Raw genomic sequence first — 56,364 nt, forward strand, 5'->3', positions numbered from 1 at the left:
ACAGTTTGGCGGTGGCCAGGCGTTGGAGTCTGCGGCTCTGTTGCCGACGACAGTGACCAACCTGGTCATGCGTTCACTGGTGAAGTACAACGTGACCAATTATGTGAAGCCGTTGTTCAATACTGTGATCACTAACGTACCCGGCCCCCAGCTGCCGTTGTATCATGCTGGCGCTAAGCTGGTCAGCTTCTACGGTAGCGGTATCTGTTATGACACCATGGGCTTGTTCCATATCCTCTTCAGCTACAACGGTAATATCACCATCAGTGTGACGTGCTGTCGTAACATGATGCCGGATCCGGCCTTCTATGCGGACTGTCTGCGCTATTCCTTCAAGGAAATGCAGAAGGCCCTGCTGGGAGAAGCCAAAAAGACAAACGTGGTCACGTCGATCAAAAAAGTATCCGACAAAAAAGTTGCAGATACCGACACGAAGATTGTCAAGCCTGCGGCTATTGAAGCAAAGGTAACGGAAGCAAAGGCAACGACTGCGCGTTCAGAAAAAGCCGCTACCACCAAGCCGGTTGCAGAAAAGAAAACCACTGCCCGTAAAACAGTGCGTAAAAAATCTGCAACAACGCCTTCGTCAGCGGAAAAACAACCTGAATCCGTAACGGAGAAAGAAACTGCTAAGGTCAAAGAATCATAAAAAATAAAAGAGGGCTGTCATAGCCCTCTTTCTTTATCTGTTGAAAGCAGCCGGTTGTTACGTTTGATTCGGCTGTTTTTGTACCATTGAATACCATATTTCGGTATTCAATGGATTCGTTTTGATTTTATTTTTCGGATGTGCGGCGAATATACTGATATTCACTTTCCATCTGCTGTTCAGTATTTTGACCAACAAATTCGGCTAATGCTTTTCCAATCAATGGCACGCTGCTGTTGATTTCAATATCGACGATATTAACGCAACCATTTTCTTCCGGTTGCAGTGTCATGTCGCCGTTGATTTTGACGGGGACGCCATCGATATCGATTCGCAGTTGGCAGGAATAGCTGCCATCACTGTTCTTGTTCCAGTTTTCACGCTGGCGGACACGGTTCCACTCGCCGGCGAACTTTTTCAGCATCGCAGGGATTTCGTCACCAACGGGGACTTCGCGACGACTGTCAATGGTCAGAGTGTCGGGACCAGTAGTGAGATCCTTGATACGAAATTTTCTGGATCCTAATGCTTCGTATTTGTCGTTTACCGTTGTTTCGGAAGCAAAGAACGCGTAAATTTCGTCGACGGATGCAGTGTATTGGTGTCTTGCAGTTACTTTCATTTTGACGTCTGTTCTTTTAGTCAGGATTAACAGGTTATTTTTTCAGCCTTATTATATCGACGAGATTCATTGAATGTCATTTCAATAGCACTTTTTTTCTTACTGAATACAAAGATTACATATGTTTACGTGTGTGATAGCAGTCTATATAATTCGAAGCGCAGTACAGGCAGTAATTTAAAATGATACAGGGGAGTAATGAATATGTACGAGAAGATCTGGCTTGCGGGCCTTGGAGCATATGCCCGTTATGAAAAGCTGGGCCAGGAAGGCAAAAAATTGTTTGAAGAACTGGTAGAAGATGGCGAAGACGTCCGTGATCGCGCCAGTGACAAGGTTGATGAGCTGAAAGGCAAGGCTCAAGAAAAAATCAATGAAACCATTGCCAAGCTGAAAGAGATTGTCCGTCTGGAAAAAAATGACGACGTTCAGGATCTTTCTCATCAGATTGAAGAGCTGAGCAAGGCGGTTAAGGCGTTGGCCGCGGCTGAAAAGAAGACCAAGGTTCCTGCTCGCACCACTGCAGCAGCCAAGAAAGCGTCCTGATTTTTTTAAGCCGGCCGAATAGCCGGCTTTTTTTCTTCCGCTCTACGCACCTTCCTCAACAGGCTCCTCAGCCATAACGGCATGTTGTAAATTTTCAAACGACTGTTGCAGACATTCCATATAAAGCGCAGGATCCGGCATCATGTTCCGGCAGGCAGTGACAGAGATGGCAATATTGCCGTTGTAACTGAAGGCTGTGTGAGCAAGGCCAACCGTGTCATAGATCATATCCAGACCATAACTGGCCACCATTCGTGCACCGACGTGGTATAGCGGTATGTGAGGACCCGCCACGCTACTGATAAGGGTATTGAACAGTGGGTGCGCATGCCGAGTCGTCTGATAGGTGACTGCTGCCTTCAATGACATATCCGCCAGTGTGTTGGGGAAAAGTTTGGCGGCATCATCGGCGATTTGCCAGTCCAGCCAGGTTGACTGGTTACGAGCCCTATCCATATGAGCGGCAATACGCTCCAGGCGTTCAAGGGGATCAGTGATCTCGGTGAACAGTCGGGGGAACACATAGGAGAAATGGTGTACCCGCTTTTCATTGGTCTTGGCGGGACGATCCGGCACCGGGAAGACGGCACGCAGCGACTCATCCGGTAACTCTCCCTTGGCGCGAAGGTAGGTTCGCAAACCTCCGGCGATGATTGCGATGATCACATCATTAAAGCGGGTTTGTGGGCGAGCATCTCGGATGGCCTTAATGGCATCCAAAGGAAAGCTGATACCGTCAAATGAGCGGTGAAACGAAACCCGCTCATTGAAACGGGTGCGTGGGGCATAGCGGATGCAGGACTTCCGGGTCAGGCAATTTTTTAACAGCCCTTTGGTGACCGGAAGTGCATACCGTTGTGCGACATGGGCGTAACTGCCCAGTATCTTGACCCGATTGACGGCCGCACGGCTGAGCAGTTCAACGCCTGTAGGAACCCGTTCGACAGTGAGCGGTCGATCCGGTAGTTGCGTCATGGTGCCACTGTCGAGATCGTGCAGGGCTGCCAGAAGTTGGCCGCCGATTTCACGGTCCAGGATGGCGCGATGCACTTTGGTCAGGATAGCGAAGCAGCCTTTGGGGAGCCCTTCAATGTTGTCCAGCCCTTCGATGATCGTGGCTTCCCAGAGCGGGCGGTTCAGATCCAGCGGTCGTGCATGCAGGCGTGCAACCTGGATGCACAGTTGGCGCCAGTCGCCAGGTTTTGGCAGGGAAATGTGGCGCAGGTGGTACTCAATATCGAAGTCCGGGTCTTCAATCCAGTAGGGATAGTCCAGATTAAAAGGAACCTTGACCGTCCGTAACCGCAAGGGGGTCAGTTTATGCAAGCGCGTCTTGAAGGTTCGTATGATTTCCTTGAAACGGACTTGACCGGTTTTGGCGGTTTTCTGGTCATAAATGCAGAGCAAACCCACGTGCATGGGGGTATTGCTGCTCTCCATATGGAGAAAAAGATTATCTTGTGGTGAGACCTGGTACATGGTGGTCAGTCGTTCCCGGTAAGAAGCACCTTGTTATTTCTGAAGCGTACCGGATCATCCAAAGGTTGCGCTGACCTGGATTAAGGTTTGGACGCTTCAGCGGGATCTGGAAAGCAACGTCCTGCTGTCGGGGGTGCTGGCTGTCGCTGAACGTGAAGGGATGATAAGTAACTGCTGTCGCCATTGCCAGTATTTATACATAATGCAGACGTTTCAGGTCAGCAGGCGCAGGGTGCCTTCATCCATGCGTTTCCACTGATGGTCTGACATGGCGAGCCGGTCTGCCATGACATAAAGGGCCCGGGGATTGAAGATAATGCCAAGGTGACTGGCGCCCACGGCAATGTTCTGGGACAGTTCGGTCTCATCGACTTTGGCGATCTGCCAGGCAACTACGCCATCCTGTTTGGTATAGATCGAGGTAAAGGCAACGCCAGGCACCGGGTGGCGGACTTTCTCAACCCGTTCTTCGATCTCTTCCTTGCTCATGTTACGCCCAAAAATCTTGATATAGATGTCCCACAGGCTGGTGTTTTCCATAGAGCCGCCAATCGGGCTGGCGAGTGTAATGACCTGGCGGATCATCTCCGGGTGCATGCGGGCGACTTCCCGGGCAAGAACGCCGCCCAGGCTCCAGCCCACCAGGCTGATACGGTGGCCGGACGTGAGGTAGAGTTCCTTGACCCGTTCGGATAGCAGGTTTTCGATATCGCGACTACCGGTAGGGCCGAAGTTGACACCCAGTTTCCAGGGCTGGGCGTTATACCCAAATTTCCGGAGTTGCTTGCGAAGGAATGCGGTGGCGGGGTCACTGGTCATAAAACCAGGCAGTACCATGACCGAATGGCCGTCGCCCTTGGGTGCCCGATTCAGCAGAGAGCGTTCTTTGACAAGGCTGGCAACATCCTTGACTGCTCGTATGGCATCCAGAGCGGTGTCCAGCTTGCTAGGCGCTTTGATGGCTTCTTCTTTGCTCATGTCACTGCCCGATTGTGTTTCTGTTGCCTGCAATAGCTGTCCTTATATCTGCAGGTCCTGACTGCCTTTCCCTGAAACGTTGGTGTCGTGCCGCATCCCCGTTTTATCTTGAATGATGGTACAAATTTAGGTGCAGTAAATTCAAGTATATAACAATCCTCTTGGTAAAGGTTGGCTATTATGCGGGATTGTTCTTTTATTGAAGTCAGTGAAACGAGTCGTGCTGTGTTATACGCGTGTTTGAACAGAAATGAACAGGCTGTGTGTGTCGTTTATAACAGTATTGCAGGAAGATAAAACGAATGTGTTTAAAAGATGATCAGTTTGTCGGCAGGCTTGTGGTAACGGGGGGCAACGTTGAATTTCAAAAGTAAACAACAGGCTTATCCACAATTCCTGTGGATTATGGGGTAGGCGATATCGCACGTGATACCGGGTGAAATACCTATTGCCGGCTATCTCTACCCAGTAATGTCCCTGTTTTTTCGTGTGTCTGAAGATGTTTGTTTTTTCTATTCCCCTGGCAATATGACGGTGACCTGAAGGCCTGGGTTAAGGTTCTTCAGCAGAATAGTGCCACCATGGTTGTGGATAATAGTACGGGTGATCGCCAGACCAAGGCCTATGCCGCCCGTGTCGCGATTACGCGAGCTTTCCAGGCGATAAAATGGTTCAAAGACCTTGTCCATCATCGCCTCTGGAATACCGGGGCCTTTGTCGCTGAAGGTTAGATGGATGCCTTGGCTGTCACGGTTCAGGACGACCTCGGCCATCTCACCGTATTTGACGGCATTCTCGATCAGGTTACGGATCGCCCGCGTCAGGCTGACCGGGCGGCAGGGAAGCACCGCATCCGGGCCTTCATGAAAGGTGACCGGCATCCCGAGTTCTTCGAGGTCATCACAGATGCTGGCCGTCAGGGCATTGATATCGACACGACGAGTGTCTTCCTGCTTGGCGGCTTCTCTGGCAAACGAGAGTGTCGCTTCCGTCATGGCCTGCATCTCTTCCAGGGTGGCGAGCAGGCGCTCTTTCTCTGGAGAGTCTTCCAGCAATTCTATCCGTAATCTTAATGTCGTGATGGGGGTTCTCAGGTCATGGGAAAGTGCTGCCAGCATACGGGTGCGATCGGCAACGAAACGCTGCAGGCGATCGTGCATGCGGTTAAAGGCCTGTATGGTCTGTCGGATATCCTTGGGGCCACGTTCTTTGATGGATGGCACGGTTTCGCCTAAGCCCAGGCGGTTGGCCGACTGCGTCAGTTCCCCCAGGGGGCGGGTGATACGCCTGACCATCAGAATAATCACCAGCATCAACATGAGGCCACTGAGTAGCAGAAACAGGCCGGTTTGCCGGGCGACCAACGGTGGAATCGATGGTGTTCTGGCCGAAAGGTTTAGCCATTGCCCATCATTGAGCTGGATGGAAAAGTTCACAAAAGGTACTGCGGGCTTGCCTGAGTGGGAATCAAACCGCCGGTGTGAGGGATTTCTGCACGTACGACTACTGCTCTTGGCCCATTCTTCCGACTTCCGTCGATGGCTGGGATGCATGCAGTGGGGTTTGCCATAGCGACTTAACCAGGCGCGTACCCGGCCACGGTAAGGTTCACCCAGTTCCCGGCTGAGTTTGGCAATGAAACGCTGGTCCAGTCGGGACTCGGCCTCTTCAGGGATATGACTGTTTCTGGCCAGCCAGAAGGTAGCGGGCGCGGTGCTGGCAGCCTCTACCATACGACTGTGGTAAATATCGGGTGTTTCGTCGAGTAAGCGGGTCAGGGTGATGGTGCGCTGGATCAATTGCAGTTCACTGGCATCATAGATCACGTTGCGATGTGCACTGGAAAGTATCCAGAGGCTGATCGCCTGGGCTGACAGCAGGGTGATAAGAACGACAATGACCATCTGTCCGGCCAGGCTGGATGGCCACAGTCGTTTAAAAAATGCCATTACTGTGCAATGACCTCGGGCGTGAACATATAGCCGCCGCCCCAGACGGTCTTGATGAGTGCCGGGTTGCGGGGATCTTCCTCAATTTTCTTTCTCAATCGGCTGACCTGGTTATCGATGCTGCGGTCAAAGGGCATGGCCTCACGTCCCTTGGTGAGATCCAGCAGCTGGTCCCGACTCAGCACCCGGCGAGGATGGTGAAGAAAAGTGGTCAACAGCCGATGCTCAGCCGTGCTTAGCGGTAATACGACGCCTTCCCGGTTTTCCAGCTGACGCTGGTGGACATCCAGCACCCAGCGATCAAACAGGATCCGGTGACTGTCGGTTTCCTGCTGGGGTTCAGCGGGCATGCGCTGTGCGCGCCGCAGTACCGCCTTGATGCGGGCCAGCAGTTCCCGGGGGCTGAAAGGTTTGGTGACATAGTCATCGGCGCCCATTTCCAGTCCGACGATTCGATCTGTCTCTTCACCCATGGCGGTCAGCATGATGATCGGTGGTCCATCCTGCTCCCGAACATGTCGGCATAGGCTCAGGCCATCTTCCTCAGGCATCATCAGATCCAGCACGATAAGATCGATACCGCCTGCCTTGAGCTTGAGAATGCGGCGCATGGCCTGCCCACCGTCAGCCAGGCTGGCACGATAACCGTGTTGCTGCAGGTAGCGGCCCAGGAGATCGCGAATCTCGTGATGATCGTCAACGACCAGGATGTGGCCTGAGGTGTCTGTGCGTCCCGGATGATCCATGGTATTGGTCTTCTGTCTTACGTAACTGTGCCCATTATATTCCGTAGGGGGAGGCGTAAGCTGTATCAAAATGTCGCAGAATGTCGTTTAAAAACCGGTTTGTCACACTTTCAAGACAATAAAGTCAGTGGCTGGGACAAATCGGTTACATCGTAGCGTTTTAATGGTGCTGTCGAAGATTGGTGAGTCCGGCAATACATCAATGTGGTTGCCAAACTATCAAGCAAACAGCATGAGAAGGTGATACGTATGAAGAAGCAAACCATAGCACTGGCCCTGGCGGCAATCATGGCTTCAGGTTCTGCCATGGCCTGGCAGGGTGGGAATGATGGCAATCATTGTGGTAGTCGCGGCTATCACAAGGGCATGTCCGACCATCACGGTAAAGCCATGATGGAGCGTGAATATACAGCCGATGAAATCCGTACCCTGATGGAGGCAAGGCTGCTACAGCGCGGTAATGACAACGTTGAAGTCGGCAAGGTGACAGCGACGGATGAAGGGTACACGGTTACCATCGTGACCAAGAACAAGAAGGACCTGGTCAGGGAACTGGAGCTGGGTAAAAACGGGATTCCCCTGAAAAAGCTGAAGATGTGGGAAGAGCGGCAGGCGCGTAAGCAGGCCGATGGTAAGCCACTGGCAGCCTCTTATCTTTATCAGATGATTCCGCCAACAGTTGCTGAAAAACTGCAGTCATAAGTGTGCTGTAGTAACAGGCACATGATTGGGGTTTTTTGGCGTACTGGGCGAGAACGTGTCTCGCCCAGTACGGTCAATTGACTGCATCAATGCGTGCGTAATTCGTGATCTTTCCAAACCACTTCGAGATTGCTCGCTTTAATCATGGCCGCGACTTCTGACGCAGACCGATTGTCGTCAATCGCAAACTGCTCCAGGGCTTTCTGCTCCGGGTCAGCATAGCCACCAGGCTGTGTAGAGGACGCTGCACTCATGGTCGTAATGCCGAGATTCACCACATGGTTCCTGAATACCTGTGATTCCCGGGTTGAAAGTGACAGTTCAACCTCGGGTGCGAAAAGGCGCCAGGCACAGATCAATTGCACCAGTTGCCGTTCATTCATCAGGGAGCGGGGTTGCTCTTCGCCTTCGCAGGGGCGCAGGCGGGGAAATGAGATGGAGTACCGTGTCTGCCAGTAGTGTCGCTGCAGGTAATCCAGGTGTGCGGCTGTGAAGAAAACATCGGTACGCCAGTTTTCCAGGCCAATGAGTGAGCCGATACCAATCTTTTTGATGCCCGCTTTACCGAGGCGGTCTGCGGTTTCCAGGCGGTAAAAGAAATCCTGTTTGTTACCACGAAGATGGTATTGGGCGTAGGCACTCTGGTGGTAGGTTTCCTGGTAGATCATTACCGCGTCCATGCCAAGACTGATAAGCTCTTCGTACTCGTGCTGATCCAGCGGCTGCACTTCCATGCTGATATGGGCGAAATAGTCTTTCAGTAAGGGGAGAGCTTCGCGGAAATAGGGCATCCCGACCGTTCCCGGCGCTTCGCCGGTCAGTAACAGAATATGCTCGAAGCCCATCTTGCGGATCGCCAGGGCTTCCCGGTGCAGCTGTTCCTGTGACAGCGTGATTCGACGGATAGGGTTATCCAGACTGAATCCACAATACGTGCAAATATTGTGACATTTGTTGGAGAGGTAAAGCGGGATATAAAGTTGGATGGTCTTGCCAAAACGCTGACGGGTCAACCGATAGCTTTCCTGGGCCATTTCCTCCAGAAAGGGTTCCGCTGCCGGTGAAATCAGCGCCATAAAATCTTGCAGATTTCGCTTCCTGGTCCGCAGCGCCCGCTGAACATCCAACGATGTTTTCTGGTATATCTGCAGCTTCAGGTCTTCCCAGTCAAGCTGCCGAAAAACATCACTAAAGCTCATAGATCCAGGAATCCTGTCAGTGGGCTGGTGGCAGCGGCCTCCAGGCGGCGACCGCCCAAACCGCTTTCGTATGCCTGGCGTCCGGCTTCCACGGCCTTGCGGAAGGCATCCGCCATGCTGATTGGATCACCGGCTACGGCGATGGCGCTGTTAACCAGTACGGCGTCGGCGCCTATCTCCATGGCCAGTGCAGCATCGGACGGACTGCCGATACCCGCATCCACAATCACTGGCACACTGCTTTGCTCAATGATGATTTCGAGGAAATCCTGGGTGCGGATGCCCAGGTTGCTGCCAATCGGGGCTGCCAGGGGCATGACCGTAGCGCAGCCGACATCTTCCAGCCGCTTGCAGATGACCGGATCGGCATGCACGTAAGGGAAGACAATAAAGCCCAGTTTGACCAATGCTTCCGCAGCTCTCAGGGTTTCCACCGGGTCTGGCATCAGGTAACGGGGGTCGGGGTGAATTTCCAGTTTGAGCAGTGGTGTCTGCAGGGCTTCACGGGCCAGTTTGGCCGCAAAGACCGCTTCTTCTGCGGTGCGTGCGCCAGAGGTGTTGGGCAGTAGTCGGACATCGCAGGCCTGCTGCAGTGGGCCCAGGATATCATCCTCCTGCTGCTGCAGATCAACCCGTTTCATGGCGACGGTGACCAGCTCGGTGCCGGAGGCTTTGACAGCATCGACCATGGTCGTTCGATCGTTGAATTTTCCGGTGCCCAGTAGCAGGCGTGAGGTAAAAGTATGATCCGCAATGGTCAGCATGGATGGTCTACTTGATGTTATAGAAAGGTGGAAGCGTTCGGTGTATCGGCGAAGTTCGATCAGCCGCCGGCCGTTGCCTTGATCACGATGACCCTGTCACCGTCACACAGGTTCTGACCGTCCCACAGGCTGCGGCTGACAATGTCTTCGTTGACCGCCACGGCAATACCGTTGTCTTCTATGGCGAGATCAGCAAGAAGCTGGCCCAGGCTGAGCCTGCCTTCGCTGCGATAGGGTTGGTTATTGACCGTAATATTCATGGTTGTTCCGGCGGGGTAAATAACCCCGCATTGTATGATCTGCACCGGTAGAATTAAACCGCTGTTCTGAAGGGGCTTTGCTCATCGGTTGCGCGGCAGCAGGTCGAGGAAGTTCTCCCTGGCGACTTTTCGTGCCACCGGCTCCGGCAGGGCATCCAGGAATGGCTGGAAGTCGTCCATGGTTTTTGGAAGGCTGTCAAAGCGGCCCACCAGGTCAGATCCCAGCATGAAACGATCAGGGTAGTGTTTGACCATCTTCACCCAGACCGGGTCTGGCGTGCCCTCTTTTTTATAGATCAATTCTTCAGCCGTCCAGGAAAGCAGGATGTAGAGATTGTTGTGATCTTTTAGCAGCTGTTTGACCAGTGGAGGAAGAAAGTCCATGTCATTACGGCGTATGGTGGTTGAACTGGTGCCAGCATGAGCCCAGATGAATGTTGTGTTGGGGTTCTGGGTCAGTGCTTCTTTCAGTTCTTTCAGGTAGAGCGGCCGGTCCTCTCGGGCGGAGGTGATATTGGCATGCAGTAATACTGGCAGGTGATGCTTGGCTGCCAGCCGGTAGACCCGGTGCATGGCTTGGTGGTTGGCGCGTGGTTTTTCGCCTTCTGTCAGGGCGGTCAGATCATCATGGCGGGTGAGCACTTCACCGATCCCCTGCCAAAAGCCGGGACGCCATTGCAGCATGCGATCGATATGATCCACCGCGTTCAGGTCGGTGGGGTTAAAGCCGCTGAGGAAGGGGTGGAACCGTTTCTGCTGTTCTTTGGGGAGCCCTTCAATGGCGCGTGCCACCAGTTCATCGGTCGCGGCATACCAGTACACCGGGCCGTCATCCCCCTGGTAATAGCGTGGGCGTTCCGGCGCGGTCTCTTTCCACTTCTTGGTGACAGCCATGCCGGTCAACATGGTGTCGGTGACATCAGCCTGGTCCATGGCGTTTAACAGTTTTTCCATGCCGTCACTTTCCTGCATGAAATTGACGTAGTGCATTTCGGCATCGGCCAGAGGGTAAGGGGAGTCTTCTTCCGCCAGACTGGCTGCTGGAACGCTGAGCAATAGTGCCAGAAGGGGAGCGGCGAGTGATCTATTCATTAGCACGGTTTCATGGGCGATTTCTGCAGAGAATAGCGGCAAATAGCTCAGCCTGAAGGGCATGTCCGGAAAAATCCTTAGCTAGCCGCTAATGTTCCTGTTATTCGAATGTCGACAATGACTGCTGAATTCTATGTTCTTCCCGATAACAGGTTCAATGAGACGACTAAATATTGCGTCTTTCTGACAGGTCTAAGGGGCTGGGTATTATGAAAACGGTCAGAGTCCGGGAGCAGTGGGGCACTGGAAAGGCTGCCATAAACAGTTGGTTAACGCTGCCATCCGCATTGACGACAGAAATGGTCGCGCAACAGGGGTTTGATGCACTGACCATTGATATGCAACACGGCGCCATTGGTTACGAAACCGCGTTGTCGATGCTGCAGGCCATTGCGACTACGTCTGCCACGCCTCTGGTGCGAATCCCCTGGCTGGCGCCGGACATGGCGATGAAAATGCTGGATGCCGGTGCCTGGGGCATTATCTGCCCGATGATCAATACGCCGGAAGAGGTAGAGGCGTTGGTGCGTTACTGTCATTACCCGCCAGCCGGTGAGCGGAGTTTCGGGCCACTGCGGGCAGAAACCTGTTATGGGGCGGATTATCTGGCACTGGCCAATGACTACGTCCTTCCCATTGCAATGATTGAGACCCGTGAAGCACTGGCTAATCTTGATCGTATTCTGCAGGTGCCGGGCCTGGGTGGGATTTATATCGGTCCCTATGATCTCTCGTATGCGCTGGGGTGCCAGCCAGCGCCAGATTGTTATGAACAGCCGGTGCTGGATGCCATTGACCATATTCTGGCAAGGGCGCAACACTATGGCGTCCCGGCTGGGATGCATTGCCTTTCAGCGGATTATGCCGTGGCAATGGCGCAGAAGGGGTTCCAGCTGGTGACCGCCGGCAGCGATAGCGGCTGGTTGCAGCAAGGGGCAAAAACCGCGCAATGCGTATTGCGTCAGGCGAGACTAGGCTGACGCTATTTCACAATAGCTTCTTCTATATAAGTCGCGTTATTATGCGTTCGAGACATAACAATGAGCGCCGAGCTGTTCTGCCTAAATGCCTGAAACAGGTACAGGGTGTTATAGCCGTGGCTGTCAGCTGTTGTTGACCTGCCGCCAGGGCCAGAGAAGAAATTCTTTGACCTCCCAATCTTGGAAAGGTGTCCCATGACCGTATTGCAAGACCGTCAGGGACGGACATTTCCCTATTTGCGCCTGTCAGTCACTGACTTGTGCAACTTTCGTTGTAATTACTGCCTGCCGGATGGCTGTCAGGATCACCATCATGGTGATGCATTGTCGCTGCCCGAAATTCGTCGGCTGGTGACGGCATTTGCGCACTTAGGTTCTGAGAAAATCCGCCTGACCGGAGGAGAGCCTTCACTGCGGCGTGATTTCACCGACATTATCCATACCATCAAGTCTGTCCCAAGTATACGAAAAGTAGCCGTTACCACCAATGGTTACAAGTTGCCTCAGCGTATAGAGGGCTGGCTGGATGCGGGGTTGGATGCCCTGAATCTCAGTATCGACAGTCTCGATCCACGTACCTTTCAATCGATCACCGGACATGACCGGCTTCAGGAGATCCTGACCGGTATGCAGAAGGCGTTTGATCGCGGCCTGTCGGGTGTGAAGGTCAATGCGGTATTGATGCGTGGTTTGAACGACGGTGACCTTGATCGCTATCTCGACTGGGTCAAGGCGCAGCCCGTCAGTGTGCGTTTTATCGAGTTGATGGAAACGGGTGATCACCGCGCGTTTTTCCAGCAACACCATGTGTCCGGGCATGTGATTCGTGAGCAGCTGGAAGCGAGAGGCTGGACAGAAGTCACTCGTCTGGCCGATGCAGGGCCAGCACGGGAGTTCTGTCATCCGGATTACCAGGGGCGAATAGGGCTGATCATGCCTTATTCACCGGACTTTTGTCGTCAATGTAACCGGTTGCGTGTCAGTGCCACTGGTCAGCTGCAACTCTGTCTCTTTGCCGATGGGGGGTACGACCTGCGTCCGTTACTGCAATCGGATGACGATATGGGGGCACTGATAGCGGATATTCGCAAGCAGTTGAACTTCAAGCAGGAAGGGCATTTTCTGGATCAGGGGTATACCGGTACCACCCGACAGCTTGCCCAGATTGGTGGTTGAGCTTCCGAACATATTTGGCTGCCAGCCTGGATGATTGATGCTGGCAGCCAATGCCTGCTTTAGTAAGCGCCTGCACTATACGTCAGTTCGTAGCTATGGCTGTAGATTTCCAGAATATTGCCAAACGGATCTTCCATATACACCATGCGGTAGGGCTTCTCGCCGGGATAGTATTCCCGAACGGGCATCCGCTGTTTACCACCTGCCTCAACAATACGTGCAGCAAGTCCTTCTACGTCAGGATCCTGAACGCAGAAATGGAATACGCCGCTTTTCCAGTATTCAAAGTTGTTTTCACGCTGTTCTGCATTATTGAACTCAAACAGTTCTACGCCAATCCGGTCACCGGTTGATAGATGGGCGATGCGAAAGCGTTCCCAGCCCGCGCCGAAAACGTCGGTACACATCTGGCCAATGGCAGAATCATCTTCAGTGATTTCTGTCGGCTTCATGATCAGGTACCAGCCCAGCACCTGGGTGTAAAATTCTACGGCCTTGTCCAGATCAGTGACTGAAATACCGATGTGGGAAAATGTGCGTGGGTAAGGGGTCATCATCCGCTGTCTCTCATTCGTTGTTAAAACCAATGTGCAGAGTGTATAAACACCTTTTCTGATAGTTAAATTATCATTTGGATTGCTTTTGATAATGGTTTGTTATGATTAATCTCCACTGGTTGAAAACCTTCTGTGCCTTAGTGGAAACGGGCCATTTCACGCGAACGGCGGAGAAGCTGGCCATGACTCAGCCGGGTGTCAGTCAGCACATTCATAAGCTGGAGCAGCATTACGGACGAGCGCTCCTCAATCGCCATGGCAAACAGTTTGATCTCACGGATGCGGGGCTGCAGGTTTACCAGCAGGGGCAGCAGGCACTGGCCATGCTCGGTGAGCTGGACCGTGGCGTTCGCACGGATTCACCCTGGCAGGGTGCAATCCGTTTGGCGTCACCAGGGAGTCTTGGGTTGAAGCTGTATCCTGCACTGCTGGATTATCAGCAGGCGCATCGGGGGTTGTCGATTGATTATGTGTTTGCGCCGAATGAGAGCGTGGAACAATCATTGGTGGCGAACCAGCGGGATTTTGGTTTTGTCACGCGTACCAGTACACGGGCGGAGCTGAGCTGCATGCCCATAGGGAGTGAACCCTTGTTGCTGGTTACGCCCGCAGGGTTGGATTCTGTGACCTGGGGTCAGTTGGAGGCGTTGGGTTTTATTGGTCATCCCGATGGTGCACATCATGCATCATTGTTGCTGGGCGCTAACTTTTCACATTTTGAGCAGGTCAGCCAATTTCCACAGCGTGGATTTTCCAACCAGATCGGACTGATTCTCGAGCCGGTGAGCCGAGGACTTGGATTTACCGTATTGCCAGCTCACGCCGTCGCAGCATTTCCACGACAAGCGCGCATTACAGCACATACGTTATCGAATCCTGTCAGCGAAACACTTTATTTGCTCCGCCGTCGGTTTTATCCGCTTTCCCGGCGGGTGGAAATGATCATTGATCATATTGGAGGCCTTTTGGCAGAGAACATGGATTGAGAGAGATCATGCATGCATATTTATTCTGCTTTTTTATAGCTTCTAGTTACAAAAGTTGAATAAGTCATCTACTCAGTTAATGTAACTGATAATTTAGTCGTTTATTGATTTTCTTCTGATTGTTTCATAAGTCAAATTCAATATAAAAAACACTTCCTTTGGCTGTGTTGCTTTCAAAGTTAATACGCCCGCCCAGATTTGTTATGATTTTTTTGCAGATATAGAGGCCAAGGCCTGCGCCTTGGGCCGAGCGTGTGGAGGATGTGTCTGCCTGGGAGAAGCGTTGAAAAATTTTCTCTTTGAAGTCGTCTGGGATTCCAGGTCCTTGATCAATAACATCTATTCTTAGTTTTTTATCTTTTGCTTGAGTACGTATGATGATGTCACTGTTTTTAGGTGAGAACTTCGCGGCATTTGATAACAGGTTTGTAATAACCTGATCCAATCTTCCTTTGTCAGAGTTGATTTTTACGCCTTTGGCATTAGCATCAAAGATAATGTTTGAATGATGGGTTTTGCAGTATATAGATTGGTTTTTGGCAATGTCTCCAATAAACTTGTCTACCTCAATAGATGTGATGTCAAAAGTTATTTTATCGTTAGTAAGTTTTTCTACATCTAAAATATCATTCACTAGGTGGCTCAGCCTCTCACTGTTATTATGTGCAATATCAAGTATGTTCTGTGTTTCTTGTGGCAGTTGATGAGAGAACTGTTTTACAATTCCAAGTGCCCCTTTAATCGAGGTCAGGGGGGTTCGGAGCTCGTGACTGGCTACGGATAAAAACTCCGATTTTAGTTTGTTTGCTTGTTCCAAATGGATGTTTTTTTCTTCCAGTTCTTGATTCATTTTATCAGCGTAATTTAATGCGAGTTTGTTCATCCTGGTTAAAAATAGGAAAAGACCCAGCAGTATGCTGTCGATAATAAGGCCTCCAATAAGTATGATATAGGGTTGGTCGGAGTCGGTAGCCTTGCGAAAGTTCAAGTCTGTCTCGATATCAAAGATCCAGTTTCGACCGTACATTTCGATGCTTGAGGAAGTCGTGAAAAGAGGGGTAGTATCGATGGTGCTTTCTGACAGGCTGTCATTATAAAGCAATGTACCTTCATCGCTAATCTTGACTCGTACATGTCTGTTCCCTTGAGCCAAGGTTCCTTTCATCAGCTTATTCATGATAAATGGAGCGTAGGTAACCCCTAGAATGGAGTCCTGACGCTTACCAATGGTTTCTGGTATGCCAGCGCTCTTGTATACGGGGGTATAGAATAAAAACCCGGGTGTTTTCTTTGCGTCCTGAACAAGCGCTATCGGCCCTGTAACCTGGGCGGTGCCTTCATTCCTGGCCCGTTTGATGGCAGTGTACCGGTTATTCTCAAAAGCCATGTCAAGCCCTACGGCTTCCTTGTTGGGTATTTCTGGCTCGATATAAGTGATAGGCCAGTATTCTTTTTTATTATGAGTAGGATGAACTGTGTAATGTGGTCGTTTTGCTCTTTCTTTAATTAGGTAGTTATCAAAATCCTCAGGCTTTACATTATAAATCACACCAATGCCATTAATGCCGGGATAAGCCTGGTCAATATTGAGGCTTCCTGCATAGGCTTTCCATTGATCGTAGGTAATTTGACTGCTGTTGGAGTCAATCAGAGCCGCTCCTCCCCAAAGGGCGTTTTCATAGAGCTGCATCCTTTCTTTGACGAGGCTTATGATATGCTCGGCTTCTCGATCAAATTTGGTTTTGTTTTTTTGTAGAAGTTGCTGGCTGGAAAAATACCATGCACCAAACGTAAGGAGTAATGATAGAAAGATAATCACCCAATGTACTTGGTGTAGACGGGTGCCCTTTTCAAGTTTTGACCTCAAATTTAGTGTGTCATCCATAACTCTGTCCTTAGTAGTCATGATCACCGGGTATTTGTTGGGCACTCAATAAAGTGCTATCGCCAAAAAACGTGATTCTTTGAGGGGGATCCATTTAAGCTCAGTCGCTGAATGTGGGTTTTCTGGAAGATTTCAATACGCTTGGTCTGTGGGCTATTCCAGAGCCCTTCGGCTACCTATGCCGGTGCATTCGGCTATACCTGTGGGTAACGCGATGTAGACATTCCCTAGTAATCGCTATCCCTATCCCTATCCCTATCCGTTTCAGTTCCTAAGCTTGGCGCAGTAACCGGCAGATCGCTCATATTGCATGCATCACCAGCTCAACTGTGCTGACTACATATCCCTCTATGTTGCTTGAAGAGATTTAGTTGTAAAAAAGTGAATGGGGAAGATGGTTTGCTGTGATTTGCGGTGAAGATTTTGGCGGTTAACCTTTGTTGGGATGAGAATAGTTATCTAAGTGTCATTCTATTGCTTTAAATCACTGGTTTGTTTGATTTTTGACCGATCTAATGGCTGCCTAGATGGCCGCTTATCACAAAGTTACCTGTTCTTTACGTGTCTTTACGGTTCGTCGTCATACGTAAAAGGCTGCGGTCGGTACAATGCTCACCTATAGCGCACCCGGCATGCCCCTCTGGATCACTCAGGATACATGACTGTCCATTTTCGGAAATCCCTGTGTATTGCTGCCATCGCACGGTCGCGCATAACGACAATCAAACAACCAGAATCAGCAGAACAGTAATGACCTCTGAAAAAGTAACTCCCCTCGAAACGCACTATTTCGTTACCGGCGCCACCGGTTTTCTTGGCACTCATCTGCTTGAGCGACTGTTGGCTCGGCGGGGACAGGTCCATATTCTGGTTCGTGACCGCAATGAGGCCGCCACTCAGAACCTGCTGGAACGGTATCGCGGTGAGCAGGGTCGTATTCATGTGTATGAAGGGGATATCACGCGTCCCATGCTGGGACTGCAGGATGAAACCCTGGACAGCCTTCGCATGTTGGATATCGAATTCTTTCATCTGGCGGCTATATACGACATTGAAGCATCCATGGAGCTTCAGCGTACGGTCAATGTAGACGGCACCCGGCATGCACTGGATTGCGCAGCGGCTATCGGAGCCCGGGGTTTTCACCTGACCAGCTCTATCGCGGTTGCCGGCCTTTATAAGGGTGTGTTCGATGAGAGTATGCTGGATGAAGCCGGTCCGCTGAACAACGCCTACCTTCAGACCAAGCACGATTCTGAGCAACTGGTGCGCCGTGAAAGCCGTATGCCTTGGAGAATCTATCGTCCGGGTATGGTGGTCGGTCATTCTGTGACCGGTGAAATTTCCAAGGTTGATGGCCCTTATTATTTATTTAATGCGATCCGTAAATTGCGTGATTCGGTACCGGAATGGATGCCGCTGGTGGGTCTGGAAGGCGGTCAGCTGAACCTGGTGCCGGTGGATTATGTGGCGGATGTCATTGACCATATCGCCCATCAGTCTGGTTGCGAAAACCGTTGCTTCCATGTCACGGATCCTAATCCCCGTCGCCTCGGCGAACTGGTCAACCTGTTCGCGGAAACTGCACGTGCGCCGAAAATGAGCATGCGTATTGATGCAGCGAACTTCAATCCGTTGGTGACGATGTTTGCCAAGAGCGTGACCGGCATGCCCAGTGTACAGCGATTTACGGACATGCTGCTCAAGGATCTCGGTATTCCCCGTGAAACCCTGTCATTCCTGGAATACCCGACCCGTTTTGATCGCACCAACACCGATCAGGCGCTGGAAGGTAGCGGCATCCGGCTCAAGTCGCCGGAAGAGTACGTTCGGGTCATGTGGTCATATTGGGAGCAGCACCTGGATGAAGAGCGGATGGAGCCGGAAAACCTGATCCGCCAGGTGAAGGGCAAGGTGGTGATGATCACCGGCGCTTCATCCGGTATTGGGCGTACGACGGCGTTACGTCTGGCAGAGTCCGGCGCCCGTCTGTTGCTGGTGGCGAGGGATCAGGAGGCACTGGAAGCCGTTGCGTCCGAGATTCATGATGCTGGTGGTAACGCCTTTGCCTGCAGTGCGGACCTGACCTCTGACGACAATGTTGAACAATTGGCTGAACGGGTTATTCGTGAGCACGGTGGTGTGGATATCCTGATCAATAATGCCGGCCGCTCAATTCGTCGCGGTGTTGAATACAGTTATGATCGTCTGCACGATTTCCAGCGCACCATGGAGATTAACTACTTTGGTGCATTGCGCCTGATGCTGGCATTCCTGCCGGGCATGGTAGAGCGTGGCGGTGGCCAGGTCATCAATATTTCTTCGATCGCTGTGCTGACGAGTAATCCGCGCTTCTCTGCGTACACGGCCTCCAAGTCGGCCCTGGATTCATTCACCCGTTCTGCAGCCAGTGAGTATGCCGACAAGGGCGTGAAATTCACCACCATTAATATGCCGCTGGTGAAAACCCCTATGATCGCGCCAACCAAACTGTACAATCACGTACCGACCCTGACGCCAGAGCAGGCAGCGGAGCTGATTGTCAAGGCGATCATTCAGAAGCCAGCCAGGATTGCAACCCGGTTAGGTATGTTTTCTGCATTGCTTAATGATCTATTGCCGGGCGTCAGTCGTCTATTAATGAATACCGGCTACCATATGTTTCCGGAGAGTGCTGCCTCACAGGGTAAGTCTGATGGGGGAGAGCAGAAGCCGTCACCTGAGCAGAAACTGATGGTTAACCTGCTCAAGGGTGTTAACTGGTAACAGCTAACTGTCGTGTCAATGACGGTTGGGAAATAATGTCGCCGCTTAGGGCGAACCAAAAAGGTGATTTGAAATGAAAGTTTACGAAAAAATGTGGTTGGCTGGTCTGGGCGCTTACGGCCGTTACGAAAAAATGGGTCAGGAAGGCAAGAAACTGTTCGAAGACCTGGTTGTTGAAGGCGATGACCTGCGTGATCGTTACTCCGACAAGATCGACGAAACCCGCGAAAAGCTGATGGGCAAGATGACCGATACCCTGGGTAAGGTTCGTTCTTCCCTGCTGCCTGAGTCAGAGCAGACTGACGAAGAGAAAGAAGTCCTGTCCAAGCAGATCGAAGAGCTGACCCTGGCGGTCAAGGCGCTGACCGAAGTGGAAGCGTCTGCCAAGGAAGCTGCTGAGAAGCCTGCTGCCAAGACTGCACCGAAAACCGCTGCCAAGGCTGGTTAAGGTAAACAGCGGGGCGCGTCAGCGCCTCGCTGGTTTGACAAGTACCTGTTGATGTAACGGGTCGGATAGACGCTAAGCAAGATACCCGCATGGTCACCACCGGACACTTATCAGCGCTTGATACGCTGTTTCTGAACCTGGAAACAGATACAACACCCATGCATGTGGGGTGTCTGGCGATTTACGACCCATCGACCTCTGCTGAAGGTCGGTTTGATTTCAATGTCTTTCTCTCGAATTTTGAACGACGCATGACGCAGGTGCCGGTGATGCGGCAACGTCATGTCAGTGCGCCGTTCGGACTGGATTTTCCCCGCTGGATCAGCGACCCGAATTTCGACCTGAGTTTCCATCTGCAACACATTGCCCTGCCAAAACCCGGTAGCTGGAAACAGCTGCGTGAGCTGGCAGCCCGTCTGCATGCCAGTCCGCTGGACCTGAGTCGTCCGCCTTGGGAAATCTATGTGGTGGAAGGGGTGAATGGGGTCGAGGGTTTCCCTGTCGGCTGTTACGCCGTTATTACCAAGATTCATCATGCGCTGGCTGATGGGGTGCGGGGCACCCAGATCATGGCCGCGCTGCACGACCTGTCACCGAAAGGTTCTTCGGTTGAGAACCGGTTGGCGCCCGTGATTGTGGATCGACTGCCAAACCGGCTGGAGATGCTCACCCGTGCCGCCCTGCGCCTGCCCGGTAACCTGTTGGGCAAGACCCGGACGCTGGGCCGTCAGGCACTGCCCCTGATGAAAGAGTTGGCTTCGGCACTGCTGACCGAAGAGGGGCGTCGACAGCGTGCGCCGAAAACCCGTTTTAACGGTAAGTTGTCATCCCATCGGGTATTTGATGCCGTGACCTTCGGTCTTGAAGACATCAAGGCCATGCGCACCCTAGTACCGGGCAGCACGGTTAATGATGTGATTGTCACGGTGATTGCCGGCGCATTGCGCCGCTATCTGGTTCGCAAGGGTGAACTGCCGGACGTCAGTCTGAATGCGATGGTTCCGGTGAACATGCGACCTGATCCGGGGCTGGGTGCCCGGCGCGACAGTGCCGACAGCTATGGCAACCATGTTGGTGTGATGTGCCCGCAGATTCATACGGATATTGAGGATCCTGTCAGGCGTCTGCGGGAGGTGGTGCGTACCACCCATACAGGCAAAGAGCGCCTGGAGCAAAGGAATGGGCTGGCAGTGATGGAGTCGAGCCAATTGTTGCCGACGACACTGACCCACTCACTGGTGCGCGCGGCTGTTCATTTTAACCTGGCCGACCATCTCCAGCCGGTGTTCAACACGGTTATTACCAATGTGCCGGGGCCGCAGTTTCCCCTTTACCTGGCTGGATCAAAAATGCGGGCGTTTTATGGCGCCGGGGCCTGCTACGACACGGTTGGCCTGTTCCATATTGTGTTCAGTTACAGCGGCTCGCTGAGCATCAGCTTTACCAGTTGCCAGCGGATGTTGCCGGATCCCGAACTGTATGCCGCCTGCCTAAGGCAGTCGTATAACGAATTGAAAAAACTGTTGTCCTGAGGGGCCGCAGCGAGGGGGCTGCTTTCTCAACGAGAGGGGGGAAGCTGTTCTTGACAATAAGACCCATGGTTTCAGCAGACTGAAGTAAGGATACCTGGCAGGAATGTCTGCTTAAGGTATCGGTATGACGGTGTGCTCATCAGAAAGTAAGAAGAGTGATACAGCAATGGATACCAGTTTCTGGGATGGCAAGCGCGCCCCGGGCGTACCAGACAGCATTAACCCCGATGAGTACAACTCAATTCTGGATGTGTTTAATGAATCCGTCCGGAATAATGCCAGCCGGCCGGCGTTTACCGGCATTGGTCATACCCTGACATTCAGGGATGTTGATCATTACAGCACCTGCTTTGCAGCGTGGCTGCAGCAGAATACCGACCTGAAGCCAGGGGATCGTATTGCGATACAGATGCCCAACCTGCTGCAGTTTCCCATTGCTGTTTATGGTGCGTTAAAAGCTGGGTTGGTGATTGTGAACACCAATCCACTCTACACCGCTCGGGAAATGCATCATCAGTTTAATGATTCCGGGGCGAAGGTGCTGGTTTGCCTGGACGTGTTTGGTCACCTGGTAGAACAGATTCTGGCAGAGACGCCGATCAAGACCGTCATTGTCACGAGCCTTGCCGATATGCTGCCCATGCCAAAGCGTTTGCTGGTCAATGCGACGGTGAAGTATGTGAAAAAGATGGTGCCACCCTACGACCTGCCGGATGCGCTACGATTCCGCAGCGTACTCAAGCAAGGTGCCAAGGCTCGTTATGTGGCCCCGCCAGCACCGGATTCCGATGATGTTGCCATCCTTCAGTATACGGGTGGAACGACAGGTGTCGCCAAAGGCGCCATGCTGACCCATCGGAACATGGTGGCCAACATGCAGCAGTCCAAGGCCATGCTGAAGCAGACGGGGCCGGATGGTCAACCGCTTCACCGTCCAGGCGAAGAGATCATCGTTGCGCCTCTGCCGCTTTACCACATTTATTCCTTCACGGTGCATTTGATGGCCATGGTGGAAATGGGTAACCACAGCATCCTGATCGGCAATCCCCGGGATACGGCGACATTTATCAAGATGATTCAGCCCTGGCGTTTCACGGTATTCATTGGGTTGAATACACTGTTTGTTAGCCTGATGAATCATGAGAAGTTCAGGGCGTGTGATTTCAGTGGGCTGAAGGTCACCCTGTCCGGTGGCACCGCACTGCCAGCCGATACCGCTGACCGCTGGAAAGAGGTGACCGGAAGTACTGTCTCTGAAGCCTATGGCCTGACGGAGTGTTCTCCGGCCGTGTGCATGAACCCGGCGGGTGATCTGGTGCAGCAGGGGACTGTCGGTTTGCCGATGCCCAATACTGTACTGATGACCATTGATGCCGACGGGAATGAGACCGCCATCGGTGAGCGTGGGGAGTTGTGTGTCAAGGGGCCGCAGGTGATGAAGGGCTACTGGCAGCGCGCTGAGGCGACGGCAGAGGTCCTGGATAAGGACGGCTGGCTGAAAACCGGTGATGTGGCAATTATCCAGCCAGACGGTTTTGTCCGCATTGTTGACCGCCTGAAGGATATGGTCCTGGTTTCCGGTTTCAATGTGTATCCCAATGAAATTGAGGATGTGGTGTCCCGGCACGAGCTGGTGGAATGTTGTGCCGTCATTGGTGTTCCCCATAGTAAGACCGGTGAAGCAGTGAAGCTTTTTGTTGTGGCACGTGATCAGTCTTTGACCAAGGAAGTGCTGGATAAGTACTGCCGTGAACAGCTCACGGCGTATAAAGTCCCGAGACTGATTGAGTTCCGTGATGAGCTGCCCATGACGCCGGTAGGAAAAATTCTGCGAAAAGACCTGCGTGCAGAAGAGCTGGCAAAGTTGCAAGCTGCCTGATTGGAATACTGCCTATAAAAACCACCGACGCTGTAAGAGTGTCGGTGGTTTTTGTCTTTATAAGCAGTAGGTGCGATTGAGGTAGCGGATGATTTTTTGTGACTCGAATAACTCGGTATCGGTATTCGGATCCACCAGATAAGGCACCTGCACATTACCGTGCTCATCAAAAAACTGGCTACGTTTGGTGTCGGGTAAAGGCTTGTAGGCACCCAGGGTAAAGTGGCATTTGGCAGGGCCAAGGTCGGCGATCTGCTGTTTGCCCAGGTTGATCAGGTGATAGGGGATTTCCAGTTCACATAACCGTTCGCGCACAGGGCGGGAATAGGGGCTTGATTCAAAACTGTACAGCGTTAGAGGTTGCTCCGGTGCTTGCGAAGGGCGGCAGCGCGTACCTGCATTCAATCGCAGTGTTGAGGCTAGCGTTGAACTGATATGGTTCAGTGGGGTTACCCGTACCGGCAGGGGCGGCTTCTCGTCGAGATACTCGGCGTAGAGGTATTCAATGATGCGTTCGGGACCGGTGAGTGTCGTTTCTGTATTCAAATCAACCAGCAGCGGCGGTTGATGTCCCGCCAGTTTATCCGCAAAGCGTTTGCCGCCTTTAGGGCAGGGCATGATCAATACATTCAGGTTCAATGCAGTCAGCGCTTCACGTACAGGGCGACAGTTTGAGCAGCCTTCGCGATCGTAAAGCGCGATGGTGAGTTCTGGTTGCCGGGTGGTTCGACTGGCGGCGGTGCCCTGCCAGAAGCGGGCGCTGGACGCCAGGGTCGAGGAAACGAGATCAAACAGCATGGTACACTCCTGCCAGGTCATTTTCTGCGTATGGTGACAGGAGTTCTTTCCAATGAAAACGGCAGTTTACGATTGTTTTCACGACGCCATGCTGCAGCATGGCGTGAGTCTGGATGGGCTTAGTGTTCCGGTGAGTTGTACTTGAATTGCGGCATATCCAGTTTGAAGCCAATCGCTGCAATACGAACCAGTACACCTGCCACCAGGGTGATGATCACCGCATAGTCCATGGGTACATGCAGCAGGGATGTCAGTGAGTGATACAGCAGGGCAACCATCAGGGCGATACTGCCGTATATTTCTTTTCTGAACACCAGTGGGACATCGTTACAGAGAATATCCCGCAGTACGCCGCCAAAGACCCCTGTCACAACCGCCATGATAGACGCAATGATGATGCCGTGGCCCAAGTCCAGGGTTTTCTGGGTAGCGATAATGGCAAAGGTTACCAGGCCGATGGCATCCAGCATCAGGAACAGTTTACGCAGATAGCGGAACACCGGCGCAATAGCAATCGTGACAACCGCCGCAACGCTGGTAATCACCATATACTCAGGGTGGCCCACCCAGGTTAGCGGATAACTGCCCAGCAAGACGTCACGGACTGAACCGCCGCCCAGTGCCGTGACGCAGGCAATAATAATCACGCCAAAGGTATCCATCTGCTTCCGCCCGGCAGAGAGGGCGCCTGTCATGGCTTCGGCAGTGATGCCAATAATATAGAGCGTCAGCAACAGCACGTGCGATCTCCTGCTATTGTCGTTTCAATAAGGTTGGAATTGGGTATCCGGACACCGGCTCTTCTAATGGCAATGTACGGGGCTGTTTTGTTCAGCTTCTGTTCACATCGCGTTTGGTAGCCTGTAAAGGCGTGTTGCCGGTTGTTGCTCAGGAAGGTGTGAATGCCTGCTGTACCTGAGTTATGCGTGATTGTAGGGAGGTGCTAGGCAAAACCCCATACGCATTTTTCCGGTGCTGAGCTATGGTTTAGGCGGGTTGAGTGCTTTTTGATCAACTGAAGTTGAGTGTGTGTGGGTTAAGTTGACAAGTTCAACTCAAGTTTAATTTTTGCGTTGACATTTGCAGCTTGCAGGATAAACTAGCCCACGTTCACAAACCTTTACGGTTTCTCTCTCCTGATCGCAGTGCAAGGGGCTGTACTGCGATCAAATTTTCTCCCTTCAGAACTTTTTTTCGTTTCCTTATAACCTCTATTTCGGTATGTACGACTGTTCTAGTCTGTGTTGAAAATGCAACGCGCGCGACAGTAATCATAAAATCCGGCAAAAAAAAGAGGACTAAATCAATACTTTGATTGAACGAAATCCGTACAGTCAGCGGCCTGAATTTTGCCCCCGGACATGCCGCTAGCCCCTCTATGCGCATGCCGGTTTCCCCTCGAAAAGTTACAGGCATTAATTGCCTGCGGAGAGAGATTGCATGGCCCAACAGGATGTCGTTCAAGGTTACGCCGCTTCCGGCGCCGAAAGCGCGAAAAGCTGGACCAAACGTGATACAGAATGGACGCTGGCACTCTTCGGCACCGCTATCGGCGCCGGTGTACTGTTTCTGCCTATCAATGCCGGTCTCGGTGGCATCTGGCCTCTGATCGCAATGACTCTGCTGATTGGCCCCATGACTTTCCTGGCTCACCGAGGCCTGACCCGTTTCGTGCTGTCTGGCAGCAAGCGTGACGGTGACATCACTGACGTGGTTGAAGAACACTTCGGTCCCAAAGCCGGTTCCATCATCACCTTCGGCTACTTTATGGCGATCTTCCCGATCCTCATGATCTACGGCATCGGTATCACCAATACCGTGGGCAGCCTGATTGAACACCAGCTGCACATGCCGGTTCCGCCTCGCTGGTTGCTGAGCCTGGTGCTGGTCGGTGGTCTGGTAGCGGTTATGAACTGTGGTCAGAACCTGATCCTGAAAGTAACCAATGCGATCGTGTATCCGCTGATTGCGATCCTGTTCGGTGTTTCCCTGTACCTGATCCCGCAGTGGACCGGTGCCCAGTTTGATGCACCTGTGACTGTTGATAGCTTCTTTAAGACCATCTTCCTGACCATTCCGGTACTGGTCTTTGCCTTTAACCACTCTCCGGCCATCTCTTCCTTTGCGCAGACTTACCGCAAAGAACTGGGCGATGCCGCCGAGCCTCAGGCCAGCAAGACCCTGAAGCGTACCGCGCTGGTTCTGGTGGGTTTCACCATGCTGTTTGTCTACAGCTGTGTACTGACTCTGTCTCCAGAACAGCTGCTGGCTGCCAAAGCTGCCAACCTGCCTATCCTGTCCGTCTTCGCTCAGACCGGTAATGCAGGCCTGTTCGGCTGGCTGGCGCAGATTGTTGCGATCGTTGCGATCACTTCTTCCTTCTTCGGCCACTACATGGGTACCCGTGAAGGCCTGAACGGTCTGTTAATCAAACGCATCAAGGGTAAGAACCCGAATGCTAAGGTTGATGTCAAGAAGCTGGATCGTTTCACCATGGCCTTTATCACTCTGGTTGTCTGGGCGGTTGCCTACTTCAACGTGAGCGTGATGGGTATGATCGAATCCATGGTTGCACCGATCATTGCCATGATCCTGTTCATCATGCCGGTTTACGCGGCCAAGAAAATCCCGGCCATGCGCAAGTATGACTCTGCCTGGAACATCTTCACCGCAGTGATGGGTACCATCGCGATCACTGGTTTCATCGCTTCTCAGCTGCTGTAATTCTTTGCCGCTATCCCGGGCTCCCGGGATAGCGGATCTTTCAGGAATATTGTGGTCTCCCACACTGTTCCCTGCCGCTTTAAACCGGCAGACTGCCCTCTTCATTGACCTGGTAAGCATCCCCTCATAACTATGACACTCAGTATCTTTGATATTTTCAAAATCGGTATCGGTCCTTCCAGTTCCCACACTGTTGGTCCGATGTGGGCTGGTCATCGGTTTCTGTCTGATCTGCGCGAGAAAGGCCTGCTGGATACGATCGCTTCTGTGCGTGTCGGTCTGTATGGCTCCCTGGCGCTGACCGGTGTCGGTCATGGTACTGACAAGGCGACCTTGCTGGGTCTGGCGGGTCTTCGTCCGGATACCATCAATCCTGACGAGGCCGACAAGATTTACGAACAGATCAAGGACAGCGGTACGCTGAACCTGGCGGGTGAGCGTGAGATTGCCTACAACTACGACACCCAGATGATTTTCCACTACGGCGAAACCCTGCCTGAGCACCCCAATGCCATGCGCATCTATGCGTCTGACGCGAACGGCATTGTTGTGTATTACAAGACTTACCTGTCTGTTGGCGGTGGCTTTGTTGTCTGTGCGGATGAGTTCAACGACAAGAACAAGCAGAACGGTACAGAGGCCCCGGTCAGTGGTGCGCCGGCTGTTCCTTATCCGTTCAAGAATGCGGCTGAAATGCTGGAACTGTGCCAAGAGCACAACATGACTATCGCGGAACTGGCGCTGGAAAATGAAAAAGCGCTGGCCGGTGGTGACATGGCGCTGGTTAACGAGCGTATCGACGCCATCTGGGATGTCATGCGTAACTGCATCGATCGCGGTATGCGGATGGAAGGTATTCTGCCTGTCAGCGGTATCAAGCGTCGTGCCTCCATGACTCACAAGACCCTGATGTCCAATCCGGAAGCCATGCTGACCGATCACTTTGTCATCATGGACTGGGTGACCCTGTTCGCGATGGCGGTCAATGAAGAAAACGCTTGCGGTGGTCGCGTGGTGACGGCACCAACTAACGGTGCGGCCGGTGTTATCCCCGCGGTAATCGCGTACTACACCCGTTTCACCAAAGGTGCGGACCAGAAGGGCGTTCGTGACTTCCTGGCCACTGCCGGTGCCATCGGCATGCTGTACAAGATGAATGCGTCTATCTCTGGTGCTGAAGCCGGTTGCCAGGCGGAAGTGGGCAGTGCCTGCTCCATGGCAGCGGGTGCACTGGCGGCTGTACTGGGCGGTAATATTCACCAAGTCGAGAATGCTGCTGAGATCGGCATGGAGCACAACCTGGGCATGACCTGCGACCCGATTGCCGGTCTGGTACAGGTACCCTGCATCGAGCGTAACGGCATGGCGGCGATCAAGGCGATCACGGCTACCCGTATGGCGCTACGTGGTGACGGTAGCCATGAAGTATCCCTGGATAGTGTTATCGAGACCATGTACCGCACGGGGCTGGATATCCAAGCCAAGTACCGTGAAACCTCTCTGGGTGGTCTAGCACTTTACGCAAAAAAGCAGCAAGTAGCCTGATAGAAGGTTAGGATGTTCTACAAAGCCCCGCGATACGCGGGGCTTTGTGTTTTATGGACATCGTCCAATCATTCTGACGCTTCTTAGTAAGTTCTATTTTCTATAAACCGATTCGGTGATATTGATGCAAGGATGTCAGAAGAAAAACTGCTTGCCGGCCTTGCACCCGTGATGAGTACTGCAGCCAGCTGTGAAATGGCTGGTGCTGTCTGAATACCGTATCCCCCTTGTCCTGCCAGCCAGAAGAAACCGTCTGCATCGGGTGCAAAACCAACCACAGGCGTATTGTCGGGTGCAAACGAGCGAAGGCCTGCCCAGCTACCTTCAATGCGCGATACGGGAAAATCCACAGCCTGCTCAAATCGGTGCAGGCCCTCTGCCAGCACTAAATCATCCACATAGGCATCCATGGGTTCGACGGGATCTTCATCGGCAGGTGATACAAGCAACCGACCGGTTTCCGGCTTGCAGTACCAGGTATCATTGACGTTGCCGAAGATGGGCCAATCACTGGCATGGTAATGTGCTGGTTCAGGGAGTATCGCGATACTGCGCCGTTTGGGCACAATGCCTGCCGGCTTCACGCCGGCCATGCGGGCAACCGGGTCTGCCCAGGCGCCCGCAGCGTTAACAATCACAGGGGCTGTGTAGGCATGGCGATCCGTTTCAAGCTGCCATAGATTGTGAGTACGTTTTATGGTTTTTACGCGTTCACGGACGTTTAGCTCAGCGCCTGACATTTTAGCCATCCGTAACCAGCCCTGATGCAATGCCGCCACATCAATATCCGCCGCAGCGGCCTCATAAGCTGCCATATGAACGGCATCCGGCTTCAGGGCGGGAATCATTGCCTGGGCTTCTTCTGCCGTGACGGCTGTTAATCCCTCAGCCTGCTGCATGAGCGTTTTAATGTCATCGCAATTGTTTTCAGCTGCAGTAAAAAGACAGCCTCGTGTGTGAAGCAGAGCATGGCTGTTTAATCCCTCAGGCGGATGCTCAAGGTACGACCGGCTGATGCGAGTCAGCGCACGGATGGTGGTGTTGCCGTAGTTCTGTATCAGGACCGCCGCTGAACGTCCGGTTGAGTGATAACCGGGGTGGTCTTCTGCTTCCAGGATGATGACTTTTCTGTCGCCTGCGATCATGGCTGCCAGTCCAGCGCCGGCGATGCCTGCGCCAATAATGATAATGTCAGCGTGTTGTTTGGGCATGACCGGCTTCATCCTGCAACCATTCTAGCGTGATTATTACAGTCGTTTGTCTTCAGGCGCGAGATATAAATAGAACAGCAGAGGGGAAGACGCAATAGCGAATCCATTAATGTCGCAGCGTTGGCATAAGTGGATCAATGATTCACGGTTATTTCAACCTGAATTCTGCCCGGGACTGGCTGTTTTATGCTGGGTGTGTTCGAGGGATGGAGCATCCTGCTCTGGTTGGTGATTGTCAGGAAGAAAATATGCAGTTAGTGGCAGGTTGATTTTGTCGTTTCATAGGATGGGCTTGTAGCCATTTTACGGAATCATTAATGGGGGATGGTACGTCATAGTATTCCCCATCACCCATCACCCATCACCCATCACCCATCACCCATCACTTAATGATCAGAAAAAATGCCTGCTACTTTTTCCGCTAACCAGCCAAGCGCCAACCCGGGACAAGAGTATTTAGCCATGACCCGTTCTACAGGGGCTTGCCAGGGGTTGTGGTCAAAGCTAATGGGTAAGCGAACAAGTAATCCCTGCTCAAGCTCATGCTCTACCAGATGCAGGGGAACATAGCTCCAGCCAAGCCCTTGTCGCGCTAACTCTCGTAACAGGTAAAACGTATTCGTCCACCAAATGTCTGTTGAAAGTGATGGAAAATAGGCCAGTCCTGAACCATCAAATCCTTTAACCAGGAGTTGCCGGTAATGTTGCAGGCAATCAACATCGACCTGCTCCTGTTTTGCCAAAGGATGTTCCGGGTTTGCCACCACAACAAAGGGGAGTGAACCCAGGTAGCAAGTAGAAACATTCGGGGGGATGCCAGTATCAGCAAACGTCAAACCTAACTGAGCTTTGCCATCGGCAACCATGGCATGGACATCGGGACTGGCAACAGTGTGAATATTTAAGGCAGTTGCAGGAAAGTGATGGGCAAACTCTGTCAGTACCCGGGACATTGCCGGGATCATTAACGCTTCATCCACCGCCAGCATTAATTCGTCTTCGTGTCCTTCTGCCAGTGATTTGGCGGTTTTTTCCATATCATGATCAAGCCTTAGCATGGCTTTTGCCAGCGGCAATAGACGACGGCCTTCTGCTGTGATGACAGGGGAGCGGCCCGTTCTGGAAAAGAGCTCGTTGCCAAGATCGATCTCCAGGTTGGCAATGCCCTGGCTAACGGCAGATTGCGCTTTTTCGAGTTTTCGTGCTGCTGCTGAGAAAGATCCCAGTTCGGCACTCAGTACAAACATCTTTAACTGCTCAAGGCTATACATATCGGTTTTTCTGATGGTTACTAACTTTTATGTATCGGACTAAAAGATATTATCGCTCATTAAACACTCTCATCTTTTGAGTGAATCGATATTTTTGAGTTAATTTATGACGATAAAAGAACGCATTTTCCATTCAGTTCTGTTTGAAATGGTTGCCCTTGTGATCCTTATTCCCCTGGGTAGCGCATTAACGGGGCAGGGAGCAGCCGCTATGGCAACAATGGTGGTGAGCCTCGCCGTCATTGCCATGGTGTGGAATTATCTGTTTAACCTGGCTTTTGACAACGTGTTTGGACAGGAACGTATTCAAAGAGGCTTGGGGCTGCGAATTTTCCATGGTTTCAGCTTTGAGATGGGATTGGTGGTCTTTACTGTCCCGTTTTTGATGTGGCATTTACGGGCCGGTTTCTGGGAGGTAATGCTTCTTGATCTGGGCTTTATTATCTTTTTCCTGATCTATGCCATTATCTTTAATTGGAGCTACGATCAGCTCCGGGCCTTCTGTCAGCGTCGCATGAAGGCCGGTTTATCGATCCAGAGCCCGACTCGTGGCTAACGCCATAGTCGGGCTAATAATGGAGATCATCTTTGTTTATGGCAATGGCGCCTTTCCTTGGTCAAGTTTCCCCCAGCAGGCGTCAAAGTCAAAGTAACGACATAAGGATCAGGCCATCACGTTGCTTCTGGCGGAGTAGTAGGAGGCTTTCAATTTCCGATACAACGCGGTGATACCAATACAGAACCAGCAGCATTGGATCAGGAAGGAGCCAATGTTGAACGACTCTGACAGGGATATCAGAAACAGGACGGAGCCTCCCAAATTGAGGAACAGTGTGGAGTAATGGGTGGGTTTTATGATATCCAGCTGTATCAGGAAATAGGCGCAGGTATGAAAGATTGCTGCAACAACACCTGCCAGTGCGAAGAGATTGATCGTTTCCATGGCTTACACTGTCCTCGTCTGTAGTTTTTTGTAGAGTCCTGCCAGGCCAATGACAATCCAGACCAGCTGGATGACCAGTGAGCCAAGGTTAAAACCATCGTACAGCGAGATAAGCACCAGAAAGGCGCCACCGAGATTCAGTGATAGCGTGACAACATGCTCGGCCGCATAAATTTCGAGCTGGATTAGAAAATAGGCACCGACAATACCGATGGCCCCCAGTATGCCGAAGACAAAAAACAGATTGATCGTTTCCATACTCCCCCCTCCATAACCGCCGTTATGAATGTTGATCATCATTGGAACGATAACCGCGAGTATTGATGCCAGTTTTTTCTGCACATTCTGCCGACATCCTGAGGTCGCGGTCAGTGACGGATCAGCGGCGAGGTCGGTGCCACTGATCCGTAGATCAGTCTTATTGCTGTTTCTTCAGGGCACGTTCGTGGAAAATGAAACCGATGCTGTTCATCAGCACCTGGGCGGCAAGGATTGAGGTCACACCGGCCGGGTCATAAGCCGGTGCCACTTCAACCAGATCCATACCCACAATATTGCCTTTGCGGGTCAGTCCCTTGATGATTTCGAGGACTTCATAGTACTGGAAACCACCATGGCTTGGTGTGCCGGTACCGGGGGCGATGGAAGGGCAGAAGCAGTCAATATCCAGGGTGATGTAGTACTGGTCACGATCCGGAATGCGGGACAGGACTTCTGCGGTACCCATTTCACGGACTTGGCGAACAGACATGATGTCAGAGCCGGCGGCGCGGGCGTCGTCATAGTCAGAGCGGCTGGAGGAAGAAACGTTGCGGATGCCCATCTGGGTCATGCCGGAGATATGACTGGATTCCGAGGCTCGACGCAGCGGGTTGCCGTGACCGTAACGGACACCGTGGCGTTCATTCACGAAATCAAGGTGCGCATCAAAGTGAATGACGTGGATTGGGCCACGATCTTCAAAGGCAGCCAGACAGGGGTAGTTGATAGAGTGGTCGCCACCGAGAATGATCGGCATGGCGCCCTGTTCCAGAATCTTTTTCACTGCCGCCTTGGTGTTGGCGTGGCTCTTGTTCATGTCGGTGTGCACGATGTCGGCATCACCGACGTCAACCATGCGCACGTCTTCCTGGGTCAGGTACAGGGTGTCGTCTTCGTGATCGTAAGCGCCGCCATGGCCAAAGGAGAACAGGGTGGAGGCTTCACGAATGGAACGAGGCCCGAAGCGGGCACCACTGCGCCACTGGGTACCCATGTCATTTGGAACACCAAGGATGGCGACGTCTGCGTCGATGTTATCCCAGTCCAGGCAGATGGGAGACTTGGCGAAGGTGCAGTGTCCGACAAAAGGCAGGTTCAGGCGACCGCTATCGTACGCATTCTCTGACATGTGAATTCCCTCGTTAGTAAGCAGACTGTTTGTGGGTCTGTAGTCTGTTGGTATTGGATTCTAGGGAGGGGGACAGCGCTGTTACATAGCCGGTACTGGAAGCTTATATCGAGATTATTGATGTATTCAGGCTGGTGCATGAATAGCTCGGCACATCCTGATTGTTTCTCTTTCGTCTAGGTGAAACCTGCAAGGCAAACAATATGAGCGGCCTATGAGTTGATGATCAGCGTCTGGTCTCTACTGCGTTTTGTTGAGCACAATCATTGATCAAAGTATTCGGTCACAGCACCTTTCCTGTTGGCTGTTCATCGTGAAGCTGCTGACGGATTGGCAATGAAACCATGAAAGCTGATGTAAAATTGAGGCTGTAGTGAAGGTATGACGGGTAATACTGGTGATAAGAAGGTTTGTTTCTGCGATCTGTTGCATCTTTGTTTCTGGCCTGGTATTGGCCGGTAATGCGGTACAGGTTCGCTTCTTGCCAACATCGGATCCTGAGACGCAAGCGATAAAACAGGTGATTGCGCAATCGCTTCTGGTGCAGGAGGTCATCAAGTTGATGCGTGAGCGTTACCGTTTATCTGAACGCTTGACGATACAGTTCGGAGGAGACGATGATCCGGCTTACGCCCCTGAAACGCACACCATTCTGATTCCTTACGACTTCTTTGCTGAGGCCATGGAACGGTTTGAAAGCGCAAACTATCTAGAAACCGGCGTGACTTCCCAAAATGCAGCACTGGATGTACTGGCCCATACACTGTTGCATGAATTTGGCCATGCCATTATCAGTATGAATAAACTCCCTGTGGTAGTGAAAGAGGAGGATGCAGCTGACAGTCTTGCAACGTTGCTCTTGATTGAGCGATTTGAAAATGGTCAGGACATTGCGTTGACGGCTGCAGACATGTTTGCACTGGAAAGCGAAGATTACGAGATATTGGAAGAGCCTGACTTCTGGGACGAGCACAGCCTGGATGCTCAGCGTTATTACACAACGCTTTGTCATATCTATGGCAGTGATCCAGATAAGTACACCAGCTTGATGGAAGATGCAGAGATTGATCAGGATCGTCGAGAGCTTTGTATTGATGAATATGATGCGCTGTCGGCTGGCTGGGATGCATTGCTGGCGCCTTATCAGCAAGGTTCTCAGATAAAAGCCGCCAGACAATCCCATCAACCATAACAACCTGTGTCGCCGGATGGCTCGTATTCTGTTTCTGCCTGATATAATGCCGGCCTTTTGATACCTGCGAGTTCTGTTTTCATGTCTTCAGACAGCTTTGATCAGCGCTTCGGCGGAACCCGTCGTCTGTATGGCGTTGAGGCGACCGAGCGGCTGAGTCGCGCCCATGTGTGTGTGATCGGCATTGGTGGTGTCGGTTCCTGGGCGGCGGAAGCACTGGCCCGGTCGGCAGTTGGGGAGATTACCCTGATTGATCTGGATGATATCTGCGTCACCAATACCAACCGTCAGCTTCATGCGTTGGCCAACACGATTGGTCAGGACAAAACGGAGGTGATGGCCGAACGTATCCGGCAGATCAATCCGGAATGTGTTGTCCATACGGTGGATGACTTTGTGACCCCGGAGAATGTCGGCGAGTTGATCGACAAGCGTTTTGACTACGTGCTGGATGCCATTGATAGCTTCCGGGCCAAGGCGGCGCTGATTGCCCACTGTAAGCGCAATAAGATCAAGATCATTACGACTGGTGGTGCGGGCGGGCAGGTCGATCCCCTGAAAATCCAAGTGGCAGACCTGACCAAAACTGTTCAGGACCCGTTGTCGCGTAAGGTCAAGGATCAGTTACGGCGTTTTCACAACTTCTCCAAGAACCCAAAACGACGCTTTGCGGTTGAATGTGTCTTTTCCACGGAAGCAGCCCGTTACCCGCAGCCAGACGGTTCTGTCTGTCAGACCAAGCCGGATGCTGCGGGTTCCATGAAAATGGACTGCGCCAGTGGTTTTGGCGCCGCGACAGTCGTCACAGCGACGTTTGGTTTTGTCGCTGTTGCCCGGATTATCGAGAAGTTAACAACGGTAGCCAAATAAGACGCTAACGGTAACGGTGGGCTGTCAGCTGGATCTCTTTCACGATGGCCCGGATACCGTTGCCCCTGGAAGGGCTCAGGTGATGCATGAGCCCCAGCTGGTCAAAGCAGACTTCCATGTCGACGTTTTCAATCGTCTCGGGTGTTCGCCCATTCAATGCAGAAAGAATCAGGGTGATCAGTCCGCGGACAATACGGGCATCACTGTCGATGGCGAAATAGAGGCGCATGGTCGTTTCATCGTAATAATGATGCAGCCAGACGGTACTTTCACAGCCATGGAGCCGGTTTTCTTCCAGCTTCATGGTATCAGGTAACGCGGGCAGTTTTTTCCCCAACAGCATGATGTGGCGATAACGTTCCTGCCAGCCTCGCAATGTTTGGAGTGCTTCAATCAGGTTGCCTGTATCTGCAACCTGGGGAGATTCATAGGTAAATGCATCCGGTATTGTCGCTGCCGCTGTTGCGGCAAGCTCGGGTTCTATAGTGAATGACAGACTGTCTTTTTGCAGGGCGGCGACGGCATCAACGAACGTTTGGATTTCGGCCTCGGTATTATAGAGGGCGATGGATGCCCTGACGGTGCCAGAGAGGTTCAGAACAGACATCAATGGCATGGTGCAATGGTGGCCCGTCCGTACCGCGATACCCTGCTGGTCGAGCAGTGTACCGATATCCTGGTTATGCAGCCCTTCCATCACAAACGAGATGACCGAAGTTTTCTGTGGCGCCGTACCGATGACCTGAAGGCCGGGTATCGCATTAAGTCCTTCTGTCGCCTGTGCAAGCAGGAACTGCTCATTGGCCTGAATCTGGCCATGGTCATACTGGTTTAGGAAATCAATAGCGGCTGCGAGCCCCAGGGCACCGACGACGTTCGGCGTGCCGGCTTCAAACCGGAAGGGCGGTGTATTGAATATGGTGCCTTCAAAACTGACGCGTTCAATCATTTCCCCGCCGGTCTGCCAGGGCGGCATGGCTTGCAGCAGGTCACGTTTGCCATACAGGACGCCAATGCCGGTAGGGCCGTAGACCTTATGGCCGGAGAATACATAAAAATCACAGTTCAGCGCCTGAACATCCACCGGGTAATGGGCGACGGCCTGGGATCCATCAATCAATACACGGGCACCGACGGTATGGGCTTCCCTGATAATATCGAGGACAGGGTTCACGGTGCCAATGGCGTTGGAGACCTGGCAAAGGCTGACCAGACGTGTCTGTGGCCCCAGCCGTTGCCGGAAAGCGTCCATATCCAGTTCGCCATTGGGATGGATGGGGATGACGTTCAGGCGGGCGCCGGTGAGCAGGCATACCTGCTGCCAGGGCACAATATTCGCGTGATGCTCCATCGCTGAGATCAGGACTTCATCGCCGGCTTTCAACTCGCTGAGCCCCCAGCTGTGGGCCACCAGGTTGATGGCCTCTGTCGCACCCCGGGTCCAGATGATTTCATCCGTGTGGCCGGCATTGAGGAAGCGGCGTACCGTGTCACGGGCATCTTCAAAGGCATGGGTCGCCCTGGCGCTGAGGAAATGGGAGGCACGATGGACATTCGCGTTGGCTTCGCGGTAATAGTCGCTGATCGCGCGGATGACACACTCAGGTTTCTGTGTGGTGGCGGCATTATCGAGGTAGATCAGGGGGTAACCGTTGGCGCGTTGCTGGAGGATGGGGAATTCGGCGCGCAGCTCAGTGAGTTCTCGCATGGAAGATCATTGCCCATGTATATGGCGGATAGGTGAAGCCCAACAGTTTACCATGGAACCCCTGCATCAACCCTCCAGGCGGACGACACCTGCAAGGGAACCGGTTATGCTTGGATAAACGATCAATATTGGTTTGCGGACAGACACGGTATGGCGCCTGCTATGGATTATCGCAACAAAATCACAACGGAGCGGCTTCGGCCCAGCTCGGTTACGGATGCCCGGGATATTGTCGAGGAAACGGAGAGCAACCGCGGGCGTATCATCCAGTCTTCGGCAATTCGGCGCCTGCAGCAGAAAACCCAGGTGTATCCGCTTGAAACCAATGCCGCGGTTCGGAGCCGTCTGACCCATTCACTGGAAGTGCAGCAAACCGGGCGTTTTATTGCGCGTCGGATATTGGCCGCCTTCAGGGAACAGGGGCAGCTCAGTGCACTGGGCCTGGAAGGCATTGAAACGGCATTTGTGAACCTGGTTGAGATGTCATGCCTGATGCACGATGTGGGTAACCCGCCATTCGGCCACTTCGGCGAAGCTGCCATCAATGACTGGATGAGAAAGCATGCCGGGTATTGCTATCAGAAAGCATCTGGTAGTGCTGAAACCAGTACGCTGTTCAATGAGGTACTGTTGCCGGATCTCTGTTTGTTTGAAGGGAATGCCCAAGGGCTTCGTATCATCGCGACGCTTCAGGAACTGAACCTGACCTGTTCCCAGATCGCAGCCCTGATCAAATATACCAGACCTGCCTACCAGCCCAGGGAAGGCCGGGGATTTGGCTTTGAGTACCTCAGCCGTAAGCCGGGTTATTATTATGCGGAAGAGCCGCTAATCCAGTATATCTGGCAGCATCTGGGTATTGCAGACGGTCACCGTTATCCCCTGACGTATATCATGGAGGCGGCGGATGATATTTCTTACTGCATCGCTGACCTTGAGGATGCCGTGGATAAAGGCATCCTGACGCTAAGCACACTTCGCAGCTTTCTGGAGGAAGAGTGGAAGGAACGGTGTCACGGGCAGAGTGAGTATCTGCCGGAGATTATTGAGGATGCCATGACTGCAGATATTACGGCGCATGGTTTCATCACCCGTTTTCGTACCCGTCTGGTGAATGACTTGGCGGCGTATGCAGCACAGCGGTACATCGAGTGTCATGAACAGATTTTCGCAGGCAGTTTGAATGAACCCCTGATTGATGGCGGTTCGGAGCTACACCTGGCGCTGGTCACCCTGAAGCAGGTAGCCCGGAAGCATGTGTTCAGCAGTAAAGAAGTCGAAACCCCTGAATTACGGGGCTATTCCGCGCTCAAGGGGCTGCTTGAGATCTACCGTCCTTTGTTGGAAATCAGCGCTGATGATATTGCGGCGATTGTGCGTAAAGAGCACAGTCCTTACTTTATTTCTCAGCGTCTGTTCCACCGCTTATCAAAACGGCATGTGGAAGCCTACCTGAGAAGTGTTGAGATGATTGCTGATAGCGCTTCCAGTGCTCAGGAAAAGCGGGAGCTGGAATGGTATTACCGTATGCGGTTGTTGATTGATTACCTCAGTGGCATGACTGACGACTTTGTTTTGACTGAGTTTCAGTGCCTTTCTGCAATCTAGGCCTGTTGCGCCGGAAGAGACTGCATATTCCGGCGGTATTTGCCTGATCTTGAACGCATCCATGACGTTTTTTTACAGGTTCTTTCATCGTTATCTGGATGGTTGGACGTATAATTCCATGCACTGTAAAACGACTGTAGTCCTTAGCTATGGGCTGCTGTTGATTGTATATGTTCTTTTGGGAAACTGTTGCGATGTTAATCACCCTGTCTGTCCAGATGTGGAGTCTACGCCGTGGGTAACAGGAAAATAGGAATTGCGCTGGGTTCGGGGTCTGCCAGGGGCTGGGCGCATATTGGTGTTCTCAAGGGGTTACGTACCTTGGGGATTGAGCCAGAAATAGTGACGGGTTGTTCAGCCGGTTCGCTGGTGGGCGCCGCCTATGCCTGTGGTTATCTGGATGAATTCGAAGATTGGGTCTGCTCGCTGCACTGGCGCGACGTCATGGGGCTGGTGGATGTCACCCTGTCCGGTGGTTTGGTACGCGGCGATAAAATGCTGCAGTTTTTTCGTGAAAATGACCGGGATGCGTTAATTGAGGATGTTGAGCGGCACTATGCGGCGGTGGCGACCAATATGGAAACCGGGCAGGAAATCTGGCTCCGTCAAGGCTCCATTCTGGATGCGGTGCGTGCGTCCTGCACATTTCCCGGTTTGTTTGCGCCTGTATTGCGAGATGGCGCCTGGATGCTTGATGGTGGCCTGGTGAATCCGGTACCGGTCTCTCTCTGCCGTGCCATGGGGGCGGATGTAGTGATTGCAGTGGATCTGAATACGCACCTTGTTCGCCCAAGGTCCCGGCGTCAGGAAGAGGTGGAGCCCTCTGCATGGCGCGAAAAGCTGAGTGGTCTTATTGGCCCGCAGAAGCCTCGCCAGGAAGCGCCAGGCATTATGGAGGTGATGGCGACCTCGATTCATATCATGCAGGATCGTATCACCCGGAGCCGGATGGCGGGAGATCCACCGGATATCCTGTTAACCCCCCAGTTGGCGGAATATGGCATGTTCGATTTCAGTCGCTCGGTAGACGCGATAGCCGAAGGTGAGGCCGTAGTCCTGGCCGCAGCCGATAGGATACGACGACTGACTGGTATTGAGGCGGCAGAACCGGTGGAAGTCGCCGAACCGGCTTTGCCAGAATAGCCGGCTATAACGGGAAGCCGGTCAAGAAATCCTCGCAGATTTCATGTTATTCTGCAGCAAGCCATGAGCGCTGGCATATCAAAAAATAATAACAAGTCTGTGTTAAAAAGGAGTTTTACCATGTCTTTCCGCTGGCTGGTGCCGTTTCTTCTGCTGTTTCAAGGCTCGTTGGCCTGGGGGGTAACCCAGGATGATGTCTATGCCATGAAACGTCATGTGTATCATATCGTCAGTGCGTTCCACATTATCACCCTGGAAGCCGGTGATCAGCCGGCCATTGATCGACTGGATGAGAAACTCGGGGACGCTGAAGCGCTTCTCGAAACGTTGGTGGTGAAGGATGACGCTGTACTGGCAGAGGAGGTGCAGGCGCTGAAAACGCTCTGGCTTCGTTTCAAAGAGCACGCATTGGCCAACGATATTCAGGATAATGGTTATACCAATGCGTATGCGATTGTCGATATCAACAAAAGCCGTGACGAGATGGTCGCGCTACTGGATGAGATCGAAACCACCGTGCCGGCTCAGAACGAGGAGGATCCGCTGCGTATTCGTTTGCTGCAGCTCAGTGTGGAAATGGAGCAGCTGACGATGGCTTACCTCTTGCTGTCTACCATGGTTGGTGGTACTGAGGGTATCTACACCGGGGATGACAATGTTGAATCGACCGATGCCATGGCAGCTGCCTTTGGTCAGCGTCTGCGTACATTGATAGTGCAGTCCAGGGACTCAAACACGATTGGTAATGAAGCATTGGAGAAGGCGGGTAAGTTCTGGCGCTACATTGAGCCTTCCATGATCAATTTTAATACGAATAGCGTCCCAACGATTGTAGCGATGTATAACGACAGGATCGTAAGTAATCTACTGGGAGCGGCAACATTGCAGTAAACCCCTCCGGGAAAGCGGTGGGTTATTCAGCGATTACTGTCTTTCTTTCCGGTATGATGCCTTGCCGTCAGCAAACAGACCTCTTGAGGCTGAAGACAAGGCATCATCAGAGAATCCCTTCTCTTGAACAGCGTCCTCTTTTCCATGAAAACGTGTTCCCAGAAGCTGCTCAAAGCGGTGAATCTGCTCTTCCAGCCTGTCCAGCAGAAAGTCATCCTCTGACAGGTTGGGGATGGGAAGTTGCTTCATAAAAACCGTCATGCCCTTCTCGAAGGTTAGGTGGTAAGCGTAGAACGGTATCGGTAAATACGCATGCGAGACCTAATATTGTTTCGTGATACCGAATATTCTGTTTGAGTGTAAAAAAACGCTTGACGTGTTATACGTTGCTTCGCGGCATGTTGTACCATGGACCCGAAAATAAGAATCCTGTCTTGCAGGCCGGGTCAAGGAGGCTGTTCATGATCATCATTACTAACCGTAACTGCCTCCACGAGGAAGGTGACCCCTGTCAACGATTTGGTTCCGAATTCAATACGCTCGGATCCGATGAAATTCGTGTCGCCATCGCTGACTATCAGGGTTCAAAGGGATGGTCCCTGGATATTCTTGATGACACCTGCTTACTAAACGGTAAGCCCGTGCCTGCCAGCGAATATGCGTTCCGTTATCTTCAGCAACGCATGAAACAACATCAGCGTAATTGCCTGTTTTATGTGCATGGCTTCAATAATGATTTTGCCGATGTACTGACAACGGCCCATGAGCTGGAATCCCTCTATGATGTCGAAGTCGTCGCCTTCAGTTGGCCAGCAAATGGACGGCAGGCGTTTGCAGGCAGGGCGGGTGGTGTTGCTTCTTACCTGAGCGACAAGCGGGAAGCAAATCAGTCAGTGGTTGCGCTGGATCGTGTATTGGAAAAACTATGCTGGTATTTGGGCTGTTATAACAGTGACGATGATATCTGTGATATGCGCCTGAGTATTCTGTTCCACAGCATGGGGAATTACCTGTTCAAGTGTCTGTTCAAATCCGGTGTTTTCCAGGGGGAAACCGGCGTTTTTGACAATGTCATCCTCTGTCAGGCGGATGTGAATAATCTTGATCATGAGCTCTGGGTGGACCGTATCGCTTTCCGGCGCAGGCTCTATATCACCATTAACGAAAATGATTATGCACTGGGCGCCTCCAGGATGAAATTCGGGGAGCGTCAGTTGGCTCGGCTTGGCCATTTCAGTACGAATCTTGTCGCTGGAAATGCCTGTTACATCAATCTGACGGAAGCGGATCAGGTGAATATGTCGCACTCACCGTTTGATCATGCGACGACCTGCCAGAACCCAAAACTGCAGCAGTTATTTCGATCGTTATTCAATGGCGAAGCTGTAGAAAAACGGCTGACGTTTGATAGCCATTGTCGTGCCTACGAGTTATAGCGATTGTGTCACGGTTTCAGGCGTTGATAGCGGATGGTAAAACGGCTGACCCCGATGGACCTTGGAGGCGTGATCGTTACGCTCAGTCGGTCACCGTCGAGTTGCAGCTGGATGGCTTCGGTGCCTTTCAGATCCTGACGATCGAGAAGGTTTAGCAGTAACAGCAGGGTGAAATCTTCCATATAGGGATTGCGCCCCCGATGGAACATAAATCGTCCCTCTTCGCCGCTCCCCTCATCCAGGGATAAGCGTCCTTCTGCATGGTAGATACTTTCCCTGCCGACACCCTGGTTGGTGCTGTAGGCGGTGCCTTCGAGGATCACGTTGGCATCCGATATAGTCAGGGTTTCATCGACCTTTTCCGGAAAATTGTATTCCGCCGGAATGTCTTCGAAGAACGTGAGCACTTTCAGCGCCAGTTCCTGCTGGGTCGGTGTACTGCCTGTTCGCTTCCAGGAACCCTGAATCGCTTGCAGCCATTCTTCAGCCGTCATGGATCGTGATGAGGTTTTTACGGTTTGCGACTGACTGACCGGTTTGTCGGTAAAGTGAATGACTCCCTTACTGTCCTTCCAGCGATAGACTTCACTGTGGGCGAAAGGGCTGAGTAATACAGAAAGCAAAACCAACCATGACAGTTGTTGAACTGTCATGGTTGGTGTGCGGTGTATCTGGCTGAAAAGGATCATTACATCAACTCATGCTCTGATTTTCAGGTCCGGATATTAATTGCGGTGGATCAGGTAAGGATCCAGTGCCGCGCCACGGAATTGCTCCAGCTTTTCACTATGGTGCTTGGCAGGCTTGGTGCGATGCACTTCGACCTCGGCACGACGGTTCTGGGCACGTCCTTCGCGGGTGCTGTTACTGGCCACCGGAGAGCTTTCACCTTTGCCTTCCACCTTGATGGACCCAGACATCACGCCTTTGCTGACCAGATAGTCGCGCACGGCATTGGCCCGCTTGACGGAAAGACTCTGGTTGTAGGTAGAGGCGCCGATGTTGCAGGTGTGACCGGCGATCCGGATTTCTGTGTTTGGGCCAGCCATGTCTGCGACCTTGTCCAGGGCTTTCTTGTCATTGCTGCCCAGGCGGTAAGAGTCGAAGTTGAACATGATTTTGCTCTGGTCCGCCACCGTAGACTTAGCCATGTGATGGCTGGAGTCGTTGCTGTCAGACTTATCACTGTCACCCGCCATGGCACAGCCTGCACCACCCACCAATGCACCGGCGGCAAGACCGATACCGGCAGTCGCTGCACTCTGTGCTGCACCACCGAGGCCCCACAGCATACCGCCAGCCAGAGAGCAGGTTGACCAGTTAGCATTGCCATTCTGAGAGCTGGTCGTTGCACAACCAGAGGTGATAAGAACCAGGGCGAATAACCCAATCATTCTTAATTTACTTTGGATCATTGCAAACATCTCCTTCCTTGGATCAGTTACTTACTACGTTATCCAGTAACGAACCCGATCTGAGTGGCCCTGATGTTGGATACACGGGAGCCGAGGCTTAAAAGCGGGTTGTATCAACGAAGAGTATAGGGGACTGCAAAGGCCAGATTCGGGCTTGAGACCTGAAAATAAAGGAAATGTTGGTGATTTGACGCCCGCCAATGTGCTATGGCGGGCATACATGGGAGAGCGTCATATCCGGGACGCTGTCCGACTACCGGCTCTTTATTTCAATCGACATAGAGATCCTGAAACAGGTTGTCAGCCTGGGCCGGATCACAGGCGTAGTGGCTGAAGTCGGTGACGCCACGTTCCCGCAGAAGGTCTTCATCCAGCAGGGTCTGTCCGGTCACTGACAGGTCAGCGGTGGATAAAATCTCATAGCCGGCATCCGCCATAATGACGGGTTTGCGGCTTCGGCGCATGATGGCATCGCCACCGGTTTTTTCCACGGCGGCCGTTGCGATGGAGGTGCGGGGCCACAGGGCGTTGACGGCGATGCCATAGCGGCGGAATTCACCCGCCATCCCCAGTGTTAGCAGGCTCATACCGTATTTGGTGACGGTATAGGGAATATACGGCGTCAGCCACTTTTCTTTCAGGTTGATGGCGGGTGACAGGTTGAGGATATGGCCGTTTTCAGACTTTTTCAGCCAAGGCAGTGCGGCCTGTGAACAGAGAAATACCGCCCGGGTATTGATCTGGTGGATCAGGTCAAACTTCTTGAGGGGCGTATGCTCCAGAGAGGTCAGGCTAATGGCGCCAGCGTTATTGACGAGAGCATCAATGCCTCCGAAGCGGTTGGCAGCCTCCTGAACCATGCCATTCACCTGGGCCTCATCGCGAACATCCACCTGGATAGGCAGCGCCTGCCCCCCGGCTGCTTCCACTTCCTCGGCCACCGTATGAATCGTGCCGGGCAGGGAGGGATGGGGATCCGCCGATTTGGCGGCAATCACGATATTGGCGCCATCCTGGGCACAACGCAGCGCCAGTTCCCGGCCAATGCCACGGCTCGCGCCCGTGATGATGAGGGTCTTGTTCTTCATGGACATCCTGGTTGCTCCGTCAGGGTCATGTGGACAAGTCTGTTATTCAGACAGGTTGTTATTTCAGAATCAGTTTCAGGGCCATTTCTGTCAGGTCACTGATCGTCAGCGCACCACTTTCCTTATACCAGTACGTGGTCCAGTACAGGCTGCCGCTCAGGAAACGACGTAGAACAAAAGGCTCTATTCCCGGCTTCAGGTGCTCAGTGGCGCCGGTAAACTCCGTCAGCCAGAGCTGTTCATAGGCTTCCCGAATGTGCAGGAGCTTCTGCTGATTTTCCGGTGACAGAGACCGCCATTCGTAGACCAGCACCGCCAGTGCATGGCCGTTCTCGCCCTGAATGGATTCCAGTTCACAGCGAATCATGGCACGCAGGCGTGCAACCGGCGTGTCGATCGTGGCCAGTGCCGACTCCATGCGAACCAGCAGGCTGTTGACACTTTCTTCCATTACCGCGCCGAGGATATCGTCCTTGGTTTTAAAATGATGAAAGATGCTGCCGGAGAGGATGCCCACCGCATTAGCGATATCGCGGACGGTGGTGCGGTCATAGCCCTTGGTCCGAAACAGCTCGGCGGCAGCCTGCAGGAGTTTGCCACGGGCGCTGTCCGGGTCTGTCAGAGTGGTCGTACGTTGTTCCATTATCGATAGTCCATGGTCAGGCGGCCGTGTCTGGTTCAATCGTGGCCAGCAGTTGACGGCTGCGGACCTGCTCACCGGAGGTGACTTCAAGCGTGCTGAGGATACCGTCGCAATCAGCTTTCAGGGGGTGTTCCATTTTCATGGCTTCCAGCACCATAACCGTTTGGCCACGGTGGACGTTCTGTCCGGCTTCAACCAGAACATCAACAATCAGCCCGTCCATGCTGGCTTGGATGCGTCCATCGCCAGCCTGGTCGGAACTGCTGGCTGGCATCAGGGTACGGTCATGGATGGTGTAATCACCCGTTGCCGTTGAAAGGTACAGCGTGTCGGTTTGCTTGCTGCAGGTGACGGTTTCCGTGATGCCATCAATCTGGAGTGAGATTGTGTGATCATTGCTGTCCAGAAGTGCAATAGTGAAATGCTGACTATTGACCTCAACCCGATACTCTCCATCGTGTTGAGTGAGGGTAATGCGTGTTTCATTGTCATCACAGACCAGTGTACAGCATCGGCTGGACGCTTCAGTGCTGCGCCAGCCGCTCAGTGAATTCTCCCCGCTGTGATGAGGGTGCATGAGGACTGCAGCAATCGCCAGCAGCTGTGTTGAGGGCGACTGACTCCGCTCTGCCACCGCATCGCCATACTGTTCAAGAAATGCTGTGGTTGCCTCGCCACTGATAAAGGCCGGGTGGGACAAAATCGCCGCCAACCAGCTGCGGTTGCTCTTGATACCTGCCAGTACTGTATCTTCAACAGCGCACACCAGACGACGACGTGCTTCTTCCCGGTCTTTCCCCCAGGCGATGATCTTGGCGAGCATCGGGTCATAGTGCGGTGTTACGGAGCCTCCCGTCGCTATACCCGCATCGGTACGGATACCCGGCGCACCGACGGGTTGCCAACTGTGGATAACGCCTGCCTGAGGCATGAATTGATTGGCAGGATCTTCTGCATACAGTCGAACTTCAATGGCATGGCCATTCAGGGCAATCTCGTCTTGCTGTAGAGGCAGTGGCTTGCCAGCGGCAATATCCAACTGCCAGGCGACCAGGTCGGTATCGGTAATCAACTCAGTGACAGGGTGCTCTACCTGCAGTCGGGTATTCATTTCGAGGAAATAAAAATAGCCATTCTGATCCAGCAGGAACTCTACCGTGCCGGCGCCGACATAGTTGCAGGTTCTGGCCGCCTGAACCGCCGCTTCGCCCATACGCTGTCTCAGGGTTGAATCAACGGCCGGCGAGGGGGCTTCTTCGACGACTTTCTGGTGTCGGCGCTGAATGGAGCAATCCCGCTCCCCGAGGTAGACCGTATTGCCCTGCTGGTCTGCAAAGACCTGAATTTCCACATGACGAGGCTGCAATATCGCTTTTTCCAGAATCAGCTGGCCGTTGCCAAAGGCGTTTTCCGCTTCACTGCGGGCGCGTTCCAGGGATTCCAGCAAGGTGCTGTCGTCATGCACCAGACGCATACCGCGGCCACCTCCACCGGCAGATGCTTTTATCATTAGGGGAAAGCCAATCGCCAGGGCCGCTTTCTGAAGGCTGTCATTGTCCTGCTCATCGCCTTCATAGCCCGGAATGCAGGGAACCGCTGCCGCCTGCATGGCGATTTTTGACTGGCGCTTACAGCCCATCAGTTCAATGGCGTCGGGGCGTGGACCGATAAAGACCAGGCCTGCCTCGATACAGGCGCGGGCAAAATCCGCATTCTCTGACAGGAAACCGTAGCCAGGGTGTATGGCGTCTGCATTGGTGCGTCTGGCGGCCTCCAGAATGTTGTCAGTACGGAGGTAGGACTCCCCGACGGCGGCCTGACCAATACAGACGGCCTGGTCAGCCATAGTGACATGTGGCGCATGGCTGTCAGCTTCGCTATAGACGGCTACCGTTCGATAACCAAGGGCTTTGGCAGTACGCATGATACGCACCGCGATCTCTCCCCGGTTGGCGACCAGTAGTTTAGTGAACACGGTCATGCTTCACTCTCCTGTTCAGCCGCCCACGCGGGTTTGCGTTTTTGCATAAACGCCGTCGTGCCCTCAACACCTTCCTCGCCTTGAATTGCATCAGAAAAGGCGCTGGCGGCATCATCCAGTAACAGGCCAAGGTCAGTCTTGCCAACCGCCAGCATTAACCGTTTGGTGACGGCGTTGGCGCCTGGGGCGCATCGCTTGATGCGTGACAGAGTCTTTGCAAGTGCTTCCTCAAGCGCTTCGGTGGAACGGTATACGCTATGGGCAATACCAAGTATTGTTGCTTCGTCACCACTCAATGATTCACCCAACAGGGCCAGTCGTCGTGCCTGGGTCAGGCCGATACGTTTGACGACGAAGGGTGCAATCTGTGCGGGCGGAATGCCCAGTGACGTCTCTGGTAAAGCAAAACGGGCCTCGCTATGTGCCAGGGCGACATCGGAGATGCAGGCCAAGCCAAAACCCCCCCCCATGACAGTGCCTTCCAATACGCAGACGATCACCTGTGGGGCTTGCTCGGCCATTTCCAGCAACTGGCCAAAGCACCGATTCAGCGCGTAAAAAGGATCATTGTCGTCTTTGCCAAGGCGAGCGCGGGCATTGGCCATATCCCGGATATCACCACCAGCGCAGAAATGGCCTCCGCTGCCTCGGAGTACGATGGCTCGCAGGGAGTTATCCGTACTGGCAGCCTCCAGTACGGACATCAATTCCTGCACCATGGCAAGACTGAGAGCATTACGGACTTCAGGGCGGTTGAAGGTTACGAACAGCGCGTGGTCACGCTGTTCCAGCTGCAGGGTTTCACAGACTGGTAACGTCATGGCCATTCTCCTCTCAACCTTTCTTTTTGCCTGGAAGGGTACCCATGAGTTTGCTGATAATGCCCAGCATAATCTCATCGGCCCCACCACCAATGGCCGTCAGGCGCATATCCCGGTAGGCACGGTTGATCTGGCTTTCGAACATGTAGCCCATGCCACCCCAGAACTGGAGGCAGCCGTCGGGTATTTCCCGGCACAGGCGCCCGGCCTTGAGTTTTGCCATGCTGGCCAGCTGGGTGACGTCTTTGCCGTTGATATAAGTTTCTGTCGCCTGGTAGACCAGCGCACGCAGGGATTCGACTTCGGTCTGCATCTCGGCAAGACGGAAATGGATATACTGGTTGTCGATCAGGGGCTGGCCAAACGTACGACGCTCACGGCAATACTCAATGGTATCGTTGATGCACATCTCCAGCCCCTTGATGGCCATGGAGGCGCCGAACAATCGCTCTTCCTGGAACTGCAACATCTGCATCATAAAGCCCATGCCCTCGGCACCGATCCGGTAACGCTGGGGAACGCGGACATCATCGAAAAAGATCTGGGCAGTATCGGAGCTGCGCATGCCCAGCTTGTTAAGCTTGTCGGAAAAGGTAATGCCGGGGGTGTTGGTCGGAACGATGATCAGGGATTTATTCTTGTGAACTTTGTCGTCTGACGTGTTGGCCAGCAGACAGATGTAGTCTGCCTGTGTGGCGTTGGTGATCCACATCTTGGTGCCATTGATGACATAGTCGTCACCGTCCTTGCGTGCCCAGGTTTTAAGACCGGCCACATCCGATCCGGCACCGGGCTCACTCACGGCAATACAGGCCACCTGTTCACCGCGGATGGCGGGGGCAAGAAACTCTTCTTTCAGGTCATCCGTCGCAAAGCGGGCCAGCGCCGGTGTCGCCATGTCTGTCTGGACACCAATGGCCAGCGCTACGCCGCCGGCACGGCTCAGGCCGAGCTCTTCGGCAAAGACCATCTGGTAGCTGTAGTCCAGCCCCATACCACCCCAGGCTTCCGGTTTAGCAATGCCGAGCAGGCCGAGTTTACCCAGCTTGCTGAACAGTTCATGGGCCGGAAAGATGCCTTCTTTTTCCCAGGTTTCCGCGTTGGGGTTGATCTCGTTGTCCACAAACGCTTTGACTGTGCGTCGAAGTTCTTCATGTTCCGCGGTAAATTTCATCGTCCTGTCCTGCCTTGATGTTGTTCTTGTTGACCTGGCTGCCTGGCTTAAAAGCGGCTGATGCCGAAGCTGTTGCTATTGAGTGCCCGCTGGCGGCTTTCACGGCAGATGTCCAGCACGTAGGCCAACACCTTGCGGGTATCCCGCGGATCAATCAGTCCGTCGTCCCACAGGCGCGCCGTGCAGGCCAATGCCGTGGAACCCTGGGCTAGCTGTTCTGCTGTTTTGTTTTCCATCATGTCCAGCATGGCGGGATCCGTGGGGTGTCCACTGCGCGCCATTTTCGCTTCCATGATAATGCGCAGTACTTTGCCGGCCTGTTGTGCACCCATAACAGCAGTGGCGCTATTGGGCCAGGCGAAAATGAAGTCGGGCTCGAAGCCCCGGCCGCACATGGCATAGTTACCAGCACCATAGGAACCACCGATGACCAGACTGATTTTAGGCACTCGCGCATTGGCGACGGCCTGGATCATCTTGGCGCCATGTTTGATGATGCCGTTATGTTCAACCTCGGTTCCCACCATGAATCCCGTGGTATTGTGGAGAAACAGAATCGGTATGCCGGCCTGGTCGCATAACTGGATGAACTGGGCGGCTTTGGTCGCACCCGCCGGCGTAATTGGGCCATTGTTGCCTATCAGTCCGCAGGTGTGCCCTTCAATCGTGAGATGGCCACACACGGTTTGCTGGTCATATTCATGTTTGAAGGCGAGGAACTCTGAGCTGTCACCCAGCCGTGCAATAACCTCTGCCACATCATAGGGCGTTTTGGGGTCGGCCGGGATGATGCCCATCAGTTCCTCAACGGGATATCTCGGTGGTTTGACTGAGCGCCCGGTCTCGGACTGCGCAGGGGCGTTCCACGGCAACAGGGTCATAATCTCACGGGCAATGCGGATTGCGTCCTGGTCATTTTCTGCCAAGTACTCACCGGTTCCGGCAGACTGGGTGTGCATTTCTGCACCACCCAGCTCTTCATCCGTAGCAACTTCTCCGGTTGCCGCTTTGAGCAGTGGGGGACCGGCCAGGTACATGGTGGCCTGCTTTCGTACCATCACCACATAGTCAGACAGTGCAGGTTGATAAGCACCACCGGCGGTGGCGCTGCCATGAACGACAGTGACCTGAGGAATACCAGCGGCGGACATCTGTGCCTGGTTATAGAAGCCTCTGCCGCCAGGGGCAAAAGTTTCTGTCGCATGATTCAGGTCAGCACCGCCGCTCTGGGCCAGGGTAACGGTCGGGAGTTTCTGTTGAAGGGCTATCTGTTGCAGGCGCAGGCGTTTCTCCAGGCCGATGGGCGTGATAGTGCCACCTTTGACCGCAAAGTTATCCACCACCACCATGCAGCGGACACCGGAGACATACCCGATGCCCGCGATACAGCCTCCACCAGCACTGCTGCCGTCGCGGTCGCCATACATTTTATAGCCAGCCAGTGTCGACAGTTCCAGGAATGGACTTTCGGGATCCAGTAACAGGTTCAGTCTTTCCCTGGGGAGCAGCTGGCCCCGCTGTTCATATTTTTCTTTTTTTTTCAGAGCCTTTTGGTTGGGCAGGGCTTCCAGGGCGCGGAAGGCATTGACATGGGTTTCCATCGTTTCCCGGTTGTTATGAAAAGCCTGGGAGGATGGCTGCAGGGTGGATTCGATAGCCGGCATTAGTCGTCCTCGCTGGTGGTCAGTACATCCGGTGTTTCAGCGCGATGAAAACCATTGAAAGGGGTGTTGTTTCTCGCATGGGCCTGCATCGGCCAGAGGCTCGTACCCAGCGGGGCGCCGCCATCCACGCGAATCGTTTCGCCATTGATAAATGCGCCGGCATCACTGAGCAGGAAGCAGATGGCGGCACTGATTTCAGATTCCGTGGCCAGCCGCTTGAGCGGTACACTGTCTTTCAGTTTCGGGATAATGGCCTTGACCGGACCTTCATAGGTATCGAGCCCGCTGGAGGCAACCCAGCCCGGGGCGACAGCATTTACCCGTACGCCATTGGGCCCCCATTCGAAGGCGGCGGTTTTCGTCAGGTTCACCATGCCAGCGCGGGCTGCGCCGGAGTGTCCCATGCCGGGCATGCCGTTCCAGTTATCGGCAGTAATATTGACGATGGCGCCCCCGGTCTTTTTCATGCTCTGGTTATAGACTTCCCGGGCCATGAGAAAGCCTCCGGTCAGGTTGGTGCTGACAACAGCGTCAAAGCCTTTCTGGCTGATGGATTCTAAGGGGGAGGGGTACTGGCCACCGGCGTTGTTGACCAGCCCATGTATTGTTCCGCAGCACGATAGAATCGCTTTTACCGTGTCCTTGACGTTAGTTTCATTCCGGATATCCAGCGAATATGTGAAAGCCTGTCCGCGGTCTTCTGTGATTTCCTGGCAGACGTGTTCGAGTTTTTCAGGCTTTCTGCCAATCAGGATCACCCTGGCGCCAAGGGCGGCGATTTCGTGTGCAGTACAGCGGCCAATGCCACTGCCGCCACCGGTGACAATGATGGTGCGGTCAGCAAAGAGGTTATCCCTGAAAACAGACTGGTAAGACATGTTGTACTCCCTGTTTACGCTGTCGCTTGACGATGGATGTCCCGGGCCAGCTCTTCAGGCACCGGAACCGGAAAATCCAGCAGCTGTTGAGCGAATGCCTTGCCCTGTGGATCCATTCGCAGACTGGCAACGCCGCCGCCACCGAGGCTGTTTTCCAGGAGGAAGTTCAGTGCATGAATGCCTGGCAGGTCCCAGCGCGTGACTTTTCCCTGTTCGGGATCCAGAACATGTTGCATCCAGTCAGCAACCGTAGCTTCTGTTAAGGCTGTCTGAATATACGGCAGGTATTCTGGCTGACGCGCAATTACACCGATGTTGGCATGATTGCCTTTGTCGCCAGAGCGGGCCAGAGCCAGTTTGATCAGGGGGACCGTGGTGTTGCAGGTAGGGAGTTCTGCTGTCGTGTTTGTAACGCTGGCCTGGCTCGGGTTGTCCCTGTGTTCCGTATTAATAGTGACGGGTTGTGTTGTTTCTCCTGTGGTGACCGTAACGGCGACTTTTTCTTTATCCAGCAAGAACGAATACAGGCGTATAACAGGCCACACGCTGGGTCTTCCTCCCAGCACACCGGTAATACCTGGGGCCATCGCAGTGGCCGCCTGGGCTATTTCACGGGAGAAGAGCTTCAGGGCATTTTGATTGGCATGGCTGACGGAAATCTTGACTACGACTTCCCGGGTGGGCTGCTGCCGGCCTTGTTTGCCGTATGTGCTTTCTGTGCCCAGCAGTTCGATACATGTATCTTCATAACGGCCAAGTCCGCGGGTTTCAAAGAGGTGTGCGGTTTTCGTCAGAATAGCCTCTGCAACCCGCTGCCCCTTTTGTGCTGCATCAATACCTGCCAGTAAAAAGGCAACGGTGCATTTGTAGCCTGCCATATAGGTGGCAGAAACCTTGTATTGACCGGTAGGTGGCAGACCTGTTGCACCGGTGACGCGTACTTTGTCGCTTTCAATCTGTTCCAGCTGAACCTGGCTGAAGTCACAAATAACATCCGGTAACAGGTATGCAGTGGGATTGCCTATCTCATAGACAAGTTGTTCTGCGACAGTCTGACACGTCACCGTACCGCCGGTATTCTCGGGCTTTGTGACAAAGAATGAACCATCCGCGTGGCATTCAACGACAGGAAAACCCATGTTGGCGTAGTCTGTCTCAACGCTTTCCCAGTCAGTAAAATTGCCCCCGGTGCATTGCGCGCCACATTCAATAATATGGCCAGCAAGGCTTGCCTGAGCCAGATGATCATAGTCGTTTGTCGACCATTGGAATTCATAGGCCAGTGGTGCGGTCACCAGTGCACTGTCGGCAATGCGTCCGGTAATAATAATGTCTGCACCAGCCTCAAGCGCTGCGATGATACCGGGAGCGCCAAGATAGGCATTCATGGTCACCAGCCGCTCCGGCATCTCAGCGCCAGTATCCATCTCGGTGATGCCGCTTTTCTTAAGTTTACCCAGTTGTGGCATCTGGTTATCACCCTCGACAAGGGCAATCGTCAGATCCAGTCCGGCCTCATCAATCAATGCCTGCAGGGCATCGCGACAGGCCGTCGGATTAACGCCACCGGCATTACTGATAACACGGATGCCTTTGGCGGCAATATCGGACAGTAGTGGTTTCATGACATGGCTGACAAAATCAAGCGCATAGCCGGCATCCGGTTTTTTCATTCGCGCCCCGGCCATGATCGACAGGGTCACTTCCGCGAGGTAGTCGAAAACCAGATAATCCAGGCGAGTGTTTTGCACGAGCTGGGCAGCTGCCGTTTCGGTATCGCCCCAGAAGGCGCTGGCGCAACCGATACGAACTGTTTTGTTGTTATTTTCACGTGTCACAGTTCAAACCTCTCAGGGTGGATTGGCGAACCATACCAAGCAAGCGCTTGGTGTGCAATGCAGGGCAAGAAAATTTCGTGTGCTATGCCCTCATAAGGGCGTAGGCGTCATTGTTGCTACTCGCAAGCTTGCGTGGGGGCAGGAGTATGTTATGGGAATGAGGGCAGGCTGTAGGCGGCAGCCTGCCATAAAATTTCAGGCGCTCAGATTGGGAAGATCAAACTGTCGTTCATTATCGGTCTTGGTCTGCAGGCGGGTTTTGCGAAAATCTGTCGGTGACTGGTCAAATGCCTTTTGAAAACTTCGGCTGAAGTGGCTGTGACTATTGAAGCCGAGTCGATAGGCAATTTCGGAAACCGATAAATGGCTGAGATTGCTTTGCAATAATAACTTGCGTGCTTTTTTCAGGCGCCTGGTGAGCACTTCCTGCCTGAAACTGGTATGAGCACGGGAAAGTAATTTGAACAGGTAGGCCTTTGAAATGCCAACAGCGCTGGCGATGCGGTCAGGTGTAATGTCCGGGTCATGCAGTTGGTTGTCAATTTCGTGATAGATGGATTTCAGTCTTAATTGTTCAGCGGTAGGGCGCACTTTTTCAGTGCTTTTGGCCGAAACGCCCAGCGTTAATCCGATTAAATGCGTCAGGTGTCCAGGAAGGTTGTCCAGGACGTTGGCGCAATCAATTGTTTCTAGGGTTTCCAGTAATGTCTGACAGTGGTTTTTCAGTAAAAGCCCCATGCCCTGGTTGGCATCGAGAAGGATGGGGCTGTCTTTGGGGAGGGAGTCTGACAGGCCAGCGACCAGCACCCTTGGGATAGTCAGGTTCAATGTGAGATGAGGTTCAAAAAAATCGGCTGACAGTGGTTTGTTCAGATCAAGGACCAGACCCTGTCCCTGGCTGAGTCGAAAGCGGTTGTCGCCTTGAATAATGCCAAGACTGTTATAGAGAGGGAAAATTAACGCCAGCTCATCATTGGTGCTTTGGGCTATTTCTGCGGCGTTTTTATGGAGTAGGTGCTCCGTCACTTTAGCCGTGCTTAAGCGTATATCGCCGAGTTTTGCCAGGTTGAGCTGGCCTTGAAATATACCCTCGGAAGAGGGGGTAATAGAGAACGGCTGCAGTTTATTAAGAAGAGCTTCCCAGACTTCTATAGGGTCTTCACTGGGGAAATCGCTGGTACTGTGTGACGAGTACATCAGGCTGCTCCAGTTGAGGCCGGTACAGCTGATGGCGTGTTGATTTACCTCCAGTATACTCAGGGACAAAATCTAGTCCAGTTATAGGCAAGCATTTCATCCGGAAAACGATGTAAATTTGACTCGGAGTTGAAAAACAGCAGTACAAGAATAATTGCTACTTACGTTTGGAGGTTCCGATTTATGTCAGTGGGTGAAACATATTCATCATTACAGCTTGATCAGCGCGTGGAAGATATTCTTACTATGTATTCCGCAGGTGTTATGGCCAGGATGGAAGATTGTTATCGTAAAAGTCTGCAGTGGGCACATACGGCTGAACGTGCCGCTTATCAGTTTGGTCTGGATGCCGGCGTTCAGGGGTGCGAAGTCAGCTTTGGTATTTCTGTTCTGGATAAGGCCTTCCGTCGTGGTGTTAAAGAAACGATGGAGAGCTGTTCTGATCTGGTAGCACGTAATGATGGCAGTATTGGGGTGACGGGGTCTGTCATGCCGGCGTGAGGTTGTAGTAACCTTCTCTGGTAGTTTACAGAGTCGTCTACCTGACCTGAATACAGCAATGTACAAAAGACTGTAAGCAGGTCAGGAGACAGTTTAATCGCACAGTGTTTCTCTCTTTTCCCTTTTCTTATTTACATCTCATCAATCAGACGATTGGTTTTGATGCCGGCTATCTATCGGTTCATGCGTCATCTCAGTGCGTGGAAACGAAGCACTTTCAATAACGCAAACAGTTCATGATGAATTCCTCTTTACAGGGATTTTCCTGTCGTGCATGCTGGAACCACCACTGCAGATAGAGAATTACAAGCTGGTGAATATCGATTATCGCCTTGTCGTGTGTCAGGATCGGTTCCTGAAGATGGCTGATAACATCAATCTTCAGCAACTGGTAGAAGACTTCAATCGCCTTAGCGCCACTGCAATGCTGAGTGGTCTCAAGGCCCGTCAGGACATCGTCCGCTACATCGCCCATCGCATTGATCACTTTTCTGTGGTTGAGGATCTGGATACAGGCTATGAAGAGGCTCAGGGGGTTCTGAAGCATCTTGTCAGTGAACTCTATGACCTTAAGCCGGATGTTGCTGTGGCGTAACGCCTTGTTCTGTAGAAGGTAAAAACTCGACCATCAGTTCAGGTGAAATAGATTCCAGTGATGCTTGGATGCTATCAAGGCTGGTGTCGATAGGATAAAACAGTTTTGCCTGAATGCGTTGCAGGGGTTCACCGGTGTAAGGCGCCGACAGTGTATCCGTGTGAACAGCACCCAGACGGATATGTTTTTCGGTCAAGATGCGAGCGATGTCAGATAATAGTTCTGGCGAGTTGTCAGCGATAACGTTAATTGCAATCGTGTTATTGCTTGTTTCTTTGGCGTGTGAAGGCTCTATTTCTACATGAACGCCTGACTGTTCAACACCTTTTAATGCATTTTTCAACGCGCTGGTATGTTGTGATTCTATATGGAACAACATCATTCCGGTGAAATGTCCTCCCATGTGCGACATGTTACTTTCAATGGTGTGTCCATGATGTTGTGTCACGCTGTTGCAAAGCTGCTCTTCAATATCAGGAATATCAGGGCCAGTGGCAGTAAGAATGAAATGATTCATCAATGGTGTGTCCTTCAGATACGGCTCCGGAAGTATAGATAACGGTGGCAGGTCTGGCAGGACGGGATGCTGAAGCCCGAGAGGGCTTCAGTGCAGAGGGATTATTGTGGCGCCTGAACATCAATGC

General features: G+C 52.8%; 54 protein-coding genes and 1 riboswitch (2 of these 55 running past the window's edge). Of the genes, 21 read left to right on the forward strand and 33 right to left on the reverse strand.

The annotated features are described in order from the left end of the window. Positions 1-649, forward strand: the 3' portion of a protein-coding gene (locus KHS78_RS06115) for a wax ester/triacylglycerol synthase family O-acyltransferase (RefSeq protein WP_211826192.1). 1,052 nt of this gene lie to the left of the window's left edge; 649 of the gene's 1,701 nt are visible here — the last part of the coding sequence; its start codon lies off the left edge, out of view; it ends in the stop codon at positions 647-649. 127 nt (positions 650-776) lie between these two features. Here the strand turns inward: KHS78_RS06115 and KHS78_RS06120 are convergent, their stop codons facing one another. Beyond that, entirely contained in the window at positions 777-1,271 is a 495-nt protein-coding gene (locus tag KHS78_RS06120; RefSeq protein ID WP_211826194.1) for a DUF2505 domain-containing protein, read from the reverse strand. Positions 1,272-1,475: 204 nt separating this feature from the next. Here KHS78_RS06120 and KHS78_RS06125 point away from each other — a divergent pair, with 204 nt between their 5' ends. Beyond that, complete coding sequence (locus KHS78_RS06125) at positions 1,476-1,817, forward strand: phasin family protein (protein WP_211826196.1); 342 nt, start codon at positions 1,476-1,478, stop codon at positions 1,815-1,817. A gap of 42 nt (positions 1,818-1,859) precedes the next feature. Here the strand turns inward: KHS78_RS06125 and KHS78_RS06130 are convergent, their stop codons facing one another. The 4 genes from KHS78_RS06130 to KHS78_RS06145 form a co-directional block, all read right to left on the reverse strand. Then, the gene (locus KHS78_RS06130; protein ID WP_211826198.1) at positions 1,860-3,296 is read right to left on the reverse strand and encodes a wax ester/triacylglycerol synthase family O-acyltransferase; all 1,437 of its coding nucleotides are present in this window, start codon (positions 3,294-3,296) and stop codon (positions 1,860-1,862) included. A gap of 213 nt (positions 3,297-3,509) precedes the next feature. Next, positions 3,510-4,274 (reverse strand): alpha/beta fold hydrolase, encoded by a 765-nt coding sequence (locus KHS78_RS06135; RefSeq protein ID WP_211826200.1) that lies wholly within the window; start codon positions 4,272-4,274, stop codon positions 3,510-3,512. A gap of 512 nt (positions 4,275-4,786) precedes the next feature. After that, positions 4,787-6,223: a HAMP domain-containing sensor histidine kinase gene (locus KHS78_RS06140; protein WP_211826202.1), complete on the reverse strand. Its 1,437-nt coding sequence runs from the start codon at positions 6,221-6,223 to the stop codon at positions 4,787-4,789. Beyond that, complete coding sequence (locus KHS78_RS06145; protein WP_211826203.1) at positions 6,223-6,969, reverse strand: response regulator; 747 nt, start codon at positions 6,967-6,969, stop codon at positions 6,223-6,225. The genes KHS78_RS06140 and KHS78_RS06145 overlap by 1 nt, the downstream gene beginning before the upstream one ends. Before the next feature lie 249 nt (positions 6,970-7,218). On the opposite strand from KHS78_RS06145, the gene KHS78_RS06150 reads away from it, so the two are divergent. Beyond that, positions 7,219-7,671, forward strand: a complete 453-nt coding sequence (locus KHS78_RS06150; RefSeq protein WP_211826205.1) for a hypothetical protein — start codon at positions 7,219-7,221, stop codon at positions 7,669-7,671. Between the two features lie 86 nt (positions 7,672-7,757). On the opposite strand, the gene thiH is transcribed toward KHS78_RS06150, so the two are convergent. The 4 genes from thiH to KHS78_RS06170 form a co-directional block, all read right to left on the reverse strand. Then, positions 7,758-8,870: a 2-iminoacetate synthase ThiH gene (gene thiH, locus KHS78_RS06155; protein ID WP_211826207.1), complete on the reverse strand. Its 1,113-nt coding sequence runs from the start codon at positions 8,868-8,870 to the stop codon at positions 7,758-7,760. After that, complete coding sequence (locus KHS78_RS06160) at positions 8,867-9,634, reverse strand: thiazole synthase (RefSeq protein ID WP_211826209.1); 768 nt, start codon at positions 9,632-9,634, stop codon at positions 8,867-8,869. Before KHS78_RS06160 ends, thiH begins: the two co-directional genes overlap by 4 nt. A gap of 59 nt (positions 9,635-9,693) precedes the next feature. Beyond that, positions 9,694-9,894, reverse strand: coding sequence for a sulfur carrier protein ThiS (gene thiS, locus KHS78_RS06165; RefSeq protein ID WP_211826212.1), 201 nt, complete (start codon positions 9,892-9,894; stop codon positions 9,694-9,696). Positions 9,895-9,975: 81 nt separating this feature from the next. Then, positions 9,976-11,049, reverse strand: coding sequence for an amidohydrolase family protein (locus tag KHS78_RS06170; RefSeq protein WP_246506178.1), 1,074 nt, complete (start codon positions 11,047-11,049; stop codon positions 9,976-9,978). 146 nt (positions 11,050-11,195) lie between these two features. Here KHS78_RS06170 and KHS78_RS06175 point away from each other — a divergent pair, with 146 nt between their 5' ends. Both KHS78_RS06175 and moaA read left to right on the forward strand, forming a co-directional pair. Beyond that, positions 11,196-11,966 (forward strand): HpcH/HpaI aldolase family protein, encoded by a 771-nt coding sequence (locus tag KHS78_RS06175; RefSeq protein WP_211826214.1) that lies wholly within the window; start codon positions 11,196-11,198, stop codon positions 11,964-11,966. Between the two features lie 53 nt (positions 11,967-12,019). Next, a riboswitch (molybdenum cofactor riboswitch) is annotated at positions 12,020-12,173 on the forward strand. Continuing rightward, the gene (gene moaA / locus KHS78_RS06180) at positions 12,162-13,142 is read left to right on the forward strand and encodes a GTP 3',8-cyclase MoaA (protein ID WP_211826215.1); all 981 of its coding nucleotides are present in this window, start codon (positions 12,162-12,164) and stop codon (positions 13,140-13,142) included. It overlaps the preceding riboswitch by 12 nt. 59 nt (positions 13,143-13,201) lie before the next feature. On the opposite strand, the gene KHS78_RS06185 is transcribed toward moaA, so the two are convergent. Next, positions 13,202-13,699, reverse strand: coding sequence for a lactoylglutathione lyase family protein (locus tag KHS78_RS06185; RefSeq protein ID WP_211826216.1), 498 nt, complete (start codon positions 13,697-13,699; stop codon positions 13,202-13,204). A gap of 101 nt (positions 13,700-13,800) precedes the next feature. Between KHS78_RS06185 and KHS78_RS06190 the strand changes: the two genes are divergently transcribed. Next, positions 13,801-14,685, forward strand: coding sequence for a LysR family transcriptional regulator (locus tag KHS78_RS06190; RefSeq protein WP_211826217.1), 885 nt, complete (start codon positions 13,801-13,803; stop codon positions 14,683-14,685). A gap of 124 nt (positions 14,686-14,809) precedes the next feature. Here KHS78_RS06190 and KHS78_RS06195 read toward each other — a convergent pair whose 3' ends face one another. Continuing rightward, complete coding sequence (locus KHS78_RS06195) at positions 14,810-16,570, reverse strand: CHASE domain-containing sensor histidine kinase (protein WP_211826218.1); 1,761 nt, start codon at positions 16,568-16,570, stop codon at positions 14,810-14,812. A gap of 750 nt (positions 16,571-17,320) precedes the next feature. Here KHS78_RS06195 and KHS78_RS06200 point away from each other — a divergent pair. From KHS78_RS06200 to KHS78_RS06215, 4 genes are all read left to right on the forward strand, one after another. Continuing rightward, the gene (locus KHS78_RS06200; RefSeq protein ID WP_211826219.1) at positions 17,321-19,336 is read left to right on the forward strand and encodes an SDR family oxidoreductase; all 2,016 of its coding nucleotides are present in this window, start codon (positions 17,321-17,323) and stop codon (positions 19,334-19,336) included. Between the two features lie 73 nt (positions 19,337-19,409). Next, positions 19,410-19,784: a phasin family protein gene (locus tag KHS78_RS06205; protein WP_211826220.1), complete on the forward strand. Its 375-nt coding sequence runs from the start codon at positions 19,410-19,412 to the stop codon at positions 19,782-19,784. An 89-nt stretch (positions 19,785-19,873) separates the two neighbouring features. After that, entirely contained in the window at positions 19,874-21,316 is a 1,443-nt protein-coding gene (locus tag KHS78_RS06210; RefSeq protein ID WP_211826221.1) for a WS/DGAT/MGAT family O-acyltransferase, read from the forward strand. A 166-nt stretch (positions 21,317-21,482) separates the two neighbouring features. Then, a complete protein-coding gene (locus tag KHS78_RS06215; RefSeq protein ID WP_211826224.1) occupies positions 21,483-23,195 on the forward strand; it encodes an AMP-binding protein in 1,713 nt (570 codons plus the stop codon). A gap of 57 nt (positions 23,196-23,252) precedes the next feature. Here the strand turns inward: KHS78_RS06215 and KHS78_RS06220 are convergent, their stop codons facing one another. Both KHS78_RS06220 and KHS78_RS06225 read right to left on the reverse strand, forming a co-directional pair. Continuing rightward, positions 23,253-23,993, reverse strand: coding sequence for a glutathione S-transferase N-terminal domain-containing protein (locus tag KHS78_RS06220; RefSeq protein WP_211826226.1), 741 nt, complete (start codon positions 23,991-23,993; stop codon positions 23,253-23,255). Positions 23,994-24,112: 119 nt separating this feature from the next. Next, positions 24,113-24,733: a trimeric intracellular cation channel family protein gene (locus KHS78_RS06225; protein ID WP_343216879.1), complete on the reverse strand. Its 621-nt coding sequence runs from the start codon at positions 24,731-24,733 to the stop codon at positions 24,113-24,115. Positions 24,734-25,433: 700 nt separating this feature from the next. Between KHS78_RS06225 and KHS78_RS06230 the strand changes: the two genes are divergently transcribed. Beyond that, complete coding sequence (locus KHS78_RS06230) at positions 25,434-26,717, forward strand: amino acid permease (RefSeq protein WP_211826233.1); 1,284 nt, start codon at positions 25,434-25,436, stop codon at positions 26,715-26,717. A 132-nt stretch (positions 26,718-26,849) separates the two neighbouring features. Next, entirely contained in the window at positions 26,850-28,262 is a 1,413-nt protein-coding gene (locus KHS78_RS06235) for an L-serine ammonia-lyase (protein ID WP_211826241.1), read from the forward strand. A gap of 83 nt (positions 28,263-28,345) precedes the next feature. Here the strand turns inward: KHS78_RS06235 and KHS78_RS06240 are convergent, their stop codons facing one another. Next, entirely contained in the window at positions 28,346-29,473 is a 1,128-nt protein-coding gene (locus KHS78_RS06240; RefSeq protein WP_211826244.1) for an NAD(P)/FAD-dependent oxidoreductase, read from the reverse strand. A gap of 386 nt (positions 29,474-29,859) precedes the next feature. Next, on the reverse strand, positions 29,860-30,744 hold the full coding sequence (locus KHS78_RS06245; protein WP_281417004.1) for a LysR family transcriptional regulator: 885 nt from the start codon (positions 30,742-30,744) through the stop codon (positions 29,860-29,862). 106 nt (positions 30,745-30,850) lie between these two features. Here KHS78_RS06245 and KHS78_RS06250 point away from each other — a divergent pair, with 106 nt between their 5' ends. Continuing rightward, positions 30,851-31,300: a PACE efflux transporter gene (locus KHS78_RS06250; RefSeq protein ID WP_211826256.1), complete on the forward strand. Its 450-nt coding sequence runs from the start codon at positions 30,851-30,853 to the stop codon at positions 31,298-31,300. Between the two features lie 108 nt (positions 31,301-31,408). On the opposite strand, the gene KHS78_RS06255 is transcribed toward KHS78_RS06250, so the two are convergent. From KHS78_RS06255 to speB, 3 genes are all read right to left on the reverse strand, one after another. Then, on the reverse strand, positions 31,409-31,687 hold the full coding sequence (locus KHS78_RS06255; RefSeq protein ID WP_211826259.1) for a CBU_0592 family membrane protein: 279 nt from the start codon (positions 31,685-31,687) through the stop codon (positions 31,409-31,411). A gap of 3 nt (positions 31,688-31,690) precedes the next feature. Then, complete coding sequence (locus KHS78_RS06260; protein ID WP_211826262.1) at positions 31,691-31,945, reverse strand: CBU_0592 family membrane protein; 255 nt, start codon at positions 31,943-31,945, stop codon at positions 31,691-31,693. 160 nt (positions 31,946-32,105) lie between these two features. Then, positions 32,106-33,077, reverse strand: coding sequence for an agmatinase (speB, locus tag KHS78_RS06265; protein WP_211826265.1), 972 nt, complete (start codon positions 33,075-33,077; stop codon positions 32,106-32,108). 397 nt (positions 33,078-33,474) lie between these two features. Here speB and KHS78_RS06270 point away from each other — a divergent pair, with 397 nt between their 5' ends. Beyond that, a complete protein-coding gene (locus tag KHS78_RS06270) occupies positions 33,475-34,269 on the forward strand; it encodes a DUF4344 domain-containing metallopeptidase (RefSeq protein WP_211826267.1) in 795 nt (264 codons plus the stop codon). A gap of 81 nt (positions 34,270-34,350) precedes the next feature. Next, the gene (gene tcdA / locus KHS78_RS06275; protein ID WP_211826270.1) at positions 34,351-35,139 is read left to right on the forward strand and encodes a tRNA cyclic N6-threonylcarbamoyladenosine(37) synthase TcdA; all 789 of its coding nucleotides are present in this window, start codon (positions 34,351-34,353) and stop codon (positions 35,137-35,139) included. 4 nt (positions 35,140-35,143) lie between these two features. Here the strand turns inward: tcdA and KHS78_RS06280 are convergent, their stop codons facing one another. Continuing rightward, positions 35,144-36,847 (reverse strand): SufS family cysteine desulfurase, encoded by a 1,704-nt coding sequence (locus KHS78_RS06280; protein ID WP_211826278.1) that lies wholly within the window; start codon positions 36,845-36,847, stop codon positions 35,144-35,146. Between the two features lie 162 nt (positions 36,848-37,009). Here KHS78_RS06280 and dgt point away from each other — a divergent pair, with 162 nt between their 5' ends. From dgt to KHS78_RS06295, 3 genes are all read left to right on the forward strand, one after another. Next, complete coding sequence (gene dgt, locus KHS78_RS06285) at positions 37,010-38,455, forward strand: dGTPase (RefSeq protein WP_211826279.1); 1,446 nt, start codon at positions 37,010-37,012, stop codon at positions 38,453-38,455. 234 nt (positions 38,456-38,689) lie between these two features. Beyond that, positions 38,690-39,598, forward strand: a complete 909-nt coding sequence (rssA, locus tag KHS78_RS06290) for a patatin-like phospholipase RssA (RefSeq protein WP_343216882.1) — start codon at positions 38,690-38,692, stop codon at positions 39,596-39,598. A 120-nt stretch (positions 39,599-39,718) separates the two neighbouring features. Beyond that, positions 39,719-40,489 carry a hypothetical protein gene (locus KHS78_RS06295; RefSeq protein ID WP_211826288.1) on the forward strand — a complete coding sequence of 257 codons (771 nt, stop codon included), beginning with the start codon at positions 39,719-39,721 and terminating at the stop codon, positions 40,487-40,489. A gap of 33 nt (positions 40,490-40,522) precedes the next feature. On the opposite strand, the gene KHS78_RS06300 is transcribed toward KHS78_RS06295, so the two are convergent. Next, on the reverse strand, positions 40,523-40,738 hold the full coding sequence (locus KHS78_RS06300) for a hypothetical protein (RefSeq protein ID WP_211826290.1): 216 nt from the start codon (positions 40,736-40,738) through the stop codon (positions 40,523-40,525). 212 nt (positions 40,739-40,950) lie between these two features. On the opposite strand from KHS78_RS06300, the gene KHS78_RS06305 reads away from it, so the two are divergent. After that, positions 40,951-41,925: an alpha/beta hydrolase gene (locus tag KHS78_RS06305; protein WP_211826292.1), complete on the forward strand. Its 975-nt coding sequence runs from the start codon at positions 40,951-40,953 to the stop codon at positions 41,923-41,925. Between the two features lie 8 nt (positions 41,926-41,933). Here KHS78_RS06305 and KHS78_RS06310 read toward each other — a convergent pair whose 3' ends face one another. The 11 genes from KHS78_RS06310 to KHS78_RS06360 form a co-directional block, all read right to left on the reverse strand. Beyond that, positions 41,934-42,578 (reverse strand): DUF4124 domain-containing protein, encoded by a 645-nt coding sequence (locus tag KHS78_RS06310; RefSeq protein WP_211826294.1) that lies wholly within the window; start codon positions 42,576-42,578, stop codon positions 41,934-41,936. A 72-nt stretch (positions 42,579-42,650) separates the two neighbouring features. After that, positions 42,651-43,340, reverse strand: a complete 690-nt coding sequence (locus tag KHS78_RS06315; RefSeq protein WP_211826296.1) for an OmpA family protein — start codon at positions 43,338-43,340, stop codon at positions 42,651-42,653. A 269-nt stretch (positions 43,341-43,609) separates the two neighbouring features. Then, a complete protein-coding gene (locus KHS78_RS06320; RefSeq protein ID WP_343216883.1) occupies positions 43,610-44,428 on the reverse strand; it encodes an SDR family oxidoreductase in 819 nt (272 codons plus the stop codon). Between the two features lie 58 nt (positions 44,429-44,486). Next, entirely contained in the window at positions 44,487-45,071 is a 585-nt protein-coding gene (locus KHS78_RS06325) for a TetR/AcrR family transcriptional regulator (RefSeq protein WP_211826300.1), read from the reverse strand. A gap of 16 nt (positions 45,072-45,087) precedes the next feature. Continuing rightward, positions 45,088-47,052 carry an acetyl-CoA carboxylase biotin carboxylase subunit gene (locus tag KHS78_RS06330; protein WP_211826302.1) on the reverse strand — a complete coding sequence of 655 codons (1,965 nt, stop codon included), beginning with the start codon at positions 47,050-47,052 and terminating at the stop codon, positions 45,088-45,090. Further along, a complete protein-coding gene (locus tag KHS78_RS06335) occupies positions 47,049-47,873 on the reverse strand; it encodes an enoyl-CoA hydratase/isomerase family protein (RefSeq protein ID WP_211826303.1) in 825 nt (274 codons plus the stop codon). The genes KHS78_RS06330 and KHS78_RS06335 overlap by 4 nt, the downstream gene beginning before the upstream one ends. Positions 47,874-47,886: 13 nt before the next feature. Beyond that, positions 47,887-49,047, reverse strand: coding sequence for an acyl-CoA dehydrogenase family protein (locus tag KHS78_RS06340; RefSeq protein ID WP_211826305.1), 1,161 nt, complete (start codon positions 49,045-49,047; stop codon positions 47,887-47,889). A 47-nt stretch (positions 49,048-49,094) separates the two neighbouring features. Then, positions 49,095-50,711, reverse strand: coding sequence for an acyl-CoA carboxylase subunit beta (locus KHS78_RS06345; protein WP_211826307.1), 1,617 nt, complete (start codon positions 50,709-50,711; stop codon positions 49,095-49,097). Further along, complete coding sequence (locus KHS78_RS06350; RefSeq protein WP_211826308.1) at positions 50,711-51,589, reverse strand: SDR family oxidoreductase; 879 nt, start codon at positions 51,587-51,589, stop codon at positions 50,711-50,713. The genes KHS78_RS06345 and KHS78_RS06350 overlap by 1 nt, the downstream gene beginning before the upstream one ends. A gap of 14 nt (positions 51,590-51,603) precedes the next feature. Continuing rightward, the gene (locus KHS78_RS06355) at positions 51,604-53,427 is read right to left on the reverse strand and encodes an acyclic terpene utilization AtuA family protein (RefSeq protein ID WP_211826310.1); all 1,824 of its coding nucleotides are present in this window, start codon (positions 53,425-53,427) and stop codon (positions 51,604-51,606) included. 195 nt (positions 53,428-53,622) lie between these two features. Then, on the reverse strand, positions 53,623-54,624 hold the full coding sequence (locus tag KHS78_RS06360; protein ID WP_211826312.1) for a helix-turn-helix domain-containing protein: 1,002 nt from the start codon (positions 54,622-54,624) through the stop codon (positions 53,623-53,625). A gap of 183 nt (positions 54,625-54,807) precedes the next feature. Here KHS78_RS06360 and KHS78_RS06365 point away from each other — a divergent pair, with 183 nt between their 5' ends. Together KHS78_RS06365 and KHS78_RS06370 are read left to right on the forward strand one after the other, a co-directional pair. Then, on the forward strand, positions 54,808-55,125 hold the full coding sequence (locus KHS78_RS06365) for a hypothetical protein (RefSeq protein WP_211826315.1): 318 nt from the start codon (positions 54,808-54,810) through the stop codon (positions 55,123-55,125). A gap of 274 nt (positions 55,126-55,399) precedes the next feature. Further along, entirely contained in the window at positions 55,400-55,720 is a 321-nt protein-coding gene (locus tag KHS78_RS06370) for a hypothetical protein (RefSeq protein WP_211826317.1), read from the forward strand. Here the strand turns inward: KHS78_RS06370 and KHS78_RS06375 are convergent. Then, entirely contained in the window at positions 55,695-56,237 is a 543-nt protein-coding gene (locus KHS78_RS06375; RefSeq protein WP_211826319.1) for a glycine cleavage system transcriptional repressor, read from the reverse strand. The two genes, KHS78_RS06370 and KHS78_RS06375, sit on opposite strands and share 26 nt — an antisense overlap. A gap of 101 nt (positions 56,238-56,338) precedes the next feature. Next, positions 56,339-56,364, reverse strand: the 3' portion of a protein-coding gene (locus tag KHS78_RS06380; RefSeq protein ID WP_211826321.1) for a hypothetical protein. It continues 625 nt past the right edge of the window; 26 of the gene's 651 nt are visible here — the last part of the coding sequence; the start codon falls outside the window, past its right edge; its stop codon occupies positions 56,339-56,341.

This window comes from Kistimonas asteriae, assembly GCF_018263925.1.
Taxonomy (GTDB): domain Bacteria; phylum Pseudomonadota; class Gammaproteobacteria; order Pseudomonadales; family Endozoicomonadaceae; genus Kistimonas; species Kistimonas asteriae.

What these genes read in the sequence shown, in the direction of transcription:
- KHS78_RS06135 (WP_211826200.1), bottom strand. Translation starts at nt 4,274, where the DNA reads ATGAGCAAAGAAGAAGCCATCAAAGCGCCTAGCAAGCTGGACACCGCT.
- tcdA (WP_211826270.1), top strand. Translation starts at nt 34,351, where the DNA reads ATGTCTTCAGACAGCTTTGATCAGCGCTTCGGCGGAACCCGTCGTCTG.
- KHS78_RS06130 (WP_211826198.1), bottom strand. Translation starts at nt 3,296, where the DNA reads ATGTACCAGGTCTCACCACAAGATAATCTTTTTCTCCATATGGAGAGC.
- KHS78_RS06280 (WP_211826278.1), bottom strand. Translation starts at nt 36,847, where the DNA reads ATGCGAGAACTCACTGAGCTGCGCGCCGAATTCCCCATCCTCCAGCAA.
- KHS78_RS06240 (WP_211826244.1), bottom strand. Translation starts at nt 29,473, where the DNA reads ATGCCCAAACAACACGCTGACATTATCATTATTGGCGCAGGCATCGCC.
- KHS78_RS06330 (WP_211826302.1), bottom strand. Translation starts at nt 47,052, where the DNA reads ATGACCGTGTTCACTAAACTACTGGTCGCCAACCGGGGAGAGATCGCG.
- KHS78_RS06205 (WP_211826220.1), top strand. Translation starts at nt 19,410, where the DNA reads ATGAAAGTTTACGAAAAAATGTGGTTGGCTGGTCTGGGCGCTTACGGC.
- KHS78_RS06220 (WP_211826226.1), bottom strand. Translation starts at nt 23,993, where the DNA reads ATGCTGTTTGATCTCGTTTCCTCGACCCTGGCGTCCAGCGCCCGCTTC.
- KHS78_RS06345 (WP_211826307.1), bottom strand. Translation starts at nt 50,711, where the DNA reads ATGCCGGCTATCGAATCCACCCTGCAGCCATCCTCCCAGGCTTTTCAT.
- KHS78_RS06260 (WP_211826262.1), bottom strand. Translation starts at nt 31,945, where the DNA reads ATGGAAACGATCAATCTGTTTTTTGTCTTCGGCATACTGGGGGCCATC.
- KHS78_RS06335 (WP_211826303.1), bottom strand. Translation starts at nt 47,873, where the DNA reads ATGACGTTACCAGTCTGTGAAACCCTGCAGCTGGAACAGCGTGACCAC.
- KHS78_RS06365 (WP_211826315.1), top strand. Translation starts at nt 54,808, where the DNA reads ATGTCAGTGGGTGAAACATATTCATCATTACAGCTTGATCAGCGCGTG.
- speB (WP_211826265.1), bottom strand. Translation starts at nt 33,077, where the DNA reads ATGTCAGAGAATGCGTACGATAGCGGTCGCCTGAACCTGCCTTTTGTC.
- KHS78_RS06190 (WP_211826217.1), top strand. Translation starts at nt 13,801, where the DNA reads ATGATTAATCTCCACTGGTTGAAAACCTTCTGTGCCTTAGTGGAAACG.
- KHS78_RS06140 (WP_211826202.1), bottom strand. Translation starts at nt 6,223, where the DNA reads ATGGCATTTTTTAAACGACTGTGGCCATCCAGCCTGGCCGGACAGATG.
- KHS78_RS06315 (WP_211826296.1), bottom strand. Translation starts at nt 43,340, where the DNA reads ATGATCCAAAGTAAATTAAGAATGATTGGGTTATTCGCCCTGGTTCTT.
- KHS78_RS06215 (WP_211826224.1), top strand. Translation starts at nt 21,483, where the DNA reads ATGGATACCAGTTTCTGGGATGGCAAGCGCGCCCCGGGCGTACCAGAC.
- KHS78_RS06310 (WP_211826294.1), bottom strand. Translation starts at nt 42,578, where the DNA reads ATGACAGTTCAACAACTGTCATGGTTGGTTTTGCTTTCTGTATTACTC.
- KHS78_RS06170 (WP_246506178.1), bottom strand. Translation starts at nt 11,049, where the DNA reads ATGCCCTTCAGGCTGAGCTATTTGCCGCTATTCTCTGCAGAAATCGCC.
- thiH (WP_211826207.1), bottom strand. Translation starts at nt 8,870, where the DNA reads ATGAGCTTTAGTGATGTTTTTCGGCAGCTTGACTGGGAAGACCTGAAG.
- KHS78_RS06210 (WP_211826221.1), top strand. Translation starts at nt 19,874, where the DNA reads ATGGTCACCACCGGACACTTATCAGCGCTTGATACGCTGTTTCTGAAC.
- KHS78_RS06255 (WP_211826259.1), bottom strand. Translation starts at nt 31,687, where the DNA reads ATGGAAACGATCAATCTCTTCGCACTGGCAGGTGTTGTTGCAGCAATC.
- KHS78_RS06125 (WP_211826196.1), top strand. Translation starts at nt 1,476, where the DNA reads ATGTACGAGAAGATCTGGCTTGCGGGCCTTGGAGCATATGCCCGTTAT.
- KHS78_RS06120 (WP_211826194.1), bottom strand. Translation starts at nt 1,271, where the DNA reads ATGAAAGTAACTGCAAGACACCAATACACTGCATCCGTCGACGAAATT.
- KHS78_RS06200 (WP_211826219.1), top strand. Translation starts at nt 17,321, where the DNA reads ATGACCTCTGAAAAAGTAACTCCCCTCGAAACGCACTATTTCGTTACC.
- KHS78_RS06340 (WP_211826305.1), bottom strand. Translation starts at nt 49,047, where the DNA reads ATGAAATTTACCGCGGAACATGAAGAACTTCGACGCACAGTCAAAGCG.
- KHS78_RS06325 (WP_211826300.1), bottom strand. Translation starts at nt 45,071, where the DNA reads ATGGAACAACGTACGACCACTCTGACAGACCCGGACAGCGCCCGTGGC.
- KHS78_RS06295 (WP_211826288.1), top strand. Translation starts at nt 39,719, where the DNA reads ATGTCTTTCCGCTGGCTGGTGCCGTTTCTTCTGCTGTTTCAAGGCTCG.
- KHS78_RS06320 (WP_343216883.1), bottom strand. Translation starts at nt 44,428, where the DNA reads ATGAAGAACAAGACCCTCATCATCACGGGCGCGAGCCGTGGCATTGGC.
- KHS78_RS06245 (WP_281417004.1), bottom strand. Translation starts at nt 30,744, where the DNA reads ATGTATAGCCTTGAGCAGTTAAAGATGTTTGTACTGAGTGCCGAACTG.
- dgt (WP_211826279.1), top strand. Translation starts at nt 37,010, where the DNA reads ATGGATTATCGCAACAAAATCACAACGGAGCGGCTTCGGCCCAGCTCG.
- KHS78_RS06145 (WP_211826203.1), bottom strand. Translation starts at nt 6,969, where the DNA reads ATGGATCATCCGGGACGCACAGACACCTCAGGCCACATCCTGGTCGTT.
- moaA (WP_211826215.1), top strand. Translation starts at nt 12,162, where the DNA reads ATGACCGTATTGCAAGACCGTCAGGGACGGACATTTCCCTATTTGCGC.
- KHS78_RS06230 (WP_211826233.1), top strand. Translation starts at nt 25,434, where the DNA reads ATGGCCCAACAGGATGTCGTTCAAGGTTACGCCGCTTCCGGCGCCGAA.
- KHS78_RS06160 (WP_211826209.1), bottom strand. Translation starts at nt 9,634, where the DNA reads ATGCTGACCATTGCGGATCATACTTTTACCTCACGCCTGCTACTGGGC.
- KHS78_RS06350 (WP_211826308.1), bottom strand. Translation starts at nt 51,589, where the DNA reads ATGTCTTACCAGTCTGTTTTCAGGGATAACCTCTTTGCTGACCGCACC.
- KHS78_RS06175 (WP_211826214.1), top strand. Translation starts at nt 11,196, where the DNA reads ATGAAAACGGTCAGAGTCCGGGAGCAGTGGGGCACTGGAAAGGCTGCC.
- KHS78_RS06375 (WP_211826319.1), bottom strand. Translation starts at nt 56,237, where the DNA reads ATGAATCATTTCATTCTTACTGCCACTGGCCCTGATATTCCTGATATT.
- KHS78_RS06370 (WP_211826317.1), top strand. Translation starts at nt 55,400, where the DNA reads ATGCTGGAACCACCACTGCAGATAGAGAATTACAAGCTGGTGAATATC.
- KHS78_RS06195 (WP_211826218.1), bottom strand. Translation starts at nt 16,570, where the DNA reads ATGGATGACACACTAAATTTGAGGTCAAAACTTGAAAAGGGCACCCGT.
- KHS78_RS06300 (WP_211826290.1), bottom strand. Translation starts at nt 40,738, where the DNA reads ATGAAGCAACTTCCCATCCCCAACCTGTCAGAGGATGACTTTCTGCTG.
- KHS78_RS06305 (WP_211826292.1), top strand. Translation starts at nt 40,951, where the DNA reads ATGATCATCATTACTAACCGTAACTGCCTCCACGAGGAAGGTGACCCC.
- KHS78_RS06150 (WP_211826205.1), top strand. Translation starts at nt 7,219, where the DNA reads ATGAAGAAGCAAACCATAGCACTGGCCCTGGCGGCAATCATGGCTTCA.
- thiS (WP_211826212.1), bottom strand. Translation starts at nt 9,894, where the DNA reads ATGAATATTACGGTCAATAACCAACCCTATCGCAGCGAAGGCAGGCTC.
- KHS78_RS06185 (WP_211826216.1), bottom strand. Translation starts at nt 13,699, where the DNA reads ATGATGACCCCTTACCCACGCACATTTTCCCACATCGGTATTTCAGTC.
- KHS78_RS06250 (WP_211826256.1), top strand. Translation starts at nt 30,851, where the DNA reads ATGACGATAAAAGAACGCATTTTCCATTCAGTTCTGTTTGAAATGGTT.
- KHS78_RS06360 (WP_211826312.1), bottom strand. Translation starts at nt 54,624, where the DNA reads ATGTACTCGTCACACAGTACCAGCGATTTCCCCAGTGAAGACCCTATA.
- KHS78_RS06235 (WP_211826241.1), top strand. Translation starts at nt 26,850, where the DNA reads ATGACACTCAGTATCTTTGATATTTTCAAAATCGGTATCGGTCCTTCC.